The sequence below is a fragment of the Streptomyces sp. NBC_01723 genome (genome assembly GCF_036246005.1).
GTDB lineage: Bacteria > Actinomycetota > Actinomycetes > Streptomycetales > Streptomycetaceae > Streptomyces.
Genome location: NZ_CP109171.1, coordinates 6,522,170 through 6,579,468, shown reverse-complemented (window position 1 = coordinate 6,579,468; position 57,299 = coordinate 6,522,170). Strand labels below are relative to the sequence as shown.

The following is a 57,299-nucleotide window of genomic DNA, read 5'->3' as shown; positions in this document are numbered from 1 at the left end:
GTAGACGCACACACATGCGGGCGAGCCGTTCGACGATGGGAACGTGCGGCACCCGGCAGTTGACTGGGGTCATGACGCGGACGAGCAGGCGAGAGAAGACGACGATCGTCGTGACGGGGGCCTCCGGGCGCACCGGACGGCGGGTGGCCGAGGCGGCACGGGCGGACGGGCACGTCGTACGGGCGGCGTCCCGGGCGACCGGCTTCGACTGGTGGGACCGGTCGACCTGGGCGGACGTCCTGCGCGGAGCCGACGCGGCCTATCTGGTCCATCCCGCGGACGTCGGCGCCCCCGACGCCGCCGACACGATCGGCGCTTTCGCGCGGGAGGCGGCCGGGCTCGGCATACGACGGCTGGTGCTGCTGTCGGCGCGGGGCGAGGAGCGGGCGCGGCCCACCGAGGAGGCGCTGGCGGAGGCGGGGGCGCACTGGACGGTCGTGCGGTCCGCGTGGTTCGCGCAGAACTTCAGCGAGGGCCCGCTGGTCGCGGAGGTGCGCGAGCGCGGGGAACTGGTCTTCCCGGCCGGCGGGGTCTCGGAGCCGTTCGTGGACCTGCGGGACGTCGCGGACGTGGTGGTGGCAGCGCTGACCTGCGGCGACCGGTACGCCGGGCGGACACTGGAGGTCTCGGGGCCCCGGCTGCTGACCTTCGGGGAGGCGGTCGCGGAGATCGGGAAGGCGACGGGCCGCGCGCTGACGTACCGGGCGGTCTCGGCGCGGGAGTACGGCGAGAACCTGGTTTCCTTCGGCGTGCCGGGGGAGGAGGCCGCGTTCCTCGTGGAGCTGTTCGGCTCGCTGCTCGACGGCCGCAACGCCCATCTCTCGGACGGCGTCGAGGAGGTACTGGGCCGCGCGCCGAGGGACTTCGGGGACTTCGCCCGCGAGGGCGCGGCGACGGGGACGTGGGACCCGTCGTAGGCGGGCGAGGGTGACCGGGGCTTCGGGGTGGCGGTTCAGAGGACCGGTGCGGCCGGCCCGGCGAGGGCCTTCTCGTGCTGTGCGGCGGTCAGCCGGCGCACGAAGAGGATCGCGAGCGCCGCGGCCAGCACGTCGAATCCGGCGCTGACCGTGACCAGTCCGGCGGCGTCGCGGACCGCGTCGACGCCCTGCGCCTTGTCGTACGTGTTGGACGCGTACCGGTCGAAGAGAAGGGTCCAGACCCAGGCACCCCACCAGGCATTGAGGAGTCCTTGGTGGCGCGGCACCCGGCCGTGTGGCTCGGGCTGGGCGGCCCACAGTATGTCGGCGGCGATGCTCCGCGGAATCCAGAGGTTCGCGAGGGGGATGAACCAGCACGCGATCGCCCAGCCCGGAGACCTGCTCAGGGCGCCTGGCGCGAACACCTCCGCGTTCTGGCGGACCCGGTGGAACCAGACGATGAAGACGACGGCCGTCGCCAGCAGGGCGACGCCGTACAGCACGGTCGATCCCGCCATCGCGTAGTCGGCCCGGCTCAACTCGCCCTCGTCGTAGTCGACCGTGCCGCCCGAGGCCACCCTTCCCATCAGCGCGCGCATGTTGAGCGACGCCGCGACGATCAGCAGATCAGCGACGATGACGACACCGAGCGACGCGGTGACGGCGTGCGCCAGGCCGATCGGCGAGCGCAGCACACGGCCGGCCACGGGCGGGTGCGGACCGGGCACGGGTGTGGACGCATACGTCATGGCGGGCCCCCCGAAACGATGTTGTGCGCGGTGACCTGCCCGAGGCCCGGCGCGGCATGCCGCCGCTCCCGTGCGGTCAGCCTTGGGACCTTATCCCAAGTCGGCTGCCGTGGAAGCGCGCGTCTTTCCCCGGCCGCAAGGTGCTGCGGTTGTGCCGGCCCGGTGGACAGCGGATTCTGTAGGGGACGAACGGGGCTGGTGTGGCGCCATGAGCGCATGGAATACGGACCAGGGTGCTGACTTCCGTGGCCCTCTCGACGTCACGAGGGCGGCCACGGTGGTCACCGACGCGCAGAACACGGTCATCGGATGGAGCCTCGGCGCGGAGCGGCTCTTCGGCTACCAGTCCCGGGAGATCGTCGGCCGCCCCGTGAGCACGTTCCTGCCGCCCGGCCCGACGCCCTCCCTTCCCCCTCTCCTCCCCCGCTACCGGGGGAACGAGATTCGCGCCGCCCGGCACCGGGACGGAACCGAGGTGATCGTCGCCATCGCCGGGTGCCCGCTGCCAGGCGCCGGAACGGCGGTGCGGGTCCTCGTCGCGACGGAGCTGAAGGATCTCCGGCTCTGGGACTCCCGGCTGGCACTGTTGCACGGACTGGCCACCCAGTCCCCCGTCGGCCTGGCCATCTACGACGCCGATCTTCGCCTGACCTGGTGCAACACGGCCTTCGAACGGGAGATCGGACAACCGTTCGCCGAGTTCCGCGGCCTTCGGGCCGATGAGCTGTACTCCGACGGAAGATTCGTGACCAAGGGGCATCCGCCCACTCTCGACGCGGTCATGCATCACGTGCTGGACACCGGCGAATCCTTTCTCGACCTGCACTTCCAGGGCCGCCCGCCGAGCGATCCGACCACGGAGCACCTCTGGTCCTGTGCCTACTACCGGCTCCAGGACGCCGACGGCCACGTCGTCGGCGTGTGCGAGGACGCGTTCGACATCTCCGATCGCTACAGGGCGCAGCGGCGACTGGCGCTGCTCGTCGAGGCGGGTCGCGGGATCGGAACCGCCCTCGACGTGGTGGTCACCGCCGAGAAGATCACCGAGGTCTCCGTACCGGCGTTCGCCTCCACGGTCACGGTCGATCTCGCGCGGGTGGTCCTGGAAGGCGAGATACCGGCCGCCAGCAGCCCTGCGGCCATGCCTCTGGTGCGGGTGTCCGCCCGCTCGGCCGGGCGGGCGGACACCGGGAGGGCCGACACCGAGAAGCCGGTCGAGCTGCATCCGTCCTCGCCGGCCGTGGATCGGTCGTCCGCAGCCCACTCACCCGTGGAGTACGCCGCCGGTTCGCCGCAGGACCGCAGCCTCTCCTCGGGCGGGCTCGTGCTCGACAACGCGACCCTGGTCGTACCGCTCCGGGCCGGGAACGGCCTCCTGGGCCTCGTCACCTTCATGCGCGAAGCCGAGTCGGCCACCTTCGACGGCGGTGAAGTCGCACTGGCCGACGAGTTGGTCGCCCGCACGGCCGTGTCCATCGACAACGCCCGCCGGTTCACCCGTGAACGCACCGCCGCCCTGGCGCTGCAACGTCAGTTGCTGCCGCGGCAGCTACCCGCGGCGTCAGCCGTCGACCTGGCCTACCGCTACCTTCCCACGGACGACCTGACGGGAGTCGGTGGGGACTGGTTCGACGTGATTCCGCTCTCCGGGACCCGGGTCGGACTCGTGGTCGGGGACGTGGTCGGTCACGGCCTGCAGGCAGCCGCCACCATGGGGCGGCTGCGTACGACCGTACACGCGTTCGCCCAGATGGACATGGATCCCGTCGAGCTGCTGTCACGTCTCGACGACCTGGTGGCGCAGTCCGCGGAGGAGCAGTGGGGCGGGACGGGTGTGCCGGACGGCACCCACGCGGATGTGACCACGGGGGCGACCTGCCTCTACGCGGTCTACGACCCGGTTTCGCGACGCTGTGTCATGGCGAGGGCCGGGCACCTGCCACCGGCGGTCGTCGACCCGGAGGGCCGGGTGACCTTTCCGGATCTCCCGGCCGGCCCGCCCCTGGGTCTCGGCGGCCTGCCGTTCGAGTCACTGGAGATCGAACTTCCGGTGGGCAGCCTGCTGGCCCTCTTCACCGACGGTCTGGTCGAGGACCGCGACCACGACATCGATCACGGCCTCGACACCCTGGGACAGGTGCTCGGCGACCGGCACGCCCCCCTCGAAGAGCTGTGCGACCGCGCCGTGGCGGAGCTCCTGCCGAGCGGCCCCGCGGCAGACGACACCGCCCTGCTGCTCGTCCGTACCCGCGAACTCGACGCTTCGCAGGTCGTCGAATGGGAACTGCCCGCCGAACCGGCCTGCGCGGGCCGTGTCCGGGACCTGGCCACCCGGCAACTGCACCACTGGGACCTCGAGGAACTGTCCTTCACGACCGAACTGGTCGTCAGCGAACTGGTGACCAACGCGGTCAGACACGCCGAAGGTCCGATCCAGGTACGCCTCATCCGGGACCGCACCCTCTTGTGCGAGGTCGCCGACAGGGGCCACACGTCACCGCACCTACGCCACAGTGCCGAGGACGACGAGGGTGGGCGCGGCCTGTTCATCGTGGCGCAACTCGTCCAGAGGTGGGGCACCCGCTACTCCCCCTCCGGCAAGACCATCTGGACCGAGCAGGCCTTTCAGACGGCGGAGGGCCGGCACGGTCTCCGCCCGCATGCGGGGGCCCCTTCGCAGGAATGAGGCGGGGTGCGGCGACACGTGGCGGCGAGGGCGCCGCTCAGCCCGCCGCGAGGCCGGGTGGCCCGCCACAGCCCGGATCACACGGCGTCCATCCGGCGTGCGTCCCCGCCATGGCCCGAGGTCCGCGCACCCGACGCCGCTCACGAGGCTTCCGGCTTGTCGTGGTTTGCGGGTGGTGTGTGCTTCGCGTGGGTGCGCAGGCGGGCCGTGACGTCCTCCGGGGGGAGGAAGCGGGACCAGCGTTCCGGGAACTCCGAGGGCATGTCGGGGTCCGACTCGCCGTTCGCGGAGGCGCGGGCCACGTAGTCGGCGACCTGGGCCTGGCGCAGCCGCTTGTTGGCCTCGCGGGCCGCGGCGGTGGCGGCGGCCGGCCAGACCCGGTCGATGGCCGCGTTGACCGCGGCCCCGACGAGCACCGCGAACGCGGACACACCGATCCACAGCAGCACGGCGACCGGCGCGGCCAGCGAGCCGTAGATCGTGGGGCCCTCGACGGTGCTGGTGAGGTAGATGCGCAGCAGGAAGCTGCCGAGCACCCACATGCCGAGGGCGACCAGCGCGCCGGGCACGTCCTCGATCCACGGGGAGCGCACCGGCACGGAGACGTGGTACAGCGTGGTCAGGAAGGCCACCGACAGGAGGATCACGACAGGCCAGTACAGGACCTGCACGACCGTCGTCGACCAGGGCACGATCCGCACCACCGCGTCCGGTCCGGCCACCATCAGCGGCAGCGCGACGGACCCGATCAGCAGCGCCACCAGGAAGAGGAGGAAGGCCACCAGGCGGGTCTTGACGATGCCCCGGACGCCGTCGAGGCCGTACATCACGGTGATGGTGTCGATGAAGACGTTCACCGCGCGGGAGCCCGACCACAGGGCGATCAGGAAGCCGATGGAGATCACGTCGGGCCGGCCGCCCTTGGTCACGTCGTCAAGGATCGGCTCGGTGATCTGCTTGACGCCCCGCTCGGAGAGCACCGCGCGGGAGGCGTCCAGGATGTTGTTGCGCAGGCTCTCGGTGGTGTCGGCGCCGATCCAGGAGTCGACGTAGCCGAGCAGCCCCAGGAGGCTCAGCAGCAGGGGCGGCACGGACAGCAGGGTGAAGAACGCGGCCTCGGCGGCCAGGCCGAGGATGCGGTACTCCATGCACGAGTTGACCGTGTCCTTGAGCAGCAGCCAGGCGGTCCTGCGTTTGGAGACGTTCCGGTACAGGACCCGGGCACGATGAAGCCGGCCGGAGGGCCGTTCGGGGGATTCACTTGCTGGCTGCACGACCTAAAGGTATCCGCCGACGGGGGTCGCACTCATCCGCGGACGCCCACCGGCCGGTGCCGACTCCGCGCAGGTCCCCGGCACGATAGGTTCACGTTCATGGCAGGCAGCACCCACACCGTGACGAATCAGGCGCCGCCGCTGGTCGGCCACGACGTCTTCACCGGCGACCGGGCCCTGACGGCCGCCGTCGAGCGGCACCTGGCACCGGAGCTGCGCGAGGAGGCGCTGGCCGAGCTGTCGGGCCTGGGCCGCAGCTGCGGGTCGCTCCAGGCCCAGGAGTGGGGCGAGCAGGCCAACACGAACCCGCCGGTCCTGCGCACCCACGACCGGTACGGCCACCGCGTCGACGAGGTCGACTTCCACCCGGCCTGGCACCGGCTCCTCGGCAAGGGCGTCGCGGCCGGTCTGACCGCGGCCTGGACCCGGCCGGGCGGGCACGTGCGGCGCGCGGCCGGCTTCCTCGTGTGGACCCAGGTGGAGGCGGGCAACTGCTGCCCGCTGTCCATGACGCACGCCGCCGTGCCGGCCCTGCGCGCCGATCCGGACCTGGCCGCCGAGTGGGAGCCGCGGCTGACCTCGCAGGTGTACGACCGTGAGCTGCGGCCGGCCCGGCTGAAGGCCGGCGCCCTGTTCGGCATGGGCATGACGGAAAAGCAGGGCGGCAGCGACGTACGGGCGAACACCACGTCGGCCCGGCCGCTGGCCGAGGACGGCACGTACGAGCTGACCGGGCACAAGTGGTTCTGCTCGGCGCCCATGTCGGACGGCTTCCTGGTGCTGGCGCGGGCCCCGGGCGGGCTGACCTGCTTCCTGGTGCCGCGCGTGCTGGCCGACGGCACCCGCAACGTGTTCCTGATCCAGCGGCTCAAGGACAAGCTGGGCAACCGGTCCAACGCCTCCGCCGAGGTCGAGTTCGACGGCACCTGGGCCCGCCGGGTGGGCGAGGAGGGGCGCGGGGTGCCCACCATCATCGACATGGTGGCGGCGACCCGGGTCGACTGCGTGCTGGGCTCGGCGGGTCTGATGCGGCAGGCCGTGGCGCAGGCGGTGCACCACTGCGGGTACCGGGAGGCGTTCGGCGCGAAGCTGGCCGACCAGCCGCTGATGCGCAACGTCCTCGCCGACCTGGCGATCGAGTCGGAGGCGGCGACCACGCTCGCGCTGCGGCTGGCGGCCGCCCAGGACGCGGCGGGCGACGGCGACGAGCGGGAGCGGGCGCTGCTGCGGCTGGCGGTGCCGGCGGCGAAGTACTGGGTGACGAAGCGGTGCGCGCCGGTCGTGGTGGAGGCCGCCGAGTGCCTGGGCGGCAACGGCTACGTCGAGGAGTCCGGCATGCCCCGGCTGGTGCGCGAGTCGCCGCTCAACTCGATCTGGGAGGGCGCCGGCAACGTGCAGGCGCTGGACGTGCTGCGGGCGCTGGGGCGGGAGCCGCTGGCGATGGACGCGTACCTGGCGGAGGTGGGGCGGGCGCGCGGCGCCGATCACCGGCTGGACGCGGCGATCCGGGGCCTGTTGACGGAACTGGCGGACCTGGCGGGCGCCGAGGGGCGGGCGCGGCGGCTGGTGGAGCGGCTGGCACTGGTGCTCCAGGGCTCGCTCCTGGTCCGGTACGCGCCGCCGGAGGTGGCCGACGCGTTCTGCGCCGCGCGGCTGGGCGGCGACGGGGGCGCGGCCTTCGGCACGCTGCCGCCGACCCTGGACCTGGCGTCGGTGGTGGAGCGGGCCCGGCCGGGGGCCTGATCCGGCCAGGTGGTGCGGAGGTGGTGCTGCGCCGACACGGCACCACCTCCGCCACACGGGCCTGTTCGGGCCGCGTACGCCGCTCGGGACGGCGTGGTGCAAGTCTGGCCAGCCGCCCCGCCGTCCACCAGGGTTGCAGGGGGTTGCAACTTGCTGTCGGTCGTATGCGGACTGTGCCCTCACGAGGACGGGCAAGCGGTCACTATGAGACGGACATCCGGCTTCCGGGAGGACGAGGACCTGTGGCGCTCTCGCCGATGGACGTGACGCAGTTCGCCGCCGTCGACGCGGCGCGTGCGGCCCGGATGCTCAGCGAGGTCCGCTCCGCCAGGCTCTCCGGCGGACAGGCCCCGGTGGCGCCGAGGCCGGTGATCGAGCAGTCCTGGGACCGGGTGCTGCGCAGCGGCGTCGATCCCGACCACGACGTCCGCTCCGGGCTGCTGTCGCCGGAGGAGGTGCGGCGGCGGCGCGAGTCGTCGCCGCTGCGGCACGTGCTGCCGGTGCTGCGGGAGACGCTGCTCTCGGTCGCGGACGTCGCCCACCACATCATGGTGGTCGCGGACGAGGACGGCCGGGTGCTGTGGCGGGAGGGCAGCGCGCCGGTGCTGCGCAGGGCGGACGGGCTGGGGTTCGAACTCGGCGCGGACTGGCGGGAGGAGGTCGTCGGCACCAACGGCGTGGGGACGCCTGCGGTGACCCGGCGGCCCGTACAGGTCTTCGCCTCCGAGCACTTCGTCCGGTCCCAGGCGACCTGGACCTGTGCCGGGGCGCCGATCACCGACCCGCGCAGTGGCCGGCTGCTCGGCGTGGTCGACGTGAGCGGGCCGCTGGAGACGATGCACCCGGCGACGCTGGCCTGGGTCGACTCGGTGGCCAAGCTCGCCGAGGCCCGGCTGCGTGAACTGCACGTGCGGGCGCTGGAGCGGCTGCGGGCGGTGGCCGCGCCGGTGCTGGCCCGGCTGGACGGGCGGGCACTGGTGACGGACCGGGACGGCTGGACGGCGGCGGTGACGGGGATGCCGTACGTGGACCGGGTGGCGCTGCCCAAGTCGCCCGAGGCGGGGACGAGGTGGCTGCCGGCGATCGGGGCGTGCACCGTGGAGCCGCTGGCCGGGGGCTGGCTGGTGCGGGCCGCCGAGGGGCCGGTGCCGGAGGGTGCCACCCGGATCGTGCTGGACCTCGAAGAGCCGCGCCGCCGGTCGGTGCGGGTGCTGGGCGGAGCGGGCGAGTGGACCCGGGAACTGAGTCCCCGGCACGCCGAGTTGCTGTACCTGCTGGCCGTGCACCGGGGCGGTCGCAGCGCCGCGGGCCTGGCCGAGGACGTGTTCGGCGACCCGGCCCGCACGGTGACGGTACGGGCCGAGATGTCGCGGGTCCGCAGGTATCTGGGCCCGTATCTGGAACACCGGCCGTATCGTTTCTGCGAAGCCGCGGAGGTGGAGCTCCTCCTCCCGCCCGACCCCCGCGACCTGCTCCCCCACTCCACCGCTCCGGCGGTACGGGAGGGCCGGGCGACGCTGGGCGTGCCTTGACGCACGCGGTATCCCGGCAAACCCCCCGGTTGGCCGTAAAGACGGATTGATTTCGCATAATTGCAACGTCCGCGTCCGCGGACCCCGCCGACTGCCGTAGCATCCTCTTCTGACCGTCCCATCCGCTCCTCGGTCAACACGTCCACCGTCGAGCGCAGTTGGTCCGGTGTCCGTGGAGGTTCCATGAAGCATCGCGGCAGACACCGCCGGCGCAAGCGGGGACGGGCGCTGCGCGCGGCCCTGACCGGGGCGGCCCTCGCCCTGACCGGCGCCGCCACGCTGATCAGCGCCTCACAGGCCACGGTCGCCGACGACCCCGGCACCCTCAAGCCCCTCACCTCCGCCGCCGAGACCGACGCCCTGCGGCTGACGGAGCACCGCGTCCCCGGGCCCTGGCTCGACCGGCTCTCCGCCGCCATGGGCGAACCGGTGGGCGTCGACGCCGTACTCGACTCCGCCGACCGCACCCTGCGCGACGCCGCCGACTGCACCGCGGGAGAGAAGGAGTCCCTGCCGGTCTCCCCCGCCGCCACCCGCGCCTACTGCTGGGACGAGGCCGACACCGAGGGCTGGCTGCCCGGCGCGGTCACCACCTCGGGCGACGCGGACGAGGACGGGTCCTGGGGCGCCCACCGCGTCATCGTCTCCGCCTGGTCCCGGGACGACGGCACCCCCCAGGGCGGCCTCGCCCGGGTCTCGTTCGTCGACGCCGACGACCCCGACCGCCTCGGCTACACCTCGGCGCTCCTCGCCGTCCCGGTCGACGGCGGGCACGACTACCGGGGGCTCGCCTCCCCCGTCACCGGCATGGTCTGGTACCAGGACAAGCTGCTGGTCACCACCGCCGCCGGGGACCGCGACGCGCTGTACGTGTACGAGGTGGACCGCGTCCAGCGCGCCACCACCGCGGCCACCGCCGTCGGCCGGGTGCCGGGCGGCTGGGCGGCCAACGGTCACCGCTACGTACTGCCCGCCGTCGCCTCCTACCGCCTCCCCGACACCGACGACGCCGCACGGCCCGGCGCGATCTCCCTGGACCGCGGCACCGCCCCCGACAGCCTGGTGGCGAGCGAGCGGGTGGCCGCGGACGGCGACCGCCCCACCCGGCTGTGGCGCTATCCGCTGAGCACCGGCCCGGACCGCAGCGGCCTCCCGGCCACCGACTCCGCCGGACACGTGGACGCGGTGGAGGCGTACGAGACCGGGGCGGCCGAGGTCGGCGGCGTGCTGTCGCACCGCCCGGCGGGCGCCGCACGCACCGCCTGGTACCTGGACCGCGCGGCCGGCGGCCGCGAAGGACGCGGCACCCTGTGGCGCCAGGACACGGAGGGCGCCCGGGCCACCGAGTGCGGCTCCGACGGCTCGCAGCGCTGCTGGAGCGGACAGGCGGGCTCCCTCTCCTACTGGGCGCGGACCGGCGAGGTCTGGTCCCAGTCCGGCAGCATGCTGTTCGCCCTGCCGCTGAGGTCCATCGAGGACGCGCTCGACTGATCCGCGCGGCCAGGGCCTGTCCGGGCCCTGGGGGCCGCCCGCCCGGGATCGACAGATTCGCGGACCGGATGATTCCCTGACCGGCATGACCAACATCGCCGTGACCACCTGGTCCCTGGAGCAGACGGCGCCCACCGACCTGCTGCCGGCCGCCGCCCCGGAGGGGGACGTGCGCGTCGTCCGCTCCGCGGTGCCCTCCCCCGAGTTCAGCCGCTTCCTCTACGCCTCGGTCGGCGGCGACATCCGCTGGACGGACCGGCTCGGCTGGAGCCACGCCCGCTGGCGGGAGCACCTGGACCGGCCCGGCGTGGAGACCTGGGTCGCGTACGACCGGGGCACGCCCGCCGGATACGTGGAGCTGGCGGCCGGCGACGACGGCGTGGTGGAGATCGAGTACTTCGGACTGCTCCCGGCGTTCCGGGGCCGGCGCATCGGCGGCCACCTCCTCTCGTACGGCACAGCCCGCGCCTGGGACCTCGCGGAGCGCTGGCCGGGGCTGGCCACGACCAAACGGGTGTGGCTGCACACGTGCAGCAAGGACGGCGAGCACGCCATGGACAACTACCGGCGCCGCGGCTTCCGCCTCTTCGACACCAAGGTCGAGGAGGAGGCCGACGTGGCCACGCCGGGACCCTGGCCCGGGGCGTTCCCCGCCTGATCCCCGCCGTCTGATCCCCGCCCGGCCCCAGCCCGACCGGCCGGCCTCCTGCCCGGCGGTCGTCCGCTGTGATCCACAACACCCTTGTCTCACTCTACGGGACAAGGGTGTCCGCATCTTGGATGAAGCTGGACTGTGTCCAGATCGCCGTGCCAGTCTTCCGTCATGCCTGGAACTGGAATTGCCTTGGTGAGTCGGCGGCACGTCGACCTCGGCCGCATGTCCAGCGCCATCTGTCCGGCCCGCTGAGAGCCCTCTCCAGCACTACCGGATTTCCCCGCATAAGCCTCCGCCCGCGCAAGGACGCGCATGTCTGCCATGCGCCCGTGCGCGCAGGTCAGAGCCGCTTTCCGTCTGCCTTGAAGGACGTGTCACACCATGGCCGCCACCCCACCCGAGCCTGCCGCCGCGACCCCCCGCCGCAAGGTGAGCCGTCACCGCGGTGAGGGCCAGTGGGCGGCGGGTCACTTCACCCCGCTCAACGCCAACGAGCAGACCAAGAAGGATGACGACGGTCTCAACGTACGGACACGGATTGAGACGATCTACTCCAAGCGGGGTTTCGACTCGATCGACCCCGGCGACCTGCGCGGACGTATGCGCTGGTGGGGGCTGTACACCCAGCGCAAGCAGGGCATCGATGGCGGAAAGACGGCCGTCCTGGAGCCGGAGGAGCTGGACGACAGCTACTTCATGCTCCGCGTCCGCATCGACGGCGGCGCGCTGACCACCGCGCAGCTGCGGGTCGTCGGTGAGATCTCGCAAGAGTTCGCGCGCGGCACGGCCGACATCACCGACCGGCAGAACGTCCAGTACCACTGGATCCGGATCGAGGACGTGCCCGAGATCTGGAACCGCCTGGAGGCCGTCGGCCTGTCCACGGTGACCGCCTGCGGCGACACGCCCCGGGTGATGATCGGCTCCCCGGTGGCGGGCATCGCCGAGGACGAGATCATCGACGGCACGCCGGCGCTGGAGGAGATGAAGCGCCGCGTCCTGAACAACCCCGCGTACTCGAACCTCCCCCGCAAGTTCAAGACCGCGATCTCCGGGTCGCCGGTCCTCGACGTCGTGCACGAGATCAACGACGTGGCGTTCGTCGGGGTGGAGCACCCCGAACACGGGCCGGGCTTCGACCTGTGGGTCGGCGGCGGCCTGTCCACCAACCCGAAGCTGGGCGTGCGACTGAACGCGTGGGTGCCGATCGACGACGTCCCCGACGTCTACGAGGGCGTCATCTCGATCTTCCGCGACTACGGCTACCGGCGGCTGCGCAACCGCGCCCGCCTGAAGTTCCTGGTCGCCGACTGGGGCGCGGAGAAGTTCCGCCAGGTCCTGGAGGACGAGTACCTCGAGCGGAAGCTGACCGACGGCCCGGCGCCCGCCGATCCCACCAGCCGCTGGCGCGACCACATCGGCGTGCACCGGCAGCGCGACGGCCGTTTCTACGTCGGCTTCGCCCCGCGCGTCGGCCGCGTCGACGGCACCATCCTGACCAAGGTCGCCGACCTGGCGGAGGCGCACGGCTCGGGCCGGGTCCGGACGACCGTCGAGCAGAAGATGATCATCCTCGATGTCGAGGAGGCTCAGGTCGACTCCCTGGTGGAGTCCCTGGAGGCGCTCGACCTCACCGCCCGGCCCTCCAGCTTCCGGCGCGGCACCATGGCCTGCACCGGCATCGAGTTCTGCAAGCTGGCCATCGTCGAGACCAAGGCGCGCGGCGCCTCCCTCATCGACGAGCTGGAGCGCCGCCTCCCCGACTTCGACGAGCCCCTCACCATCAACCTCAACGGCTGCCCCAACGCCTGCGCCCGCATCCAGACCGCGGACATCGGCCTCAAGGGCCAGCTGGTCCTGAACGACCGGGGCGAGCAGGTCGAGGGCTACCAGGTGCACTTGGGCGGCGCCCTCGGCCTGGAGCCCGGCTTCGGCCGCAAGGTGCGCGGCCTGAAGGTCACGGCGGAGGAGCTGCCGGACTACGTGGAGCGCGTCCTCAAGCGCTTCGAGGCCGAGCGCGAGGACGGCGAGCGCTTCGCGACCTGGGCGGCCCGCGCCTCCGAGGAGGCCCTGTCATGACCGAGCGTGCCGCGCCCTTCTACTGCCCCTACTGCGGTGACGAGGACCTGCGTCCGCACGAGCAGGGCCACGGCGCCTGGGAATGCGCGGCGTGCAACCGCGCATTCCAGTTGAAGTTCCTCGGCCTGCTGGCCCGGGGACTTCAGCCCAACTCCACGGGAGGGGAACCGATATGACCGCGGTTCGGGAAGAGCGTACGACCGACGAACTCAAGGCCCTGGCCGAGCGGGCGGGCCGCGAGCTGGAGGACGCCTCCGCCCTGGAGATCCTCCAGTGGGCGGCCGACACCTTCGGCAACCGCTTCTGCGTGACCTCCTCGATGGAGGACGCGGTCGTCGCCCACCTCGCCTCCCGCGCCCTGCCAGGAGTGGACGTCGTATTCCTCGACACCGGCTACCACTTCCCGGAGACTGTCGGCACCCGGGACGCGGTGGAGGCCGTGATGGACGTGAACGTCATTACGCTCACCCCACGCCAGACCGTCGCCGAGCAGGACGCCGAGTACGGACCCGGGCTGCACGACCGCAACCCCGACCTGTGCTGCGCGCTGCGCAAGATCAAGCCGCTGGACGAGGGCCTGGCCGGCTACCAGGCCTGGGCGACCGGTCTGCGCCGCGACGAGTCCGAGACCCGGGCGAACACCCCCGTGGTCGGCTGGGACGAGAAGCGGCGGAAGGTCAAGATCTCTCCCATCGCCAAGTGGTCACAGGAAGATGTGCAAACGTACGTCGACGAGCACGGCGTCCTCACCAACCCGCTGCTCATGGACGGCTATGCCTCCGTGGGCTGCGCGCCGTGCACCCGCCGTGTGCTGGAGGGCGAGGACGCCCGCTCCGGACGCTGGGCGGGCCTCACCAAGACCGAATGCGGACTGCACGGCTGACATGACGACGACCACCGGACCATCGAGTTTCAGGGAGAACCACGTGACGACCGGAGCCACCGTCTGGCTCACGGGCCTGCCCAGCGCCGGGAAGACCACCATCGCCCACGAGCTGGCCGGCCGCCTGCGCGAGGAGGGCAGGCGCGTCGAGCTCCTCGACGGCGACGAGATCCGCGAGTTCCTCTCCGCGGGCCTCGGCTTCGACCGCGCGGACCGGCACACCAACGTGCAGCGCATCGGCTTCGTCGCCGAACTCCTCGCCCGCAACGGCGTCACGGCACTGGTCCCGGTGATCGCCCCGTACGCGGAGAGCCGCGACGCGGTCCGCGAGCGCCACGAGGCGAACGGCACGCCGTATGTGGAGGTGCACGTGGCCACCCCCGTCGAGGTGTGCTCGGTGCGCGACGTCAAGGGCCTGTACGCCAAGCAGGCGGCGGGTGAGCTGACGGGGCTGACCGGCGTCGACGACCCGTACGAGCAGCCCCTCAAGCCCGACCTGCGCATCGAGTCGCAGCACCAGACCGTTCAGGAGTCCGCCGCGGCGGTCCACGCCCTGCTCACCGAAAGGGGACTGGCATGACGACGTCCGTGGCGGCCGTGGCGGAGGGCACCGACAGCCCTTACGCCCTCTCCCACCTCGATGCTCTCGAGTCGGAGGCGGTGCACATCTTCCGTGAGGTGGCCGGTGAGTTCGAGCGGCCGGTGATCCTGTTCTCCGGCGGCAAGGACTCCATCCTCATGCTGCACCTCGCGCTGAAGGCGTTCGCGCCCGCGGCGGTGCCGTTCTCGCTGCTGCACGTGGACACCGGGCACAACTTCCCCGAGGTCCTCGACTACCGCGACCGCACCGTCGAACGGCACGGGCTGCGGCTGCACGTCGCCTCCGTGCAGGACTACATCGACCGGGGCGTGCTCAAGGAGCGTGCGGACGGCACCCGTAACCCGCTGCAGACGCTGCCGCTGACCGAGAAGATCCAGGCCGAACAGTTCGACGCCGTCTTCGGCGGCGGACGCCGCGACGAGGAGAAGGCCCGCGCCAAGGAGCGGGTGTTCTCGCTGCGCGACGAGTTCTCCCAGTGGGACCCGCGCCGCCAGCGCCCCGAACTGTGGAACCTCTACAACGGCCGCCACGCCCCCGGTGAACACGTCCGCGTCTTCCCCCTGTCCAACTGGACCGAGCTGGACGTGTGGCAGTACATCGCCCGCGAGAACATCGAACTGCCCGCCATCTACTACGCCCACGAACGCGAGGTGTTCGCCCGCGCCGGGATGTGGCTGACCGCGGGTGAGTGGGGCGGCCCCAGGGCCGGCGAAGCCGTGGAGAAGCGGCTGGTGCGCTACCGCACCGTCGGTGACATGTCCTGCACCGGCGCCGTCGACTCCGACGCCGACAGCATCGAGAAGGTCATCGCCGAGATCGCCGTCACCCGGCTCACCGAACGCGGCGCCACCCGCGCCGACGACAAGATGTCCGAGGCCGCGATGGAAGACCGCAAGCGCGAGGGGTACTTCTAGACATGACCCGCACCACCGAACCCACCGGAGCCCTGTCCATCTGGCAGCTGTCCGAGACGACGCTGCTGCGGTTCGCCACCGCCGGCTCCGTCGACGACGGCAAGTCCACCCTCGTCGGACGCCTCCTGCACGACTCCAAGTCGGTCCTCACCGACCAGCTGGAGGCCGTGGAGCGGGCCTCCGCGAGCCGCGGCCAAAACGCCCCCGACCTCGCCCTGCTCACCGACGGCCTGCGCGCCGAACGCGAACAGGGCATCACCATCGACGTCGCCTACCGCTACTTCGCCACCCCCAGGCGCCGCTTCATCCTCGCCGACACCCCCGGACACGTGCAGTACACGCGGAACATGGTCACCGGCGCCTCCACCGCCGAGCTGACGGTGATCCTGGTCGACGCCCGCAACGGGGTCGTGGAACAGACCCGCCGGCATGCGGCCATCGCCGCGCTGCTGCGGGTGCCGCACGTCGTCCTCGCCGTGAACAAGATGGACCTGGTCGACTACCGCGAGCCCGTGTTCGCCGCGATCGCCGAGGAGTTCACCGCCTACGCCACCGAGCTGGGCGTCCCCGAGGTCACCGCGATCCCCATCTCCGCACTGGCCGGGGACAACGTCGTCGAGCCCTCCGCGGTCATGGACTGGTACGGCGGACCCACCGTGCTGGAGCACCTGGAGACCGTGCCGGTCAGCCACGACCTCGCAAACTGCCACGCCCGGCTGCCCGTGCAGTACGTGATCCGCCCGCAGAGCGCCGAACATCCCGACTACCGGGGTTACGCCGGTCAGATCGCCGCGGGCACCTTCCGCGTCGGCGACGAGATCACCGTCCTGCCCTCCGGACGCACCTCGAAGGTGTCCGGGATCGACCTGCTCGGGGTGCCGGTCCAGGAGGCCTGGACGCCGCAGTCGGTGACCCTGCTGCTCGAGGACGACATCGACGTCTCCCGCGGCGACCTGATCGTGCCCCGCAAGGACGCCCCCGCCACCAGCCAGGACGTCGAGGCCACCGTCTGCCACGTCGCCGACGCCCCCCTCACCGTCGGCCACCGGGTCCTGCTCAAACACGGCACCCGCACCGTCAAGGCGATCGTCAAGGACATCCCGGCCCGGCTCACGCTGGACGACCTGTCCCTGCACCCGCACCCCGGACAGCTCTCCGCCAACGACATCGGCCGGGTCACCATCCGCACCGCCGAACCCCTGCCCGCCGACTCCTACGCCGACTCCCGCCGCACCGGCTCCTTCATCCTCATCGACCCCAGCGACGGCACCACCCTCACCGCCGGCATGGCCGGTGAGTCCTTCGCCACGCCGGAGCCGGTCAAGGACGAGGCGGACGAAGACGGGTGGGACTTCTGAGCATGAACTCCCCTGACTTCTACTCCACGTTCGCAAAGGAGGGCGGCCGCGTCGGCAGCGGTGCCCTCGGCAGCGGGCAGGGCGGAGTGGCGCGATGTGCGCGCTGACGTACGCGCACTGCCCGCGCGCCCACACCCCCCACCCGCACAGCCGAAGACAAGCCGACCTCCCGGCCACGACCTGACACCTCGGACGACCCGACAGGCGTGAGAGCCGGACCAACGAGAGGAACACCTCCCGTGCCTGCCACCACCGCCCTGCGCCGCACCGTCGCGGTCCTGGCCGCCCTGCCGCTGCTGGCGCTCGCCGCCTGCGGGTACGGCTCCCAGGCCGAGAAGGACGACGGGGCCAAGGTCGCCGCCGGTGCCGAGAAGACCGACGGTCTGGACTCCGTCCGGATCGGCTACTTCGGCAACGTCACCCACGCCACGGCGCTGGTCGGCAACCAGAAGGGCTTCTTCCAGAAAGCCCTGGGCGCCACCGAGGCCAAGTACGCCACCTTCAACGCGGGCCCCTCCGAGATCGAGGCGCTGAACTCCGGTTCCATCGACATCGGCTGGATCGGCCCCTCCCCCTCGATCAACGGCTACACCAAGTCCGGCGGCAAGAACCTCCGCATCATCGGCGGCTCCGCCTCCGGCGGCGTCAAACTGGTGGTGAACCCGGACAAGATCAAGTCGCTGAAGGACGTCAAGGGCAAGCGCATCGCCACCCCGCAGCTCGGCAACACCCAGGACGTCGCCTTCCTGAACTGGATCGCCGAGCAGGGCTGGAAGACCGACGCACAGTCCGGCAAGGGCGACGTGACCGTCGTGCGCAGCGACAACAAGGTCACACCCGACGCCTACAAGTCCGGTTCCCTGGACGGCGCCTGGGTGCCCGAGCCGACCGCGTCGAAGCTGGTCGCCGAGGGCGGCAAGGTACTGCTGGACGAGTCGACGCTGTGGCCCAACAAGAAGTTCGTGATCACGAACATCATCGTGTCGCAGAAGTTCCTCACCGAACACCCGAAGGCTGTCGAGGCGGTGCTGAAGGCCTCGGTCGACACCAACGCGTGGATCAAGGCCAACCCCGACGAGGCCAAGGCCGCCGCCAACAAGCAGCTGGAGAAGGACACCGGCAAGGCCCTGCCCGCCGACGTCCTCGACCCGGCGTGGAAGTCGATCCAGCTCACCGACGACCCGCTGGCCGCCACCCTCGACGCCCAGGCCGAACACGCCGTCAAGGCCGGCCTGCTCGACCAGCCCGACCTGGGCGGCATCTACGACCTCACACTGCTCAACAAGGTCCTCAAGGCCAAGGGCAAGCCCACCGTCGACGACGCCGGACTCGGCGCCCAGTAAAGCCCGGATCCGACCGTTCCCCAGGAGGTGACGACCATGGCCACGACCACGACCCTCGCCAAGGCCGCCGACGGCACCGAGTCGGCCGTCCACGCCGCCCGTATCGAGCATGTCTCGAAGTCGTTCGCGGGCCCCGCCGGGCAGCAGCTCGTGCTGGACGACATCACCCTCGATGTCGCGCCCGGCGAGTTCGTCACCCTCCTGGGGGCCTCCGGCTGCGGCAAGTCCACGCTGCTCAACCTGGTGGCGGGCCTGGACCGGCCCAGCACCGGCGAGATCACCACCGACGGACGCCCCGCCCTCATGTTCCAGGAGCACGCCCTCTTCCCCTGGCTCACCGCGGGCAAGAACATCGAACTCGCCCTCAAACTGCGCGGCGTGCCCAAGACAGAGCGCCGTGACAAGGCGGAGGAGCTGCTCGAACTCGTCCGGCTCAAGGGCGCGCACGGCAAGCGGGTGCACGAACTGTCCGGCGGCATGCGCCAGCGCGTCGCGCTCGCCCGGGCGCTCGCCCAGGAGAGCAAACTGCTGCTGATGGACGAGCCGTTCGCGGCACTCGACGCCATCACCCGCGACGTACTGCACGACGAACTGACCCGCATCTGGCGCGAGACCCAGCTGTCCGTCCTGTTCGTCACCCACAACGTGCGCGAGGCCGTCCGCCTCGCCGAACGCGTGGTGCTGCTGTCCTCCCGCCCCGGGCGCATCGCCCGCCAGTGGACGGTCGGCCTTCCGCAGCCGCGCCGCATCGAGGACACCGCCGTGGCGGAACTCTCCGTCGAGATCACCGAAGAACTGCGTGGGGAGATCCGCCGTCATGGCCAGCACTGAGACCACCACGCCCGCCAAGGACGCGGGAGATCTCGCCGGTCTGGAGGCGGGCCTCGACGCCCTGGAGACCCGGCAGAAGACCCGGATCCCCTTCAGGCAGACCTTCGTGGAGAAGATCCTGCCGCCCGCCGTCGCCGTCCTGCTGGTGCTCGCCATCTGGCAGGCCCTGGTCTCCTTCAAGATCGTCGACGACCCGACCAAACTGCCCGCCCCGGCAGACGTGTGGCGGGTGGCGCAGGACGCCTGGCTCCAGGGCGAACTGCTCGGCTACATCTGGACCAGCGTCTCGCGCGGACTCTCCGGCTTCCTGCTCGCCCTCGTGATCGGCACCCCCCTCGGGCTGCTGGTCGCCCGGGTCAAAGTCGTCCGCGCCGCCATCGGCCCCATCCTGTCCGGCCTCCAGTCCCTGCCCTCGGTCGCCTGGGTACCCCCCGCCGTCATCTGGCTGGGCCTGAACAACTCCATGATGTACGCCGTCATCCTCCTCGGCGCCGTCCCCTCCATCGCCAACGGCCTCGTCTCCGGCGTCGACCAGGTCTCCCCCCTCTTCCTGCGCGCCGGCCGCACCCTGGGCGCCACCGGACTGAAAGGCACCTGGCACATCGTCCTTCCCGCCGCCCTGCCCGGCTACGTCGCCGGCCTCAAACAGGGCTGGGCGTTCTCCTGGCGCTCACTGATGGCCGCCGAGATCATCGCCTCCTTCCCCGACCTGGGGGTGGGCCTGGGCCAGCTGCTGGAGAACGGCCGCAACGCCAGCGACATGGCCATGGTCTTCGAAGCCATCCTCCTCATCCTCATCGTCGGCATCGCCATCGACCTGCTCATCTTCAGCCCGCTGGAGCGGTGGGTACTGCGCAGCCGCGGCCTGCTGGTGAAGAGCTGAGGTACGACATGTCCGCACCGGTCCTTCTGGTCATCGCCCACGGCAGCCGCGACCCGCGGCACGCCGCGACCGTGCACGCCCTGGTCCGCCGGGTCAGGGCGCTGCGCCCCGACGTACGGGTGGAGACGGGCTTCCTGGACTTCAACGTGCCCTCCGTGCCGGGCGTGCTGGAATCCCTGGCGACGGAGGGGGTGCGGGACGTGGTGGCGCTGCCGCTGCTGCTGACCCGCGCCTTCCACGCCAAGGCGGACATCCCGGCGGTCCTGGCGGACGCCCCGCCGCGGCTCAGGATCCGTCAGGCGGACGTGCTCGGCCCCTCGCCGCTGCTGCTGGCGGCGCTGGAGCGGCGGCTGTACGAGGCGGGCCTCACGCCCGCCGACAAGTCCTCGACCGGGGTCGTCCTGGCCTCGGCGGGGTCCTCCGACCCGGAGGCGATCGCAGTGATCGCAGAAATCGCGCGGGAGTGGCGGCGTTCCGGTTGGTGCGCCGTGCGGCCTGCGTTCGCCTCCGCATCCCTCCCCCGCACCGAGGACGCCGTGCGGGAGCTGCGCGCTCTGGACTGCGCACGCGTCGCCGTCGCCCCGTACGTCCTCGCGCCCGGCCGCCTGCCGGACCGGATCGCGCGGGGCGCGGCCGGGGCGGACGTACTGGCGGACGTCCTCGGCCCCTCCCCGGAAGTGGCGCGGGTCCTGCTGGAGCGGTACGACGCGGCGCGGACCCCGGTACTGGCGGCGGTCGGGGCCTGACGTGAGGGAGCGCAGTCCCGCCTCTAGGGGCCGGTCATCTCCACGAGTCTGACGACGGTGTTCCAGTTGCGGGTGGTCGCGACCACGCCCTTGTTCACGCGGGGACGCGCGAGGGCCTCGGCGAGCTTGGAGCGGCCGAGACCGTCGGGCGCGTAGAGGTACAGGGCGCGGTCGCCGAGGCGGAACTCCTCCGGGAGGAAGGCCGGCGCGTCGACCGGCGCGAAGCGCTCCGCGTCCACGGGGGCGGAGAAGTAGGTGACGTGCAACTGCTTGGCCTCCAGTTCGGCTGCCGGGAAGGGGCACGCCTCGGCGACGGCCTTCAGATAGGCGTGGTCGCGCACGATCACGTCCACCGCGAAGCCGAAGCGCTTCTCGATCGCCCCCGCCAACTCGGCGGCCAGGGAATCCTCGTCCCCGTGCGCGGCGGCGAAGACGGCCTGCCCGCTCTGCAGATACGTGCGTACGGCGTCGTGGCCGAGGTCCGTCAGAAGCGCGCGCAGGTCGCCCATCGGGAGCTTCCTCGCCCCGCCGACATTGACCCCGCGCAGCAGCGCCGCGTACATCGTCGTCATGGGCACACCCTAGAACGGCCGTCGTGCCCCGTGGGGGCGGGCACGACGGCCGGGTCCGCACGGCGGCGGACGTGCGCGCCACTCTCTCCGATGCGGTGTGCGTGGTTCAACCACTACACGCACCTGTGACTTAGACAACAAGCCTGCGAAAGGGTACCGGCGCCCCCGGCGCACCCCGAGCCCGCACCCCGGCGACCCGAAAGATGTAAGGGGCCGGAATCCTCCTCAGCGGTGAGACACGGCGGTACGGAGGGATGACCCGTCGCCGGGGTGCGTCACCAAGGAGCACGACGCGGTGTTCTTACGCGGGCCATACCTTCGAAGCGCAAGGTGACGGCAGGGGGTCGTCGCCGCTCAATGGGGGGCAGGCCGGTCATGCGGAACCGAGACACACGGGTGCGGGGCATAGCCGCGCGGGCCGGCGGCTGGAGCGCCAGACACCGATGGGCCGCCGTCGGCATCTGGGTGCTGTTCGTCGTCCTCGCGATGGGGCTCGGGTCGGCGGCCGGCCGGGTCGACGTCAAGGACAGCGACCAGATGGGCGGCGAGACGCACACCGCCGCGCAGATCGTCGAGGATGCCGGGATCGAGGAGCCGGCCGGTGAGTCCGTCCTCGTCCAGGCGAAGGACGGCGGCCTCAAGGCGACGGACGCCGACTTCCGGGCCGCGGTCACCGCGGTCGTCACGGCGGTGGAGGGGACCGGCCAGGTCACGGGGGTGACCTCCCCGTACGAGGCCAAGACGATTTCGAAGGACGGCCGCAGCGCGCTGGTGCGGTTCGACATGCGCGGCGAGGCGGACACGGCGGGCGACCGGGTCGAGCCGGTGCTGAACGCCGTCGCGGACGTCCAGAAGGAGCACGAGTCGCTGCGGATCGAGGAGATCGGCGGCGCCAGCATGATGAAGACGTTCGACGACGCGTTCGGCGACGACTTCAAGAAGGCCGAGTACTCGGCGGTGCCGGTGGCGCTCGGCATCCTGCTGGTCGCGTTCGGGGCGCTGGTGGCGGCGCTGGTACCGGTGGCGCTGGCGATCACCGCGATCATCGCGACGATGGGTCTGATGGCCCTGGTGAGCCACTTCCAGCCGATGAGCGAGACCGCCAACTCCGTGATGCTGCTGGTCGGTCTGGCCGTCGGCGTCGACTACTGCCTGTTCTACCTGCGCCGTGAGCGCGAGGAGCGCGCCGCGGGCCGGGACGCGCAGACCGCGCTCAGGATCGCCGCCGCCACCAGCGGCCGGGCGATCGTCGTCTCCGGTGTCACGGTGTGCGTGGCCATGGCGGGCATGCTGTTCACGGGCATCGCCGAGTTCGAGGCGATGGGCCTGGCCTCGCTGATGGTGGTCGCGGTCGCCATGGTCGGCTCGGTGACGGTGCTGCCCGCGCTGCTGTCGCTGCTGGGCGACCGGGTCGAGAAGGGCCGCCTGCCGTTCCTGCGCCGGCGCCGCAAGGGCGGCGCCTCGGAGGGCAGCCGGTTCTGGACGGCGGTCCTGAACCGCGTCCTGGCCAAGCCGCTGCTCGCCGCCGTGGTGGCGACCGGCGCGCTGCTGGCCGTGGCCGCCCCGGCGATCGGCATGAAGACGGAGAACCTCACGCTGGACCAGGAGTTCGGCGACTCGCTGCCGATCGTGCAGACGTACAACCGGGTCAACGAGGCGTTCCCCGGCGGGTCGGACCCGGCCGAGGTGGTCGTGAAGGCCGACGACATCAACGCGCCGGAGGTGCGGGCCGCACTCGCCGACTTCCGTGAGCGGGCCGTGAGTTCGGGTGTTTCACGCGGCCCGGTCGACGTCACGACGCACGACGAGCAGAACGTCGCCCTGGTCTACGTCCCGCTGGTCGGCGGCTCCGACCAGGACAAGGCGGGCGAGAGCCTCGACAAGCTGCGGGACGAGGTGCGGCCGGCCACGCTGGGCAAGGTCGACGGCGTGGAGGCGCCGATCACCGGTCAGGTCGCCGGGTCGAAGGACTTCAACGACCAGTTGGTCGGCTCGGTCCTGCCGGTCTTCGCCTTCGTGGTGGCCTTCGCCTTCCTGCTGATGCTGCTGTCCTTCCGCTCACTGACGATCGCGCTCACCTCGATCGTGCTGAACCTGCTGTCGGTGGGCGCCGCCTACGGCATCCTGGTCGCCGTCTTCCAGCACGGCTGGGGCGCGTCGCTGGTGGGCGCGGAGGGTGTGGGCGCCATCATCACGTGGCTGCCGCTGTTCCTCTTCGTGATCCTGTTCGGCCTGTCGATGGACTACCACGTGTTCGTGGTCTCGCGGATCCGTGAGGCGCGGCTGCGCGGGCGGAACACGGCGGACGCGATCCGGCACGGGGTGGTCACCACGGCGGGGGTCGTCACCAGTGCGGCCGTCATCATGGTCGCGGTGTTCGCCATCTTCGGGACGCTGTCCATGCAGTCCATGAAGCAGATGGGCGTGGGCCTGGCGGCGGCGGTGCTGATCGACGCGACGATCATCCGCGGTGTCCTGCTGCCGGCCGTGATGTCCCTGCTCGGAGAGCGCAACTGGTACCTGCCGAAGTGGCTGCACCGGCTGCCGGACCTCACCCACGACGAGGCGCCCGAGGCGATCGCGCCGGCGGTCCGCGACGACGAGGGCGAGCGCGGGGAGCGGGGTGAGCGGGTGGGGGTGTGAGCGGCCCCACCACTGCCGCGGGCCCGCCGGTTCCGAGAGGAACCGGCGGGCCCGCGGCGTGCTGTGCCGGGTGCCGGTCAGGCCCTGGCGGCGGCCAGTCGCTCCTCGATCAGGTCGGCGGCCCGCCGGGTGCCGCCCTCGTGGGCCATCCCGCCCTGGATCTCCTTGAGGCGCCGGGCCACCTCAGGGTCGTCGACCAGGGCGAGGGCGGCGGTGCGCAGCGCTTCGGCGGTGGCCTCCTCGGTGTCGAGCTGCCGGGCGACACCGAGCCCCTGGAGCATGCCGGCGTTGCCGAACTGGTCCGCGGCCTGCGGTACGGCGATCATCGGCGTGGCGGTCGCCAGGCCCTCCTGGCTGCCGCCGGCGCCCGCGTGGGTGACGAACAGGTCGGCCTGCTGGAGGACCGCCAACTGCGGTACCCAGGTCCGCACTTCCACGTGGTCCGGCACCTCGCCCAGCTCGGCCGGGTCGACGTGCCGGCCGATCTGGAGCACCGTGTGCCAGCCGGGCAGCTCACCGAAGGCCTTGACGCACTCCCGGTAGAAACCGGGCTGCTTGGTGAAGGCGGACCCGAGGGAGACCAGCACGACCTTCTCCGCGCTCTCGGGGCGCGTCCAGTCGCCCTCGGCGGTCCGGTCGCCCTGGCAGGCGCCGACGAAGGTGTACGTCGTCTCGTCGACCCGCTCGGCGTTGGGCTGGAGGGCCTTGGGGATCAGCACCAGGGAGCGCTCGGGGCGGCCGACGAAGGGGTCGGGGTGAGTGGTGATCCCGTTCTCCTCCAGCCAGGCCCGGAAGCGGGCGTAGTACGCCTGGCCGCGCTCGGTCTTCAGCGGCTCCTCCCACATCGGCTCGGCGACCTCCTGCTCGTACCCCTCCCAGGCGACCATGCAGGGCGACAGGGAGACCACCGGCACGTCCCAGCGGTGGCCGAGGACGCGGGCCGTGTAGGAGGCGATGTCGTGCAGGACGAGGTCCGGTTCGTCGCCCTCGTACGCCTCGGCGAGCTGTGGGAGCGACTGGATGGCGTCGTCCAGGAACGGCTCCACGTTGTCCAGCAGGGTGCTCCCCCATGCCTCCGGGTCGGCGTCGGGGCCGGGCAGCGTGCTGTCCCAGAGCTTGGGTTCGGCCCCCGCCTCGGCGACCTTCCCCGCGAGGAGCGGCGGGATCGCGTACGTCACCCGGTGCCCTCGCGCGACGAGCTCGCGGATCACCTCCAGGCTGGGGTTCACGTGGCCGTGGGCGGCGATGGAGAACATGGCGATGTGCGCGGGACTGGTCATGCGCCGACCGTACGCGAGACGAGACGTCTCGTGCAAGCTCTGGGGCGCATCTTTCCGGATCACGGCGCCAGCACCTCGTGCAGCCGCAGCCACGCCGCGGGCGGGACCTCGCCCACCAGCACGCGCGGGTCGAGCCGTGCTGCCCGGAACGCGGCGTCCACGCGCCGGGCCGGGCGGGCCCGCCGCAGGGACGCGTGCAGCGAGCCGCCGACCCCCGAGAAGCCCAGCTCGACCAGGTCGTCCCAGCTCCGGCGGGCGGCGCCGGTGAGCAGCGGGGTGGGGCGGCGTTCGAGGCGGAGGATCCCGGCGTCGACGCGCGGCGCCGGGCGGAAGCGGTACCGGCCCACCCTGCCCACCAGGCGCCACTCGTGGCACGGCCAGGTCCGGACCGTCAGCAGCGTCCAGCGACCGTAGTCACCGGTGCGTTTGCGGGCGTACTCCAGCTGCGTGATCAAGGTGGCGTGGGTGAGCGCGGGAGCCGTGAGGCACCAGTCCACGATGTCCGCGGTGCGCGAGAAGGGCACGTTCCCGGCGACGGCGAACGGGGTGCGCGGCGGCCGCGCGGCGAGGAAGTCACCGGCGACGACGCGGACGTGGGGGGTGTGCGCGAAACGGGCGCGGAGCCCCGGCAGGAGCCGGGGATCGATCTCGTAGGCGCGCAGTTCCCGGCTGCGGCGGGCCAGCGGCTCGGTGAGGGCGCCCTGACCGGCGCCCACTTCGAGCAGGAGCGGAGGGTGCCGGCTGTCGGGCGCGGCGAGCCGGGCGACACGGTCGGCGGTGGCGCGGTCGGCGAGGAAGTTCTGCGAGAGCGTGCGGGCACGCTGGGTGGGGCGGGCCATGGCCTGCGGTCCTTTGTCTTCCGTGGAGGGGAAAAGGGCAGCCGAAGGCCCCGACCGGAAGACGAAGGCGAAAGGAGATCGCGGAGGCTCAGCCCCGCCGCGGGTGGGAGACGTGCGTCAGCGCGTGACGTGCCTCAGCGGCGGGGGGACCCCGGGCCGGTCAGGGCTCCGGGGCCACGACGCATCCTGATGGAGTACGTGCAGCCCCGGCCGAGACCGGAGTTGAAGATCGCGTTGAAAGCTGCCACGCAGGTGACGCTAGGCGGCCGCGCGCCGGGCGGGCAACGGGTTTTCGGCGCGGGCCCCGGGCGCGGGCCGCCCACCGCCCGGCGTCAGCGCTGGTAGCGGGCGAGTACGAGGTTGCCGTCCTCCTCCAGTCGCTCGCGCAGCTCGTCCAGGCCGATCGCCCCGCTGTAGTACTCCTGGAGCGCGGGGGTGGCCACCTTGTCCTTCCACTCGGGGTACCCCCGGACGGACTGCGCGGGTGCCGAGCGCAGGTGGCCGGCGAGCGCGGTGCCGGTGGCCCAGCCCCGCTCGGCCGTGTGCAGGGCGGGGGCCTTCAGCGCGCGCGTGGCGGTGGGCAGCATCCAGTCGCCGAGGGCCAGGCGCACCATGTTGTCCGGCTGGAGGAGGAAGTCGAGGAAGGCGGCGGCCTCCTTCTTGTGCGGGGTGTCCTCGGCGATCGACAGGGTCTGCGGGCTGACGCCCTGGGCGAGCCCGTCGGTGCCCGCGGGGGCGGGCAGCACCTGCCAGTCGAAGCCCTCCGGGGCCTGCTGCTCGATCTGCTGGCGGTAGGAGAAGCCGAGGGGCACCATCGCGTACTTGCCCGCGAAGAAGCCGGGCAGGGTGTCGGAGCCGCCGCTGCCCAGCGTGTCGGACGAGGCGCTGCGGTCCGTCTCGACCTGGTCGTGGATGGTGCGGGGCACCACCTGGTCGCCCTCCTCGAAGCGGACGGTGACCTTTCCGTCCGCGTCCCGGTGGAACATCCGGCCGCCGTTGGACAGGGAGAGGTTGAGCGTCGCGGAGACGGGCTCCTTGAGCGGCCACGCCACCCCGTACCTGCCGTCGCCGCTGAGCCGCTCCGTCACCTGCCGGAACTCCGCCCAGGTCCAGGGGTGTTCGGGCGTGGGGATCCGGACGTCCGCCTTCCGCAGCAGGTCGGCGTTGGCGATCAGCACCCGGGGTTCCTGGAGGAACGGCACACCGTAGACCCCGTCGTCGAAGGTGACCGTCTCCCAACTGCGCTCGGGAATGTCCGACTTCAGCCGGTCGGGCAGCAGCTCGGTCAGGTCGGCGAGGTAACCGCCGTACGCGAAGTCGGCGAGGTCGTCGGAGGCGTCGTGGATGATGTCGGGCGCCTCACCGCCCTCGAAGGACGTGAGGAGCTGGTCGTGGACGCTGTCCCAGCTGCCCTGGACGTACTCGACGCGTACGTCCGGGTGGGCGGCGTTCCACTCCCGGACCAGTTCCTTGTTGGCCTCGACCGACTCCTCCTGCCAGGCCAGCGACTGGAAGCGCAGGGTGATCCGGCCGTCGTCCGCGTCGCCGCCGCCCGAGGTGCAGCCGGCGAGCAGCAGGGCGAGGGCGACGAGCAGGGTCGCGGTGCGGGTGCGCATCAGCTCTTCACCGCCCCGGCGAGCATGCCGCCCGTGATCCGCCGCTGGATCAGCGCGAAGATCACCAGTGAGGGCAGCGTCGCGAGGAAGGCCGCCGCGGCCAGCGGGCCGAGGTCGGCGACGCCTTCGGCGCCGATGAAGTGGGTGAGGATCACCGGCAGGGTCTGTTTCTCCGGTGTCTTCAGCAACACCAGCGCGAAGAAGAACTCGTTCCACGCGGTGATGAACGCGAACAGGGCCGTCGCCACGATCCCCGGCGCGAGCAACGGCGCGGTCACCGAGACCAGCGTCCGCAGCCGCCCGGCGCCGTCGACCGCCGCCGCCTCCTCCAGCTCGGCCGGTACGGCGCGGACGTACCCGGCGAGCATCCACAGCGCGAACGGCAGCGACCACACGACGTACACCATCACCAGCCCGGGCACGGAGTTGATCAGTCCGAGGTTCTTCAGGACCAGGAAGAGCGGGATGATCAGCAGGACGAAGGGGAAGGCCTGGCTGACCACGACCCACCCGGTGGCCGCCCTGGCGAGCCGGCCGCGGCGGCGGGCCATGACGTAGGCCATCGGGGTGGCGATCACCACGGCGATCACCGCGGCGCCGAGCGCGGCGAGCAGGGAGTTGAGCGCGGCGTGCAGCAGGGGCTGTTCGTCGAAGGCCTGCCGGAAGTTGTCGAGGGTGGGGTTCTCCGGGATCCAGGTGGGGTGCAGACTGCCCAGCTCGCGTGGCGGTTTGAACGCGGTGGAGATCAGCCAGAGGAACGGGAAGGCCAGGAAGACGAGATACGCGAGCAGCGCGGCGTACTGGCCGACGCGGGCCGTGGTCGAGGTCCTCACGCCTCGTCACCTCCCTTGAGTCCGCCCTTCAGCCGGCCGGCGAGGAAGACGGCCAGCAGGACCGAGATCGCCGCCACCATGACGCAGCCCATCGCTGCCGCATAGCCGAACTGCCCGTAGCGGAAGGCTTCCTCGTAGGCGAAGAGCATGGGCAGCCGGGTGCGGCCACCGGGGCCGCCGTTGGTCAGCACGTAGACCAGGGCGAAGGAGTTGAAGTTCCAGATGAGGTTGAGCGCGGTGATGGCGAGCGCGATGGGTCTGAGGGCGGGCCAGGTGACGGTGCGGAAGCGGCGCCAGGCTCCGGCGCCGTCGACGGCGGCGGCCTCGTGCAGCTCGCGGGGGGTGTTCTGGAGTCCGGCGAGGAGCGCCACCGTCGTCTGCGGCATGCCGGCCCAGACGCCGACGACGATGACGGCGGGCAGGGCGGTGCCGAGGCCGCTGAGCCAGTCGTGTCCGTTGCCGAGGCCGAGGTCGCGCAGCGTCTCGTTGAGGATGCCCGCGTCCGTGTTGTAGACGAGCCGCCACATGACGCCCACGACGACCTCGGGCATCGCCCAGGGGATGATCGCGAGGGCGCGGGCCAGCCAGCGCAGGCGGAGGTTCTGGTTGAGCAGCAGGGCGAGACCGAGTGCGAGCAGGAACTGCGGCACCGTCACCCCGACCGCCCAGACGAGCCCGATCCGGAAGGACTCCCAGAACAGCGTGTCGTGCAGCAGGTCCTGGAAGTTCAGCGTGCCGATCCACCGGGTGGGCTCGGTGCGGCCGGACTGGGCGTCGGTGAACGCCAGCAGGATGCCGTAGAGCAGCGGTCCGACGCTGAGCACCAGAATGGGGATCAGCGCGGGCAGCACGAGGAACCAGGCGCCGTGGTCCGGCCCGTGCCGTCCCCGCTCCGTGCCGGGCGCACGGCGCGCCGGTTTCCTCGACTCGGTCACCAATGCCACGTAATCAGCCCCTTTGCGCTGCTCGGACGGGCCTCGTCATGGTCGTGAAGTGACCGCGACCCGTCAAGAGCCCGCGCATCCGCTCCCACCTGTGCGAATGCGACACTGGCCGACGGACGGCGGGAACCCGGCGGACATGACGGACACGGAGGCGTACGACGATGGACGAGGCACGGGCCCGGGAGGTGCTGGCCGGGGCGGGCGCACTGCCCCGACCGGCTCAGGCGCGGCTGCTGGCCCTCGGCGAGAACGCGGTGTTCGCCGCCGGTGACCTCGCGGTCAAGGTGGGCCGGGACGCGGAACTCCTCGACCGGGCGCGCCGGGAACTGGCCGTCGCACTCTGGCTGGAGGAGGCAGGCGTGCCGGCGGTGCGGGCGGCCCGCCCGACGGCGCTGTTCGTCGACGGGCATCCGGTGACGGTGTGGCGGCGGCTGCCCGAGCCGGTGCGGCCCGCCGAGCCGCGGGACGTGGCCGTGCTGCTGCGGCTGGTCCACGAACTGGCCCTCCCCTCCTCCTTCGAGCTGCCGCCCCGCGAGCTGCTGGGCGGTGTGGAGCGCTGGCTGCGGCTCGCGGGCGACGTGATCGACCCCGCGGACGCCGCGTATCTGCGCGAGCGCCGGGACGGATTCGCCTCGGCCGCCGCCGCGCTCACCCCGCACCTGACGCCGGGCCCGATCCATGGCGACGCGCTGCCCCGCAATGTGCACGTCGGTCCCGACGGGCCGGTCCTGGTGGACCTGGAGACCTTCTCCGCCGACCTGCGCGAGCACGATCTCGTGGTGCTGGCGCTCAGCCGGGACCGCTACGGGCTGCCCGCCGAGGCGTACGACGCCTTCACGGCCACCTACGGCTGGGACGTACGCGAGTGGGACGGCTGTGCGGTGCTGCGCGGCGCCCGGGAGACGGCCAGCTGCGCGTGGGTGGCCCAGCACGCGCCGAGCAATCCGAAGGCGCTGGCCGAGTTCGAGCGCAGGGTGGCGTCGCTGCGGGACGGGGACCCGACGGTGCGCTGGTATCCCTTCTGACCCGGACCGTCCCGGGCGGCGCTCCGGCGGTCCGGGACGCCGCCCGGTCAGCCGCGCTCGTCGCCCGGTCAGACGCGCTCGTCGGCCGGCTCGCGCAGAGGCCACGTCGCGTCGACGACGGCCGTGGCGTCGCCCTTGCGGCGCAGGAAGCTCTGGAAGTCCGCCGCCCACTCGGCGTACCACTCGACCTGGCGGTGGTGCAGGTCCGCCGGGCCGAGGGACGCGACCTTCGGGTGGCGGTCGGCTATCGCGCAGGCCAGCCGGGCCGCGGCGAGCGCGTCGGCGGTGGCGTCGTGGGCCGCGTCGAGCGGGACGCCGTACTCCCGGCAGACCGCTTCCAGATTGCGCTTGCCCCTGCGGTAGCGGTCGACGGAGCGGTCGATGGTGTACGGGTCGACGACCGGGGCGGGGTCCGTGCCGCCCAGGCGGTCGCGCAGGGACGGCAGTCCGTGGCGCCGCAGCTCGGCGGCGAGCAGGGTGAGGTCGAAGGCCGCGTTGTAGGCGACGACCGGGACGCCGGTGCGCCAGTGGTCCGTGAGCACGGCGGCGATGGCGTCCGCGACCTGGTCGGCGGGCCTGCCCTCGGCGGCCGCCCGCTCATTGCTGATGCCGTGCACCGCGACCGCCTCGGCCGGGATCTCCACGCCCGGGTCGGCCAGCCACTCCCGGCGGCCCTGCGGCTCCCCGCCCCTGACCTCGATCACGGCCCCCGTGACGATGCGCGCCTCGCGCGGATCGGTGCCCGTCGTCTCCAGGTCGAAGCCGATCAGCAGCTCCCGGTGCCAGCCCATGGGCGGTCCCCCTTCTTGGTGGTGCGTTCCCCCAGTGGTCTCCACCTTCCCACGGGCCACTGACAATCCGAGGATCGCATTCCGCTTACCCCGCTCCGGACCCGGGCCGGACCCCGGACGGACCTCCGGGCGACACCAGACAGGACCTTCACGACACCGGCCGCGAATCCGCCCACATCAGCTCGAACTCCTCACGATAGGTGGGGAAGAGTCCGCCTTCGTCGATTTCGTCCGCCTTCACCACCCTGCCGCCGCCCCGCCCGTTGCGCAGGACGAGGACCGGTGCCTCCATCCCCCGCGTCCGGCGCAGATAGGACTGCACGACCGCGATGCCGTCGGCGCCGTCCCCGTCGACGAGGTACGCGGTGAAGCGAGGCGTCTCGTCGAAGACCTGGATCTCGAACGCCCCCGGGTCCCGCAGCCGGGCGCGCACCCGGCGCATGTGCAGGATGTTCATCTCCACGGACCGGCTCAGCTCGCCCCGCTTGATGCCCAGTTCGCGCTCGCGGCGCTTTATGGCGCTGGAGGCCGGGTTCAGGAAGAGCAGCCGCACCCGGCCGCCGGACTCGGCCAGCCGCAGCAGACGGCGGCCGGAGAAGTTCTGGACGAGCAGGTTGAGGCCGATGCCGAGGGCGTCCACGCGGCGGGCCCCGCCGAACAGGTCCTCGGCCGGGAACATGCGCAGCAGCCGCACCCGGTCGGAGTGGACGGCGACGACGTCGGCGTAGCGGTCGCCGACCAGGTCCTCGACCGCGTCCACCGGCAGCCGGCGCGCGGACGGCACGTCGCCGCCCGCGCCGAGGACCTCGAGGAGTCGTGCCGAGGCCCGCTCGGCCTGGCTCAGCACCGCCTCGGACAGCGCCCGGTTGCGGGAGACGACGTTGCGGGTGACCTCCAGCTCGTCCAGGGCGAGTTCGACGTCCCGGCGCTCGTCCACGTAGGGCTCGAAGCAGGGCCAGTGCTGCACCATCAGCTCGCGCAGCTGGGGCAGGGTGAGGAAGCTGAGGACGTTGTCGTCGGCCGGGTCCAGCAGGTAGCCCTTGCGGCGGCTGACCTCGCGGACCGCGACGGCGCGCTGCACCCACTCCTGGCCGGCGGGCCCGGCCGCGGCGACCACCCAGTCGTCGCCGTGGACGGGCTCGTAGATCGGCCTCAGGACGGCCGCCACGACCGCGCGCAGCCGCTGTTCGACGAGGTTCAGCCAGATGTAGGCGCGGCCGGCCCGCTGGGCGCGGGTGCGCACCTCGTGCCAGGCGCCGCCGTCCCAGTCCAGTTCCGGACCGATCGCGCCCGCGTTCATCGGCCGCGCCAGGGACACCGCACCGGGCGGGACGTCCGTGGAGTTCTCCTGGTGACCGTCGTCACCAGGAGGCAGCTCCAGCCCTCCCGAGCCCACCCGTGTACCGCCTTCCGCTCCCCCGGACGCTTCCCGGGGACACCCCGTCCCAACGATCAAGGAAGGGTACTCCGGGAGCGGTCCGCGGTGCAGCCCGATGGACGGGCCGGTTTTCCCAACCTCCTTGATCCACCGGCCCGTTCCGGGTCGCACCCCACGGGCGAGTGAGCGGAGTCATAGCGGTGACGTGGCCGGGTACGGGGAAGACTTCCCCGCGCCCGTCCCGCGGCGCGTGTGGAGCAGAACGCCGAAGGGTGGGTAGGGAGACGTACGTGCTAGGTGGTCGCCTCACTTTCGGGGAGACTCGCAGCCAAGGCGTCCGCACCGGCGCCCCACACCTGAAAGAGTCGTGTTCATGCAGGTCTGGCCTGGAGAGGCGTATCCACTGGGTGCCACGTACGACGGCGCCGGCACCAACTTCGCGGTCTTCACGGAGGCCGCCGACCGAGTAGAGCTGTGTCTGCTGCACGACGACGGTTCGGAGACCGCCGTCGAACTGCGGGAGAGCGACGCGTTCGTGCGGCACGCGTACCTGCCGGGCGTGATGCCGGGGCAGCGGTACGGCTACCGCGCGCACGGCCCGTACGCGCCGGAGCACGGGCAGCGCTGCAACAGCGCCAAGCTGCTCCTCGATCCGTACGCGCGTGCGATCAGCGGCGCGGTGCAGTGGGGGGAGGAGGTCTACGGCTACCACTTCGGCGAGCCCGAACGGCGCAACGACCTCGACTCGGCCCCGCACATGATGACGTCGGTCGTGGTCAACCCGTACTTCGACTGGGGCGACGACCGGCGCCCCCGGACGGAGTACCACCACACGGTGATCTACGAGGCGCACGTCAAGGGCCTGACCATGCGTCACCCGGGCCTGCCCGAGGAGCTGCGCGGCACCTACGCGGCCCTCGCGCACCCGGCGCTGATCGAGCACCTCACCGAACTGGGGGTGACCGCGCTGGAGCTGATGCCGGTGCACCAGTTCGTGAACGACCACCGCCTGGTGGACATGGGGCTGAACAACTACTGGGGCTACAACACCGTCGGCTTCTTCGCCCCGCACAACGCGTACGCCTCCTGGGGCGACCGCGGCCAGCAGGTGCTGGAGTTCAAGTCGGCGGTCAAGGCGCTGCACGAGGCCGGGATCGAGGTGATCCTGGACGTGGTCTACAACCACACCGCCGAGGGCAACCATCTGGGCCCGACGCTGTCCTTCAAGGGCCTCGACAACGCCTCGTACTACCGGCTGACCGACGACCCGCGCTACTACATGGACACCACGGGGACCGGGAACTCGCTGCTGATGCGGTCCCCGCACGTACTCCAGATGATCATGGACTCGCTGCGGTACTGGGTCACCGAGATGCACGTCGACGGCTTCCGCTTCGACCTCGCGGCCACCCTGGCCCGGCAGTTCCACGAGGTGGACCGGCTGTCGTCCTTCTTCGACCTGGTGCAGCAGGACCCCGTGGTCTCGCAGGTGAAGCTGATCGCCGAGCCCTGGGACGTCGGCGAGGGCGGCTACCAGGTGGGCAACTTCCCGCCGCTGTGGACCGAGTGGAACGGCAAGTACCGGGACACGGTGCGCGACCTGTGGCGCGGCGAGCAGCGCACGCTCGCGGAGTTCGCCTCCCGGCTGACCGGCTCCTCCGACCTCTACCAGGACGACGGGCGCCGCCCGCTGGCCTCGATCAACTTCGTGACCTGCCACGACGGCTTCACCCTGCACGACATGGTGGCGTACAACGACAAGCACAACGAGGCCAACGGGGAGGAGAACCGGGACGGGGAGAGCCACAACCGCTCCTGGAACTGCGGCGTCGAGGGCGACACCGACGATCCGGCGGTCCTGGAGCTGCGGGCGCGGCAGATGCGGAACCTCACCGCCACCCTGCTGCTCTCCCAGGGCGTCCCGATGATCAGCCACGGCGACGAGTTCGCGCGCACCCAGCGGGGCAACAACAACGCCTACTGCCAGGACAACGAACTGGCCTGGCTGGACTGGCCGGACGGCGAGGAGGCCGCCCCCGGGCTGCTGGAGTTCACGCGGGCCATGGTGTGGCTGCGCAAGGACCACCCGGTCTTCCGCAGGCGCCGCTTCTTCCACGGGCGCCCCGTGGAGGGCACCCGCGACGAGCTGTCGGACATCGCCTGGTTCACCCCGGAGGGCGCGGACATGACGCAGAAGGACTGGAACTCCGCGCGCGCGTCGGCGCTGACCGTCTTCCTGAACGGCAACGCGATCTCCGAGCCCGGTCCGCGCGGGGAACGCGTCACGGACGACTCGTTCCTGCTGATGTTCAACGCCGCGCCCAAGACGCTGGAATTCGTGGTGCCGGTGGACCACGGCCGGCAGTGGGAGGTGGTCGTGGACACCGCGCTCCCGGAGGGGGTGCCCTCGGGGACCGGGCCGAAGGTGCAGGCCGGGGACCGGCTGACCCTGGTGGACCGCAGCCTGGTGGTGCTCCAGCGGCCCGTCTAGCGCGGGCGCGGGGCGCCCGCGCGGCGTGGACGCCCCTCACCCGTGCAGGGGGCCGGTGACACGAAAGGCGGCGGGGCGGGTACGTAGCTCTGCATGACACCTGAGCGACCCGACCCGGTGACGTCCACGGCCCCCTCCTCCGCTCCCCGCGCCACCTACCGGCTCCAGCTCCAGCCCGACTTCCCCTTCGCCGCCGCCTCGGCGGCCGTGCCGTACCTGGCCTCGCTCGGCGTGTCCCACCTGCACCTGTCGCCGGTGCTGGAGGCGGTGCCGGGGTCGGGGCACGGCTACGACGTCGTGGACCACGCGCGTGTGCGCGCGGAACTGGGCGGCGAGGAGGGGCTGCGGGCCCTGTCGCGCACCGCGCGGGAGCACGGTCTCGGCCTGGTGGTGGACATCGTTCCCAACCACATGGCGATGTCCCCCCGGCACAACGGCGCCCTGTGGGACGTGCTGCGCCAGGGTCCGGCGTCGCCCCACGCGCGGTGGTTCGACATCGACTGGGAGGCGCAGGGCGGGCAGCTCCTGCTGCCGGTGCTCGGCGCTCCCGTCGGCGAGGTCCTCGACCAGCTGTGCGTGGACGGCGACGTACTGCGCTACCACGAGCACGCCTTCCCGCTGCGGGACGGCACCGCGGACCTGCCGCTGCCGCAGCTCCTGGACGCCCAGTGGTACCGCCCGGTGTGGTGGCGGCTCGCCCGCACCGAGCTGAACTACCGGCGCTTCTTCAGCATCTCGGAGCTGATCGGCGTACGCGTGGAGGACCCCGAGGTGTTCGAGGCCACGCACGGCACCGTCCTGCGGCTGCTGCACGAAGGGGTGATCGACGGGCTGCGCGTCGACCACCCCGACGGCCTCGCGGACCCCGGCGCCTACCTCAGGCGGCTGCACGAGGCGAGCGGCGGGCGGTGGACGGTGGTGGAGAAGATCCTCGCGGACGGGGAGCGGCTGCCGGCCGTGTGGCCCGTCGCGGGCACGACCGGATACGACGCCCTGCGGCACGTCGACGGGGTCTTCACGGACCCGGCCGGGTACGGGGAACTGCTGGGGCACTACCGTGCGTTCGCCGCCCCCCGGGAGGACCTGGGCGGGGACTGGGCGGCGACGGTGCGGCGGGCTGCGTACCGGGTGCTCGGGCACGAACTGGCCACCGAGACGGACCGCCTGACCCGGGTGGCGCACCGCCTGTGCGTCGCCTCGCCGGAGCCCGCGCTGCGCGACCGGTCGCCCTGGGCGCTGCGCACGGCGCTGTGCGAGCTGCTGGTGCGCCTGGAGGTGTACCGGCCGTACGGCGCCGGGGACGCGGCGTCCGTGGTGACCGAGGAGGCGGCGGCCGAGGCGCGCGCCGTCTTCGCGGTGCCGGAGGAGGCCGGCGCGGTGGACGTCGTACGGGACCTCGTGCTGGGGCGGTACGGCGACGGGCCGGAGCACGCGGAGTTCCGGGACCGGTTCGCGCAGACCGCGTCGGCGCTGCGCGCCAAGTCCGTCGAGGACACCGCCTTCTACCGCTACGTGCCGCTGCTGTCGGCGACGGAGGTGGGCGGGAACCCGGGCGGTCCGGCGCTGTCCCCGGAGCGGTTCCACGCCTACTGCGCGCGCGTACAGCGCGACTGGCCGACGACGGGCACGGTCGTCTCGACGCACGACACCAAGCGCAGCGCCGACGTGCGCGCCGCGCTGGCCGTGCTCACCGAGTGCCCCGAGCGGTGGGCGGACGTCCTCGCGGAGGTCACCCGTACCGGCGGGGACGGGCCCGACGCGCAGCTGGCGTGGGCGGCCTGGCAGACGGTGTTCGGGCTGGGCCCGGCGGACGGTGAGCGGGTGCGGGAGGCGCTCCTGAAGCACGTCCGCGAGGCGGGGACACACACCAGCTGGACGGAACAGGAGCCGTCGTACGAGGAGGCGGTGGCGGCGTTCGTGGCGGCGGGGCCGTGCGGCGCACCGGGCGAGCGGGTGGCCGCGCTGCGCGACTCCCTGGCGCCGCACATCCGGGCCAACGTCCTCGGCACGGCTCTCACCCACCTCACGATGCCGGGCGTGCCGGACCTGTACCAGGGCACCGAGCACGAGTACCTGGCCCTGGTCGATCCGGACAACCGGCGGCCGGTGGAGTTCCCGGCCGGCCCGCGGGGGCACGGAGGGCCGACGGAGCCGGGGGCGTCCGGCGAGAAGGCGGCCGTGACGCGGGCGGCGCTCGCGCTGCGCGCCCGGCGGCCCGGTGCCTTCGGCGACACGGCGACGTACGAGCCGCTGCCCGCCGAGGGCCCGGCGGCGGCGCACTGCCTGGCGTTCGTGCGCTCCGGGGAGACCGTCACGGCCGTCACCCGGCTGTCGCTGCGGCTGGCGGAGGCGGGCGGCTGGGGCGCCACGACGCTTCCGCTGCCGCCGGGCCGGTGGGCCGACGCGCTGGCGCCGGAGAGGGAGTTCAAGGGGCACGCGCGCGTGGCGGACCTGTTCGCGGTCACACCGGTCGCGCTGCTGGAACGGGTGGAGGGCACCGGTCAGGACGGCTGAGGCGGGGTCACTCCCGGTGCACGGGCACGGCGGCCTCGGAGCCCCACCCGGGCTCCCCCGACCGTAAACGCGCGGTGGGGCGCCGTCCGGCCAGTGCGAAGGCGGCGAGGACGACCCGGGTCTGGTACTCCGCCTGGCGTGCGATCGGTATCCAGCGGGCCGCGCAGCCGTCGCGGTAGTCGGCGCAGCCCTCGTCGACTAGCCGGTCCAGTTCGGGCAGGACGCCCGCCGGGTCGCTCCCCGCGCGGGTCACCAACTGGTGCAGCAGCCCCGCGGTGCGCAGGGCCAGGCGCCGCCCGGCCAGGCGCAGGGCGACCAGGTGGGCGGTGCTCATGGGCGGCAGCGAGCGGCCCGACCCGTCGTCGGTGTCGGGGTCCCAGGCGTCGGCGAGCCGCGGGCAGACCAGCAGGTAGTCGTCGACCGGGGCGAGCAGGTGCGCCGCCTCCGGCACCGCGGCCAGGTGCGGCCGGACGCGGGCGAGGACGCGCTGCAGGCGCCGCGTGTCGTGCCGCAGGGCGCGGCTCACGGCCCGCAGCACCCCGTCCCGGTCGGCCGGGAGCGTGCCGTCGGCGACGGCGGCGACCCCCCACATGGGCGCCTCGACGACCGCGGTGACCGTGCCGTAGCGCCCCGGGTGGCACCAGGTCGAGTCGACGGCGGCCTCCGTGATGGCCGCGGTGAGGTCGCCGCGGCGGGGCGGCGGTATGCGGTAGACGGCGGGGCCGAGGTCGGGCCAGTACAGGGTGTCGTAGGCGCCCAGTTCGCGGGGGATGCCGAGCCTGGCGGCGGCGTGGGCGATGCGCTGGGCCATACCGGGGAGGTCGTGGGTCAGCTCGACGAAACCGCCGCCGACGTCGACGCCGTGCAGGGAGCACTGGAGGAAGGGGCGCAGTTCGTCCTGGAGGGCGAGCAGGGTGCGGGTCTCGGGCAGGGTGGCGCGGTCCGGGCCGTCGGGCAGCCACTCGGGCTGCTCCAGGAACCCGGGCCGGAAGAAGTTACGGGCGTAGCGGCCGAGGGTGTACGGGCCGGACAGCCAGCCCTCGTTGCGGCGCAGCCCGTCGGGGTCGGCGCAGAGGAGCAGGTTCCAGGTGGCGTCGGCGCCCTCGGTGAGCCGGGGGTCGGCCGCGGCCCGCTCGGCCAGCCGGAGGGCGGTGGCGCCGCCCACGGGCTCGTTGGCGTGCGGTCCGGCGACGACGAGGACGTGCCGTCCGCCGTGGCCGACGGAGAGCAGCAGCAGCGGGGTGCCCGCGCGGGAGGTGCCGACCTGGCGCAGCCGGGCGTGTCGGGGATGGCGGGCGACGAAGGCGGCGGCCCGGGCACCCAGCTCGTCCACGGTCGGATAGCGCAGGAGGGGCGGCAGGGCACACCTCCACGAAGTGGGCCGACGGTTCACCTGACGTGCGCGGTGTACGCACAGTCAGTCACGACTTGGGGGGTACGTCAACACCACGCAACGCAAAGGGAAGTACGCCACGGAACACCGCATGACAAAGCGTGAAGCCCAGGCCAGTGGTGTGCACGGGCTCGTCCGCCGCCCTCAGTTCACCGCGAGGCGGAAGGCCATCCGGCCGAAGCCGATCTGGTCGCCCTCGCGGACGACGGCCGCCGCGATGACCCGCCGTCCGTTGACCGTGGTGCCGTTGGTGGAGCCGAGGTCGCGCAGGACCCACATGCCGCCCTGGCGGCTGAGTTCCGCGTGCACCCGGGAGACCGTCTCGTGGTTCAGCCGCAGGCCGCTGGAGGGGTCGCGCCCTATCCGCAGCGGGTGGCCGGTGGCGGGATGGGGCAGCAGCAGCTTGGGCAGCCGCTCGGCCCGCCAGGCCCTGCCGAGCCGCACGCCGAACCCGGACACCGCCTCGACGGTGCCGAACACGAACCGGGACAGCCGGCCCTCGGTGGGCAGGTCGGCGGTGAGCGGGGCCAGCTCCTCCAGACGGCGGGCGGCGAGCGCCAGTTCCATCCGGCGCACGAACGTGTCGTGCGACAGCCGCCCCATGACGACGCCGTCCCGGAGCAGGTTCAGCGCCTTGTCGCGCTCCGCGTCGGACAACCGCGCGGGGTGCGTGGGGAACTCGAAGGACGACGTCACACAGGTGATTGTCGGTCAGCCGCGCCCGAGGTGTCCAGAAGACGGCCGGACGGGACGACACCGACGGCGGGCGTCGACATTCCCCAGCGGACCGCTCCCCCATGAAGGACCATGGACGGGCCAGGGGCTGTCGTTCGGATCGGGCCGCAGGGAAGTGCGTGACTGGTCGACCCCGCGTCTGCGGCATGGTCCGAACGACAGCCCCTGAATCACGTGAATCACGGTGAGCAGACGAAGGGGAACCGTCCGTGCAGTTCGAGGTGTGGGCACCACAGGCCGGCCGAGTGACGCTGGAGTGCGACGGCGCCACGCGCGCGTTGGAGCGCGATCCCGAGCGGCCGGGATGGTGGTGCGGGGAGAGCGAGGCGGGTGACGGCTCGCGGTACGGCTTCGCGGTGGACGACGGGCCGGTGCTGCCTGACCCCCGCTCGCGACGGCAGCCGGACGGACCGGACGGGCTCAGCGCCGTCGTCGACCACGGCCGGCACGCCTGGCGCGCCGAGTGGGCGGGGCGGCCGCTGCCCGGCGGCGTGCTGTACGAGCTGCACGTGGGCACGTACACGCCCGAGGGCACGCTCGACGCGGCCGCCGAGCGGCTCGGGCATCTGGCCGAACTGGGCGTCACGCACGTCGAGCTGATGCCCCTGTGCCCCTTTCCGGGCCGGCACGGCTGGGGGTACGAGGGTGTCTCGCTGTGGGCGGTGCACGAGCCGTACGGCGGGCCCGAGGCGCTGAAACGGTTCGTCGACCGGGCGCACGAGCTGGGCCTGGGCGTGGTCCTGGACGTGGTGCACAACCACCTGGGCCCGTCCGGCAACTACCTGCCCGTCTTCGGCCCGTACTTCACCGACACCCACCACACGCCCTGGGGCGTCGCCGTCAACCTGGACGCGCCCGGCTCCGACGAGGTGCGCGCGTACCTCGTGGACAGCGCGCTGGCGTGGCTGCGGGACTACCGCATCGACGGCCTGCGCCTGGACGCGGTGCACGCCCTGGTGGACACGCGCGCGTCCCACTTCCTGGAGCAGCTGTCGACCGCCGTGGACGACCTCGCGGCCGACCTGGACCGCCCGCTGTTCCTGATCGCCGAGTCCGACCTCAACGACCCGCGGATCATCACCCCGCGCGCGGAGGGCGGTCTGGGCGTGCACGCGCAGTGGAACGACGACTTCCACCACGCCCTGCACACCGCGCTGACCGGGGAGTCGCAGGGCTACTACGCCGACTTCGCGCGCGACCCGCTGGCGGCGCTGGCCAAGACGCTGTCCCGGGGTTACTTCCACGACGGCACCTACTCCAGCTTCCGCGGGCGCGGTCACGGCCGTCCGCTGGACCGCGGGCGGGTGGCCGCGCACCGGCTGACCGGCTACAGCCAGACCCACGACCAGATCGGCAACCGCGCCCGGGGCGACCGGCTCGCCGCGCTGGTCTCCCCCGGCCTCGCGGCCTGCGCGGCCACCCTGACGCTGACGGCGCCGTTCACACCGATGCTCTTCATGGGCGAGGAGTGGGCCGCCGGGACACCGTGGCAGTTCTTCACCGACCACACCGACCCGGAGCTGGCCGAGGCCGTGCGGAACGGCAGGCGGCGGGAGTTCGCCGCGCACGGCTGGAAGGAGGAGGACGTGCCCGACCCGCAGGACCCGGCGACGCGCCGGCGCTCCTGCCTCGACTGGTCCGAGCCGGAGCGCGAGCCGCACGCGCGCGTACTGGACTGGTACCGGCGACTCATCGCCCTGCGCGCCGAGCAGCCGGACCTCACCGACCCCGACCTCGCCGACACGAGGGTGGCGTACGACTCCGGGGCGCGCTGGCTGGCCTTCCGGCGCGGCGACATCCGGGTGGCCGTCAACCTGGGCCCCGAGCCGGCTCTCATCCCGCTGGGCAGTCGCCCCGCGCGCGTGCTCGCCGCGTGGGAACCGGTGGAGGGACCGGGCGCGGACGGGATACTGCGAGTGCCGGGCGAGTCGAGCGTGGTGCTCGAACAGCAGTGACGGGACTCGGCGTCGCTGCCGGGGCGGCTCGCTCAGGCGGGCGCGTCGCCCTTGCCGTCCCCGTCGTCCTCGCGCAGCTCCGTCACGCGTTCCAGCAGGATCGGCTCCCAGGCGCGCCGCAGCCGCGTCCTCAGCAGGGGCAGGGCGGTGGCGGAGCGGCCCGCGAGGGCGTCGGCGAGCTGGACGGCGGTGTCGCAGCGGGCCAGCCACAGGCCGCGCAGGCAGGGGCGGGCGCCGTACCCGGCGAGCGTGGCGGCGCGCACCGCGGCCGGTGAGCCGACGGAGAGCGCGAGTCCGGCGATGTCCTCGGCCGGGTCCCCGACGACGGCCTCGGTCCAGCCGAGGACGCCGCGGACCCGGCCGTCGGCGCTGACCACCAGGTGCTCGCCGGTCAGTCCGTGGTGGACGAGGACGGCCGCACCCGGCTGTGCGCCGAGCTGGGCGGCCGCCTGCCGGGTGAGCCGCTCCGGACGCGTGGCGTCGAACTCGTCGGCCTCGGCGAGGCGTCCGGCGGCCCGCTCGGCGATCCCGCGCAGCGCCTCCAGGGAGCGCGGGGCGGACCGGGGCACGCCGAGGGTCTCGGCCTGGCGGACCGGCACCTCGCGCACGGCGGTGAGCAGCGCCGCGAGGTCCGCCTCACCCAGCGCGGACACGTCGTGGTCCTCGCCCGAACCGCCGGGCACCTTGGCGTCCAGCGTGTAGGTCAGTCCCGGCGCCCACTCGCCGTGCGCCACGCTGGTGGGCACCGCGACGGGCAGGTACGGCCGCACCAGTTCGCGCAGGCGCAGCTCGCGGCGCTGGCGTACGGCCGCGTCGCGGTCGGGGGCCAGCCGCAGCACGTGCCGGGTGCCGACCCACCAGGTGGCGGGTCCCGTGCCCGCGGCTACGGGCCGTACGTCGGGTCGTGTGCTCCCGCCCAGCAGGGAGCCGACCAGTCGGCGGACGGTGTCCGCGGTGGGTGTCGGTGCCTGGGTCATGGTCGCGCCGTCGTCCTCCGGGTCGCCGGGGCGGTCGGGTCCTTCTGTCGCCGGTCACTCCACCACGACCAGCTCCCGGGTGGTGTCGTTGAAACGCCGGCCGCCGTCCTGCGTGACGGTGACGATGTCCTCGATGCGTACCCCGAACCGGCCGGGCAGATAGACGCCGGGCTCGACGGAGAAGCACATGCCGGGCACGAGGGGCCGCTCCTCGCCCTCGATCATGTACGGCGGTTCGTGCGTGGTGACGCCGATGCCGTGCCCGGTGCGGTGGATGAAGTACTCGCCGTACCCGGCGTCGGCGATGACCGCGCGGGCGGCCCGGTCGACGTCCTGGCAGGCGGCGCCGGGCCGCACCGCCCGGAAGCCCGCCTCCTGGGCCTCGCGGACCAGGTCGTGCACCCGGCGCTCCTCGTCGGTGGGTTCGCCCACGTGGACGGTGCGGGAGGTGTCCGAGCCGTAGCCGTCCTTCAGGCCGCCGAAGTCGAGGACGACCATGTCGCCGTCCTCGATGACACGGTCGCCGACCTCGTGGTGCGGATTGGCGCCGTTCGGGCCGGAGGCGACGATGGTGAAGTCGACCTGGGAGTGGCCGAAGCCCAGCAGCAGGCCGGCGAGGTCGGCGGCGACCTCGGACTCCCGGCGGCCGCCGAAGCGGACGGCGCGGATCTCCTCGAACGCGGCGTCCGCCGCCGCGCCGGCCGCCGCCAGCAGATCCAGCTCCGCCGCGTCCTTGACGGCGCGCAGCATGGGCAGCGCCTCGGTGAGGGAGGCGTAGGAGGTGCCGGGCAGGGCGCTCTGCAGGGCCAGCAGGTGCATCGCCCAGGCGTTGTCGCTGATGCCGAACCGCCCGGATCCGTCGAGGAGGGCGGCGGTGGCGGCGTAGGGGTCCTTGCCGTCGGTCCAGTCGCGCAGGGTGAGGGCGGGTGCGCCGGTCGCCTTCGCCGCGTCGGGGGCCTCCAGCGTGGGGACGACCAGCACGGGGTCGCGGCCGGGGGCGAGCACGAGCAGCGTGAGCCGTTCGGTGTCCGCGGTGGGCGCGTAGCCGGTGAGCCACACGAGGTCCGGGCCCGGCGCCACCAGCAGCCCGGCGAGACCGGCGTCGGCGGCGGCGCCCGCGGCGCGCTCCATGCGGGCCCGGTAGTCGTCGGCGGTGAAGGAAGCGGCGGGCCTGCGGCCGGTCATCCGGGCCTCCCTGGGCGAGAGAGTGAAGGAACCACGGGCAGCATCCTGCCCGCAGCGAGGGGGCGGCGCGAGCCGATTGGCATTGATCGACCGACCTGGCTAATGGTTTTATGCGTGGCAAGCATTAAACAAGGGGGGCGTGCCGTCCGGGCGCCCGAAGGAGGGGCACCGTGCTCGTACTCGCGCACATCAGCGATCTTCATCTCGACGGGAGCCCGCGCTCGACCGAGCGCGCCGCGCGGGTCCGTGACCACCTGTGGGGACTGCCGGGGCGGGTGGACGCGCTGCTGGTGACCGGCGACATCGCGGACCACGGCGCCGAGGCGGAGTACGAGGAGGCCGCCGCGCTCCTCGGGCTGCGCGACGGCACCGCGCCGTTCCCCGTGCTGACCTGCCCGGGCAACCACGACGTCCGCGCCCCCTACCGCAAGGCCCTGCTGGGACTGCCCGCCGCCGACGGTCCGGTCAACGAGGTGCGTGTCCTCGCCGGCGGCGCGGTGCTGATGTGCGACTCCAGCGTCCCGGGGAGCGACGAGGGGGAGCTGGACGAGGAGACGTACGGCTGGATCGAGTCGACGCTCGACGGACTCGGCGACCGCCCGGCGCTGCTCGCCTTCCACCACCCGCCGACGCCCCTGCACCACCCCCTGCCCGACGCGTACCCGCTGCGCCGGCCCGAGCGCCTCGCCGCTCTGCTGGAACGGCGGCCCCGGGTCGCCGGGCTGATCACCGGGCACGCCCACACCCCCGCCGCCACCGTCTTCGCCGGGCGGCCCGTGATGGTCGGCCCCGGGGTGACCTGGACCCTGCGGCTGCCCTGGGAGGGCGAGCAGGTCGCGGACCGGGACGCGCCGGTCGGGCTGGCCTACCACGTGCTGGACGACGCCGGACGGCTCACCAGCCACTTCCGCACCGTCACGTGACGACACCCGGTACGGCCGTCAACTGCTGGTAGCCGCCGCTCTCGTGGCGGACGGTGATCTTCACGTCCTTGCCGGGCCGCGCGCGGGCCACCGCCCGTGCGAGATCGGCGGCCGAGTCGACGCGGGTCGTGCCGAACACCAGCAGCACGTCGCCCCGGACCAGCCCCGCCGCGTACCCGGGGCCGGGCACGTGGACACCCACGACCAGGGCTCCCGGCTTCTCGTGGTCCACGGCCTCCACGCCGAGGGTCGCGGCGGCCCGCGCCGGGGAGGGGGACGCCGCCGACGGGGGCGCCGGGGCGGTGAGGGAGCCGGTCCGGCCCCCCGCCCCCGGTCCGGGCGCCGCCGCTCCCGACCGCTGTTGCAGTGCGGCGAGTTCGCTCATGCCGATCACCGTGGCGCCCACCGTGCCCAGTCCCACGCCCGCCAGGACCAGCACGGTCGCGGCGAACACGCCGAGCAGCACGGTGGTCAGCCGCCGACGGCGCCGGCGCCCGGCGTGCGGACGCCGGGGGCCGTCGGGGTCGGTGCGGGCGGCCGGTTCCCGGCCGGGCATCGGTTTGGGCCGCAACGCTGTCTGTTCCATGGATCGCCTCCGGCAGGTGCTCTACCCGGCGCACCGGCGCGTGACGAGCCACGAACGAGTGAGACTGAGCGTCGGTCAGGGCATGGACACGAGGGTCCCCCTGGGCACGGGCGAGGGCAGGGGCGGGGCCGGGATCCGGTCGGGGAGGAAGCCGTGGGTACGTCCCGCCAGGTACTCGGCCTTGTACCGCGGGACGCTCCGGTGCCAGTTGAGGATGCCGGCCATCCAGTTCTGCAGGTCGGTCACGTAACCGCGCATGACGTCCCGGGCCTCGTCGGAGAGCTGGAAGTCGTCGTACACGACGGGCAGTTCGTGCGCGACGACGTGCTCGAACTGGCGCATGCGCTGGTTCATCAGGTCCTGTACGACCCGCAGGGCGGCCGGGTAGTCGACGCCGAAGAAGTTCTGCACGACGAGGACCGCGTTGTGGACCTCGCCCTCGTACTCGATCTCCTTCTGGTACGAGAAGACGTCGTTGAGCAGGCACGCGTAGTCGATCGCCGCGTTCTCCAGCGAGCGGACCGGACCGCTGCGGTAGACCTCGGGCGGTACGGCGGGCCCGTGTCCGGCGCGGCACAGGCCCAGGGTGAGGTCGGAGCCGAAGGTGGCGCGCCGCATCTCCAGGTAGTCCACCGGGTCGGGGACCCGGTTCTGGATCTGGTTGGCCAGCTCCCACAGCCAGGCCTCGGTCATCTTGTCGACGGCCGCTTTGAGGGGGCGCCGCTCGTCGGGCGTCATGCCGGCCGTCGTGCGCGCCCAGAGGTCGATCAGGGAGCGCTCCATGGCGTTGCCGGGCGGCGGGACCGGTTCGCCGTCGAGCGGCATGCAGGCCGAGAGCCGGGCCGTGGTCAGCCGGGCGGCGGCCAGGTCGCGGCGGTGTCCGTAGACGAGCGGGTAGTAGTCGTCGCCGTAGGTCCCGAAGGCCAGCCAGTCGGAGGCCAGGTCGAGCTGGTCCTGGGTGGCGTCCGGGTCGAGACCGGCGGCGCACAGGGGGAGGTCGCAGCTCGCGAGCTTGTCCTCGTCCCACACGCCCTCGCCGAGGATGCCCATCCGGTGCGACCACGCGAGCAGATGCCGCCGGGAGCCCTCCAGGGCGGGGCTCAGCTCCAGCGGGTACGGCATGCGGATGTCGGGGATGACCGACGGGCCGACCTTCTGGAAGGGGACGTACGTGTAGGGGCGGGCCCGCTGGGCGACCGCGGCGGCGAGCAGCGCGCCGACGTCCGCGGCTGAGGTGCCGGGTCCGGTGAGCGCCTGCCAGCCGGCGGCGGGCCTGGCCCCCTTGTTCATGTACCGGCTGGAGCGCATGTGCCATTCGTGGCCGCCGGACTGCCAGTCCTGGAGGCCCTTGGCGTAGGCCCCGACGGCGGCGACCTCGGGCGGGGCGAGTCCGTTCTCCAGGGCCACCGCGGGCACTTCGGTGAAGGCGGTGTGCTCGAACTGGTGCAGGCGGGACGTGAGGACGTCGTTGACCAGTTCGGCGGCCTCCTGGGTGGTGCAGCCGAAGAAGGTCTCCAGGACCAGCACCCCGTTGCTCAGCTCGCCCTCGTCCTCGACCTCGCGCTGGTAGGAGAAGAGGTCGTTGCGCAGGTGCACGCCGTCGGAGAACGTCTCCATCAGCACCCGGAGCGGCCGGGACCCGGCGACGGCCGCGGGCACCTCGGCGGTCGCGTACTCCACGAGCCCCGCCGACCAGGGGGCGCCGCCGACCTTGCGGCGCATCTCGATGTACTCGACGGGGTTGGCGATCCGCCCCTCGTTGATGTTGGACAGCTCCCACAGGGACTCATTGAGCAGGTGCTCGGTCGCGACGGCGAAGCGGCGGCGCCAGTCGGCCGACATCGCGGGCACCGTGCGGGTCCAGAGGTCGGCGAGACCTGCCTCGACCGGGTTCTCCGGCTCGGGCATCCCGGTGGTGAGGTCGAGCGGCATGAACAGCGGCAGCCGGTCCAGGTGGGCCTTGCCGCCGACGCGGTCCTGGGTGCGCTTGAACCGCTCCAGGAAGTGGTCGTCGAAGAAGAAGACCCACACGTACCAGTCGGTGATCAGGGAGAGCGTCGGCCCGTCGCAGTCGGGGTGGGTGTAGGCGCAGAGCAGTCCGTAGTCGTGTGCGTCGAGGTCTGACTGCTCCCAGACCTCGGAGCCCTCCAGCATGCCCATCTCGCGCGCCCAGGCCGTCGAGTGGGCGCGGGCCTCGTCGAGGTGCGGGTTGAGCCGCGCGGGGTGTGGCAGGTAGAAGTGCGGGAGTTCGAAGGGCTGTTGCGTCATGGCCCGGCCCTACCCAGGGCTCCGAGGGCGCATCCGCCCGGCGGCACATGATCACACCATCGCGTGAAAGAGCGCGGAACGCGGGAACTTCGCGCTCAGGTCCTGACCTGGATCAGGGCGTGCGTCCCGCCGGTCCGCCAGCGCCGCTCCCCGCCGGACTCCAGCGCCGCCTCGGTCTTCTCCGACAGGCCGGTGATCACATCGGACTTGAGGGTGCGCAGGGCGGCGACCGGACCCGGGAAGTACGCGGTGACGTCCGCGAAGGGCGTGGTCGGCGGCCACCACCGGTCGCCCACCAGGCGGCGGTAGTTCAGGTCGCCCTTGAGGACGGTGACGGTGGCCGCGGCGAACTCCGCGCGCAGGTCGTCGGGCATGTCGGCGTACGGCAGCGGGGCGCAGGAGAACGGGTGGGCGCGGACGGTGACGTGCCCGTCCCGCAGCGCGGTCCACAGCCGCCGCCCGTACTCCTCGGCCGCGCCGCCCGCCGCCACCAGCCGCCGCAGCGCGTCGAGCACGTCGGTGGGCGTCGCGTCGGAGACGTAGTACGGGTGCGGCTTGACGTGCAGGACGGCCCGGTCGACACGGCCCTCGGCGAGCAGGTGGGAGACGAGGAGCAGGTCGGGGACGAGTTCGCGGCCCGCGTTGTCGGCGACGAGGCACAGAGTGCTCGGTCCCGCCGTGCCCGGTCCTTCGGAGGGCGGGAGCAGGGACCACAGGGCGTCGCTGTCGTCGCACACGAGGGCCTCCACCTGCTCCCCGGTGCCGGTGCCGCCCTCGGAGAGGCGGAAGCCGAGGTCCGCCCGGTTGCCCCAGAGCGAGCCGTGCAGCAGGGCCCGGGTCCGCTCGTCGGCGGGCAGGCCCGCGAGGCCGTCGAGCGCGGCGAGTTCCTCGTCCGTCGCGGGGTCGTCGAGTTCGGCGAGCTTGGCCGGCCGGAAGGGGTCGACGCCCTGCCAGGTCCCGGGGGCGAAGTAGCCGACGGCGTCGAGGAGCCGGCGGTAGAAGTGGCTCTCGGCCCACAGCCAGGGCACGTCGTACCAGGAGCGGCCGGCGTACGCGTCCAGGCCCCACCGCGCCCAGCGGTCCCGGTCGCGGGGGTCGGCGTCGGCGGGCAGCGGTTCGATCACGCCGTCGGCACAGCTCGCCAGCAGCGCGTCGAGGGCGCGCAACCGTTCGGGGCCGTAGGGGAACGCGTCGCGCACCTGCCGGACGACGGCGGGGTGCCGGTCGGCGAGCACACCGTGCGGGAAGGACCCGGGCTCGTCACCGAGGATGACGGGGGCGGGCGCGGACGGGGTGTCGGGCATGCGCCTCACCGTACCGCGCGGGCCGGTCCGTTCAGGCGGAGGCTGTCTCGCGCTCCAGGCGCGCCGCGAGGGTGACGTAGCGGGCGCGGCGGGTCACCGGCACCATGCCGCGGATGAGGATGTGCCACATCTCGGCCAGGCGGCGGGGCTGGCGCCCGGCCGGTTCCAGGGTCCCGCTGACCACGCGGGTGCCGACGATGGAGCAGACGAGGGTGTGGGCGACGGAGTCGACGTCGATGTCCGGATGCAGGTCGGACTGCCGGACGGCGTCGAGGAGCCGGGAGGTGGCGATCTCCCGCCACTCGGTGAAGGGGTGCGGCAGCGGCGGCCGTACCGGCACGCCCGCGGTGGCGAGCCGCAGACCGGCGCGGAGCACCGGCCCCTCCTCGCACAGCCGGGCCATGCCGAAGGTGAGGCGCATCAGCGCCTCCAGCGAGGTGTAGCCGCGCCCGCCCAGGTCCGTGGCGAGTTGCCGCGAGGTCCTGGACTGGATCTCCATGATGGCGTGGGCGAGGTCTTCCTTCGCCGCGAAGTGGAAGTACAGGGCGCCCTTGGTGACCCCGGCGTGGGCCACGATCTCGCTCAGGCTGGTCGACTCGTAGCCGTGACGGTCGAACAGGTCGGCGGCGGCGCCGACGATCGTCGCGCGGGTCTGCTCGGCGCGTAGCTGCCTCGCCATCGGCTGAACTCTCCTGGGCTGGAACGCAACAGGCCGTGCGGCCTGCCTTTACCCCCTGTACACGATAACTCACCGATAACTGACCGTCAGATAGTCCTCCTTGTGAACCCCTGGAGCGGACGTCGAGGAGCACCGTTCGCCACCTGTCCCGTTCATCACGATGCGGCACCGACAACTCACACCTGGTCGCTGGTCACTTGACTACCAGCGGTCACTCACGGTTTGCTCCGGCCAGGCGAGATTCACCCGGTTGGCGCAGCGACACGTGGCTCCGGGCCATCTCGCCCCGTTCCTCCTGCTCGGCCGCACAGCGAGGTGCCCCCACCCCCATGAGTACTTCTCTCCCGCCCACCCACTCCCCCGGCCCGCTGCGCGCCGCGGCCCTCGCCGCGGCCGTCTGTCTGCTGACGGCCGGCTGCTCCGCCCTCGGCGGGGACGAGGACGGCTCGACGGCGGACGCCGCCGGCGGGTCCGGCGCCGACCGGATGAAGGTCGTCATGGTCACCCACGGCGGCGAGGGCGACGCCTTCTGGGACCGGGTGCGCAAGGGCGCCGAGGCGGCGGCGGCCAAGGACGGCATCGACCTGACGTACGCGGGCGACGCCGACACCGCCGGCCAGGCCGACCTGGTGCGGGACGCGGTCCGCGACAAGGTGGACGGCATCGCCCTGACGCTGGCCAAGCCGCAGGCGATGAAGGCGCCGGTCGCCGAGGCCAAGGCGGCCGGGATCCCCGTGGTCGGCCTCAACTCCGGTATGGACGCCTGGCGGTCGTCGGGACTCCTGGAGTACTTCGGACAGGACGAGAGCGTGGCGGGCCGGGCCGTCGGCGACAAACTCAACGACCTCAAGGCGAAACACGCCCTGTGCGTCATCCACGAGCGTGGCAACGTTGCCGTGGAGGCCCGCTGCGCCGGTGTGAAGAAGACGTTCAAGGGCGAGACCGAGATGCTCTACGTCGAGGGCACCGACATGAAGGCGGTCGGCGCCGCGGTCACCGCGCGGCTGCGCCAGGACCCCAGCATCGACGAAGTCGTCACGAACGGCGCGGCGTTCGCGCTCACCGCGGTCAAGTCGGTCGACGAGGCGGGCAGCAGCGCCCACGTCGCCACCTTCGACCTCGACAACGACCTGGTCGACGCCGTCAAACGGGGGGACGTCCAGTTCGCGGTGGACCAGCAGCCGTATCTGCAGGGCTATCTCGCGGTGGACGCGCTCTGGCTGTACCGGACCAACGGCAACGTCAGCGGCGGCGGAGTGGCGCCCGTGCTGACCGGCCCCGCGTTCGTGACCCGCACGAACGCCGACACGGTCGCGAAGTTCGCCGCGGGCGGCACCCGGTGACCGGGCCCCGCGGCCACCGGCTCGCCCGCACCTCGAACATCCTTCCCCGATGATCGCCTAGGACGACGATGCCCGCACGGAAGGGAGCCCGGCGCCGCCTCGGCTCCATACGTCTCTCCCTGATCCTCCTGGCCCTGGTGCCCGGCGTCACGCTGGCCGCCGTGTGGGGGGTGACGACGATCCAGATGTTCTCGGAGGGTCTGCGGCTGCGCTCGCAGACGGAACTGAGCCGCGACACCGGGGCCATGGGCACCGAGGCGACGCTCGCCCTGCAGAAGGAGCGCAGCCTGTCGGCCGCCTGGCTGGCCGCGCCCGAGGGCGATCGGGCGGAACTGGAGGCGCAGCGCAGGAAGACGGACGAGGAGGTCGCCCAGCTGGTCGGCCAGTCCGACGCGATCGAGGACGCGCCCTCCCGGGTCGCGGACCGGCTGTACTCGGTGCTCGGCTCGGTGGGCAGCCTGGAGTACTACCGCAACCAGGTCGACGACCCGAGCGACATCACCCCCGAGCAGGCGCTCGACCAGTACACCTCGATCATCGACGAGCAGGTCCACGCCTTCCAGGAACTGTCCCAGGTCGACGACGGCGACCTCACCTCGCAGGCCGGGCCGCTGGTCGCCCTGGAGCACGCGGCCGAACTGACCTCCCAGGAGGACGCCCGGCTCACCCTGGCCTGGCCGTCCGACCGGATGGACGAGCAGCAGTGGGCGCACTTCGCGCAACTGGTGCACACCCGGCGCTGGCTGGTCCAGGACCAGATCGTCCCCTCCCTGAGCGGCAGCGCGAAGACGGAGACCGAGCGGATCCTCGCCAGCCCCGAGTGGCAGACCCTCCAGCAGGTCGAGGACAGGGTGCTCGCGGCCCGCGCGTCGGAGGGTGCGGACCGGATCGACCTGCCGGAGCTGCGGGAGCAGTGGACCGCGGCGTTCGCGAAGGTCTCCGACGCGTACGGGAAACTGATCCGGCAGCAGACGGGCGGGCTCCTCGACCGCAGCGCCGACGAGGCGCGCCAGCTGCTGATCACGGCCGCCTCCCTCAGCGCCGGCGGGCTGGTCGCCCTGCTCCTGTGCGTCGGCATGTCCTGGCGCATCACGCGCTCGCTGTCGAGGCGGCTGCGCGGGCTGCGGCTGGCCACGCTGAGCCTGGCCGAGGAGCGGCTGCCGGACGTGGTGGCGCGGCTGGAGCGGGGCGAGAAGGTCGACGTGGAGTCGGCGACCCCGCCGCTGGACTACGGCCGGGACGAACTCGGCCAGGTCGCCCAGGCGTTCAACACGGCGCAGCGCACCGCCGTGCACACCGCCGTCGAACTGGCCGACACCCGGCGCGGCTTCCAGAAGGTCATCCTGGGCATCGCCCGGCAGAGCCAGAACCTGGTCAACATGCAGCTCGGCAAGCTGGACGCCCTGGAACGCGAGCACACCGACCCCGAGATCCTGAAGGGTCTGTACGAACTGGACTCGACGGCGAGCCAGTTGCGCCGCTACGAGGAGAACCTCGTCATCATCAGCGGCGAGCAGCCCAGGCGCACCTGGCGCGAGCCCGTCTCGCTGGTCGACATCCTGCGCAGCGCCGTGGGTGAGGTGGCCGAGTACCAGCGCGTGGAGCTGCACACCGACGAGGAGGTGGCGCTCGCGCCGCCCGCGGTCGCCGACGTGATCCACCTGCTGGCCGAGCTGATCGACAACGCGACGGCCTACTCCCCCGCGCCCAACCCGGTCGGGGTGCGCGCGGCGCTGGTGGCCAAGGGGCTTGCGGTCGAGATCGAGGACCGCGGGCTCGGGCTGTCCGAGGAGGACTACGCGGCGTTCAACGAGCAGTTGGCGGTGGCCCCGCAGTTCGACGTGGTGGCGCTCGCCGACGACCTGCGGCTCGGCATGTTCGTCGTGGCCCGCCTCGCGCACCGGCACGGCATCACCGTGACCCTGCGTTCCTCGCCGTACGGCGGGACCACGGCGATCGTGCTGATCCCGCACGAGATCGTGGTGCGGGAGCCCGTCGACGAGGCGCCCGCGGCACCCGCGCCGGCGCCGGCGGACGGGCCGGGTTCCGAGGGCTCCACGTCCGGTGGGCCCGTCGACCCCGCCGGGCCCACGGTACGGCCGCGGCCGGTGCCCGCGAGCCGGGCCGAACCCGCCTCGCCCGCCGCCCCGGCCGCCGCCTCCGCCCCTGTCTCCGCCGCCGAGCCGAACGGCCTGGCGCCGCTGCCCCGCAGGGTTCCGCAGACCAGCCTCGCCGCCGAGCTGCGGGACGAGGACACCGTCGGCGGCCGGGACGACACACCCGACGACTACGCCGACTTCACGGCCGAACGCGCCGCGTCGTCCCTCGGCGGGTTCCAGCGCGGCACGCTGCGGGCCCAGGCCGACGCCGCCCCCGACGACACCGACGACACCGACGACACCGACGGGCAGGTGTTGTCCTCCTCCGCCCCCTCCACTCCCACCGCCGACCGCCGACCGCCGACGAAGGACACCCGATGACCCGACCCTCCCCCGCCACGCACAGCGAGCTGGACCAGTTGCTCACCGGACTCGTGGAGCGGGTCGCCGACGTGAACCAGGCGGTGGTGCTCTCCGAGGACGGGCTCGTCGTCAGCAAGTCCACCGGGTTCCTGCGGGACGACGCCGAGCGGCTGGCGGCGACCGCGTCGGGCCTGATGAGCCTCAGCAAGGGCGTCAGCATGGACTTCCGCGGCGGCCCGGTGCGTCAGGCGCTCATCGAGATGGCCAACAGCTACCTGATCCTCAGCTCCGCGGGTCCCGGCGCCCACCTGGTCGTGCTCACCGGGCCGAACGCGGACGTCGGTGTGGTGGCGTACCAGATGAACATGCTGGTGAAGAAGATCGGCGAGCACCTGAGCGCGGCACCGCGGGCCACCGTCGGCCCCGGCGAGTGACGTGACCGGAGGCGACGCGGGCGGCCGGCTCGTGCGGCCGTTCACCCTGACCGGCGGCCGGACCCGGCCCAGCCGCGCCGACTTCACCCTCATCACGACGGTGACCGCGGTCGACCCCCAGCCGACCCGCGGCGCGCGGCCGCAGCCCGAGCACCTGCGGATCCTGCGGCTGTGCGCCGAGCCGGTGGCCGTGGCGGAGGTCGCGGCCCGCCTCGACCTGCCGGTGAGCGTGGTGGTCATCCTCCTCTCCGACCTGCTGGAGGCCGGCCGGATCACCGCCCGGCCGCCGCACCTCGTCTCCCGCGCCAACCCGGACCTTGACCTGCTGCAGAAAGTGAGGGACGGCCTTGGCCGGCTCTGACCGCGCCGCTGAGGCGCCCACGGCATCGGCACGCGCGACCGCGCCCGACGCCGTCAAGATCCTGATCGCCGGCGGTTTCGGCGTCGGCAAGACCACCATGGTGGGCTCGGTCAGCGAGATCGCCCCGCTGCGCACCGAGGAACCGCTGACCGCCGCGGGACTCGACGTCGACGACCTGGCCGGCATCGAGGAGAAGCGGGCCACCACCGTGGCCCTGGACTTCGGGCGGATCACCATCGGCCGGGAACTGGTGCTGTACCTCTTCGGCACGCCCGGTCAGCAGCGGTTCTGGTTCATGTGGAACGACCTGGCGATCGGCGCGCTCGGGGCGGTGGTGCTGGTCGACGTCCGCAGGCCCGAGTCGAGCTTCGCCGCCATCGACTTCTTCGAGCGGCGGGGCATCCCGTTCGTGGTCGGCGTCAACGGCTTCCACGGGCGGCACCCGTACCCGGCGGCGGAGATCCGCGAGGCCCTCGCGCTGCCGGAGCACGTGCAGGTGCTGCTGTGCGACGCGCGGGAGCGGACCTCCAGCCGGGACGTCCTCATCGCCCTGATCGACCAGTTGATCGACGCCGCGACCGGGGCCGCGGCGTCGTAGCCGGTCGTCTGCGGGCGTCCGTCAGACGAGACCCGCGGACCTGAGCCACTCCTTGGCCACGTCCAGCGGGTCCTTCTTGTCCAGCTGGACCTGGGCGTCCAGGTCCAGGAGGGTCTTGGTGTCCAGCTTGGCGGAGACCGCGTTGAGCGTGGCCACGCCCTCCTTGGACAGTCCGTCCTTGGTGACCAGCGGGGTCACGTTCGCGTACCCGAAGAGGTTCTCCGGGTCCTTCAGGACGACGAACTTCTCCTTGACGATGGTCGGGTCGGTGGTGAAGACGTCCGCCGCCTGCACGGTGTTCTTCGTCAGCGCGGACTGGGTCAGCGGGCCGCCCGCGTCAAGCGCCTTGAAGGACTTGAACTTCAGCCCGTACACCGACTCCAGGCCCTTCAGGCCCTGCTGCCGGGTCTGGAACTCGGGCGAGCCGCCGATCGTCAGGTCCGGGGCGGCGTCCTTGAGGTCGGCGAGGGTCGACTCGGCGGTGAGTCCGTACTTCTTCGCGGTCTCGGCGTTGACGCTCACCGAGTCCTTGTTCTCGGCCGGCGAGGACTCCAGCACGGTCAGCTTCTTGTCGAGCTTGGCCTTCACGGCCTCGTTGACCGCGTCGGCGGACTGCTGCCCGGCCTCGGGGTCGAGGTAGGCCAGCAGCGAGCCGTTGTACTCGGGCAGCACCGTGACCGAGCCGTTCTTCATCAGGCCGTACGTCGTCTCCCTGCTGCCTATGTTGTGCTTGTAGGTGACCTTGAGGCCCTTGGCCTTCAGCGCCTCGCCGTAGATGTCGGCGAGCAGGGTGCTCTCGGCGAAGTTGTTCGAGCCGACGACGACGGTGCCGGCCTTCGCCTTCTCGCCGGCCAGCGGATTGTCGGACGTGTCGTCGGAGTCGGAGGAACAGCCCGCGAGCAGCGCCGCCGCGGCGGTGAGCGCGACGGCCGCCGCGCCGGAGTGCCTCGTCCTGGACCAGCTGCTCTTCCTGGTAGAAGTCATCCATCGATCCAAACGAGCCACATGTCGGTCAGTCAAGAACGGCCTGGTTACGGTTTCTTTTACGGGGGTCACAGCCGTCGCCTCTCAGCGCCGCCGCACGCCCGGCGACACCGCCAGCCGTCCCGCCGCCCAGAACGCCGCGAGCGTGACCAGCGCCAGGAGGGCGACCAGGGTGGCGCCGCCGACCACCTTCTCGTAGTCGCGCTGGTAGAGGCCGTCGATGATGTACCGGCCGATCCCGCCGAGGGAGACGTACGCCGCGATGGTCGCCGTCGACACGACCTGGATGGCGGCGGAGCGCAGTCCGCTGAGGACGAGCGGCAGCGCGACGGGCAGTTCCACCCGGAACAGGATGCTCGACTCGTGCATGCCCATGCCGCGCGCGGCGTCCACGGGTGAAGGGTCGACGGAGCGGACCGCCTCGTAGGTGGTCACCAGGATCGGCGGGATCGCGAGGATGACGAGCGGGACCATCACGGGCAGCAGGCCGATGCCGACCACGACGGCGATCAGCACCAGCAGACCGAAGCTGGGCAGCGCGCGGGCGGCGGTGGCGACGAACGCGACGGCGTTGCCGCCGCGCCCGGTGTGCCCGGTCAGCAGCCCGACGGGCAGGCCGATCGCGGTGGCGAGGCCGAGGGCCATCAGCGTGTACTGGACGTGTTCCAGCAGGCGCTGCGGGATGCCGTCGTAGCCGTGCCAGTGGGCGCTGTCGCTGAAGAAGGCGTTGACGAAGTTGAGTACGTTCACCGGGCCGACGCCTCCCTCGGCTCGGGCAGTTCCCGCCGGGCGGCGGACTCCTTGGGGCGCCGGCCCTTGCCGCGCGGCATCCACGGGGTCAGCAGGTTCCGGATCAGGACGAGCACGGCGTCGCACAGAACGGCCAGTACGGCGGTGGTCAGGACGGAGTTGACCGCAAGTTCCGGCCGGCCGTACTTCTGGGCGTCCGCGAGCAGGTTGCCGAGGGCGCCCTGGTTGCCGATCAGGGCACCGACGCTGACCAGCGAGATGCTCGCCGACACGGCGACGCGGAGCCCGGCGAGGATGGCGGGCACGGCGATCGGCAACTGCACCTGGAGATAACGCCGTGCCGGACCGAAGCCCATAGCGGTCGACGCGGCCAGGGTCTCCTCGGGCACCGACCGCACGCCGTCCACGATCGCCGGGACCAGCACGACCAGGCTGTACACGGCCAGCGGGATCATCACCGTCAGCTCGGTCTGGCCGGTGTAGTCGATGAGGACGACGAAGACGGCCAGCGACGGGACGGCGTAGAAGACGGTGGTCACGCCGAGCACCGGCGGGTACAGCCAGCGGAAGCGCACGCACAGCTGGGCGACGGGCAGCGCGGCCAGCAGTCCGGCCAGCACCGGCAGCAGCGCCTCGCGCAGGTGCAGGCCGATCAGGCCGAAGTAGGTGTTGTCGAGGTCGCTCGGGATGTCGAAGAAGCCGTTCACGGCGCGACCTTCGTGACATCGGCGGCCCCGGCGCCGGACGCCCC

General features: G+C 72.6%; 50 protein-coding genes (1 of these 50 cut by a window edge). 28 read left to right on the top strand and 22 right to left on the bottom strand.

Annotated features, from left to right (window positions below; genetic code table 11):
• The first annotated feature begins 71 nt into the window (after positions 1–71).
• Positions 72–917 carry an NmrA family transcriptional regulator gene (locus tag OIE75_RS30900; protein WP_329472894.1) on the top strand — a complete coding sequence of 282 codons (846 nt, stop codon included), beginning with the start codon at positions 72–74 and terminating at the stop codon, positions 915–917.
• A 35-nt stretch (positions 918–952) separates the two neighbouring features.
• Here OIE75_RS30900 and OIE75_RS30895 read toward each other — a convergent pair whose 3' ends face one another.
• Positions 953–1,666, bottom strand: a complete 714-nt coding sequence (locus tag OIE75_RS30895; protein WP_307015759.1) for a DUF4328 domain-containing protein — start codon at positions 1,664–1,666, stop codon at positions 953–955.
• Positions 1,667–1,874: 208 nt separating this feature from the next.
• Here OIE75_RS30895 and OIE75_RS30890 point away from each other — a divergent pair, with 208 nt between their 5' ends.
• Positions 1,875–4,352 (top strand): SpoIIE family protein phosphatase, encoded by a 2,478-nt coding sequence (locus tag OIE75_RS30890; RefSeq protein WP_329472893.1) that lies wholly within the window; start codon positions 1,875–1,877, stop codon positions 4,350–4,352.
• 140 nt (positions 4,353–4,492) lie between these two features.
• On the opposite strand, the gene OIE75_RS30885 is transcribed toward OIE75_RS30890, so the two are convergent.
• A complete protein-coding gene (locus tag OIE75_RS30885; RefSeq protein ID WP_329472892.1) occupies positions 4,493–5,626 on the bottom strand; it encodes a YihY/virulence factor BrkB family protein in 1,134 nt (377 codons plus the stop codon).
• 99 nt (positions 5,627–5,725) lie between these two features.
• Here OIE75_RS30885 and OIE75_RS30880 point away from each other — a divergent pair, with 99 nt between their 5' ends.
• The 15 genes from OIE75_RS30880 to OIE75_RS30810 all read left to right on the top strand — a co-directional run bounded on the left by OIE75_RS30880 (position 5,726) and on the right by OIE75_RS30810 (position 20,685).
• Positions 5,726–7,369, top strand: a complete 1,644-nt coding sequence (locus tag OIE75_RS30880; RefSeq protein WP_329472891.1) for an acyl-CoA dehydrogenase family protein — start codon at positions 5,726–5,728, stop codon at positions 7,367–7,369.
• Positions 7,370–7,611: 242 nt separating this feature from the next.
• Positions 7,612–8,901, top strand: coding sequence for a GAF domain-containing protein (locus OIE75_RS30875; protein WP_307015755.1), 1,290 nt, complete (start codon positions 7,612–7,614; stop codon positions 8,899–8,901).
• A 183-nt stretch (positions 8,902–9,084) separates the two neighbouring features.
• Entirely contained in the window at positions 9,085–10,392 is a 1,308-nt protein-coding gene (locus OIE75_RS30870) for a hypothetical protein (protein WP_329472890.1), read from the top strand.
• Between the two features lie 85 nt (positions 10,393–10,477).
• Positions 10,478–11,050, top strand: coding sequence for a GNAT family N-acetyltransferase (locus OIE75_RS30865; protein ID WP_307015752.1), 573 nt, complete (start codon positions 10,478–10,480; stop codon positions 11,048–11,050).
• 165 nt (positions 11,051–11,215) lie between these two features.
• The gene (locus OIE75_RS30860; RefSeq protein WP_310887545.1) at positions 11,216–11,299 is read left to right on the top strand and encodes a putative leader peptide; all 84 of its coding nucleotides are present in this window, start codon (positions 11,216–11,218) and stop codon (positions 11,297–11,299) included.
• Between the two features lie 129 nt (positions 11,300–11,428).
• Positions 11,429–13,126: a sulfite reductase SirA gene (sirA, locus tag OIE75_RS30855; RefSeq protein WP_307015751.1), complete on the top strand. Its 1,698-nt coding sequence runs from the start codon at positions 11,429–11,431 to the stop codon at positions 13,124–13,126.
• A complete protein-coding gene (locus tag OIE75_RS30850; protein WP_122618266.1) occupies positions 13,123–13,302 on the top strand; it encodes a hypothetical protein in 180 nt (59 codons plus the stop codon). The genes sirA and OIE75_RS30850 overlap by 4 nt, the downstream gene beginning before the upstream one ends.
• Positions 13,299–14,009, top strand: a complete 711-nt coding sequence (locus OIE75_RS30845) for a phosphoadenylyl-sulfate reductase (RefSeq protein ID WP_307015750.1) — start codon at positions 13,299–13,301, stop codon at positions 14,007–14,009. Before OIE75_RS30850 ends, OIE75_RS30845 begins: the two co-directional genes overlap by 4 nt.
• Before the next feature lie 43 nt (positions 14,010–14,052).
• On the top strand, positions 14,053–14,589 hold the full coding sequence (gene cysC, locus OIE75_RS30840) for an adenylyl-sulfate kinase (protein WP_122618560.1): 537 nt from the start codon (positions 14,053–14,055) through the stop codon (positions 14,587–14,589).
• Positions 14,586–15,524 (top strand): sulfate adenylyltransferase subunit CysD, encoded by a 939-nt coding sequence (gene cysD, locus OIE75_RS30835; RefSeq protein WP_329472889.1) that lies wholly within the window; start codon positions 14,586–14,588, stop codon positions 15,522–15,524. Before cysC ends, cysD begins: the two co-directional genes overlap by 4 nt.
• Before the next feature lie 2 nt (positions 15,525–15,526).
• Entirely contained in the window at positions 15,527–16,882 is a 1,356-nt protein-coding gene (locus OIE75_RS30830; RefSeq protein ID WP_329472888.1) for a sulfate adenylyltransferase subunit 1, read from the top strand.
• Between the two features lie 239 nt (positions 16,883–17,121).
• The gene (locus OIE75_RS30825; RefSeq protein WP_329472887.1) at positions 17,122–18,225 is read left to right on the top strand and encodes an aliphatic sulfonate ABC transporter substrate-binding protein; all 1,104 of its coding nucleotides are present in this window, start codon (positions 17,122–17,124) and stop codon (positions 18,223–18,225) included.
• Positions 18,226–18,261: 36 nt separating this feature from the next.
• Positions 18,262–19,056 (top strand): ABC transporter ATP-binding protein, encoded by a 795-nt coding sequence (locus OIE75_RS30820; protein WP_329472886.1) that lies wholly within the window; start codon positions 18,262–18,264, stop codon positions 19,054–19,056.
• Positions 19,043–19,939, top strand: a complete 897-nt coding sequence (locus OIE75_RS30815; RefSeq protein WP_329472885.1) for an ABC transporter permease — start codon at positions 19,043–19,045, stop codon at positions 19,937–19,939. Before OIE75_RS30820 ends, OIE75_RS30815 begins: the two co-directional genes overlap by 14 nt.
• A gap of 8 nt (positions 19,940–19,947) precedes the next feature.
• The gene (locus tag OIE75_RS30810) at positions 19,948–20,685 is read left to right on the top strand and encodes a sirohydrochlorin chelatase (RefSeq protein WP_329472884.1); all 738 of its coding nucleotides are present in this window, start codon (positions 19,948–19,950) and stop codon (positions 20,683–20,685) included.
• Between the two features lie 23 nt (positions 20,686–20,708).
• On the opposite strand, the gene OIE75_RS30805 is transcribed toward OIE75_RS30810, so the two are convergent.
• Positions 20,709–21,257 (bottom strand): DUF1697 domain-containing protein, encoded by a 549-nt coding sequence (locus OIE75_RS30805; RefSeq protein ID WP_329472883.1) that lies wholly within the window; start codon positions 21,255–21,257, stop codon positions 20,709–20,711.
• Between the two features lie 375 nt (positions 21,258–21,632).
• On the opposite strand from OIE75_RS30805, the gene OIE75_RS30800 reads away from it, so the two are divergent.
• Positions 21,633–23,900 (top strand): MMPL family transporter, encoded by a 2,268-nt coding sequence (locus tag OIE75_RS30800; protein ID WP_329472882.1) that lies wholly within the window; start codon positions 21,633–21,635, stop codon positions 23,898–23,900.
• Positions 23,901–23,977: 77 nt separating this feature from the next.
• Here the strand turns inward: OIE75_RS30800 and OIE75_RS30795 are convergent, their stop codons facing one another.
• The 5 genes from OIE75_RS30795 to OIE75_RS30775 all read right to left on the bottom strand — a co-directional run bounded on the left by OIE75_RS30795 (position 23,978) and on the right by OIE75_RS30775 (position 29,412).
• Entirely contained in the window at positions 23,978–25,180 is a 1,203-nt protein-coding gene (locus OIE75_RS30795; protein WP_329472881.1) for a glycosyltransferase, read from the bottom strand.
• A gap of 59 nt (positions 25,181–25,239) precedes the next feature.
• Positions 25,240–26,019 carry a 23S rRNA (adenine(2058)-N(6))-methyltransferase Erm(O) gene (gene erm(O) / locus OIE75_RS30790; RefSeq protein ID WP_307015739.1) on the bottom strand — a complete coding sequence of 260 codons (780 nt, stop codon included), beginning with the start codon at positions 26,017–26,019 and terminating at the stop codon, positions 25,240–25,242.
• Between the two features lie 332 nt (positions 26,020–26,351).
• On the bottom strand, positions 26,352–27,635 hold the full coding sequence (locus OIE75_RS30785; protein WP_307015738.1) for an ABC transporter substrate-binding protein: 1,284 nt from the start codon (positions 27,633–27,635) through the stop codon (positions 26,352–26,354).
• Entirely contained in the window at positions 27,635–28,468 is an 834-nt protein-coding gene (locus OIE75_RS30780) for a carbohydrate ABC transporter permease (protein WP_122618277.1), read from the bottom strand. The genes OIE75_RS30785 and OIE75_RS30780 overlap by 1 nt, the downstream gene beginning before the upstream one ends.
• A complete protein-coding gene (locus OIE75_RS30775) occupies positions 28,465–29,412 on the bottom strand; it encodes a carbohydrate ABC transporter permease (RefSeq protein WP_307015737.1) in 948 nt (315 codons plus the stop codon). The genes OIE75_RS30780 and OIE75_RS30775 overlap by 4 nt, the downstream gene beginning before the upstream one ends.
• Before the next feature lie 161 nt (positions 29,413–29,573).
• On the opposite strand from OIE75_RS30775, the gene OIE75_RS30770 reads away from it, so the two are divergent.
• The gene (locus OIE75_RS30770) at positions 29,574–30,437 is read left to right on the top strand and encodes a phosphotransferase enzyme family protein (protein WP_329472880.1); all 864 of its coding nucleotides are present in this window, start codon (positions 29,574–29,576) and stop codon (positions 30,435–30,437) included.
• 68 nt (positions 30,438–30,505) lie between these two features.
• Here OIE75_RS30770 and OIE75_RS30765 read toward each other — a convergent pair whose 3' ends face one another.
• Together OIE75_RS30765 and OIE75_RS30760 are read right to left on the bottom strand one after the other, a co-directional pair.
• On the bottom strand, positions 30,506–31,228 hold the full coding sequence (locus OIE75_RS30765; protein ID WP_307015735.1) for a 3'-5' exonuclease: 723 nt from the start codon (positions 31,226–31,228) through the stop codon (positions 30,506–30,508).
• 148 nt (positions 31,229–31,376) lie between these two features.
• Positions 31,377–32,624 (bottom strand): SAV2148 family HEPN domain-containing protein, encoded by a 1,248-nt coding sequence (locus OIE75_RS30760; RefSeq protein ID WP_307015734.1) that lies wholly within the window; start codon positions 32,622–32,624, stop codon positions 31,377–31,379.
• A 355-nt stretch (positions 32,625–32,979) separates the two neighbouring features.
• Here OIE75_RS30760 and glgX point away from each other — a divergent pair, with 355 nt between their 5' ends.
• Both glgX and treY read left to right on the top strand, forming a co-directional pair.
• Positions 32,980–35,097 (top strand): glycogen debranching protein GlgX, encoded by a 2,118-nt coding sequence (glgX, locus tag OIE75_RS30755; RefSeq protein ID WP_329472879.1) that lies wholly within the window; start codon positions 32,980–32,982, stop codon positions 35,095–35,097.
• Between the two features lie 93 nt (positions 35,098–35,190).
• Complete coding sequence (gene treY, locus OIE75_RS30750; protein ID WP_329472878.1) at positions 35,191–37,611, top strand: malto-oligosyltrehalose synthase; 2,421 nt, start codon at positions 35,191–35,193, stop codon at positions 37,609–37,611.
• Between the two features lie 7 nt (positions 37,612–37,618).
• Here treY and OIE75_RS30745 read toward each other — a convergent pair whose 3' ends face one another.
• A complete protein-coding gene (locus OIE75_RS30745; RefSeq protein WP_329472877.1) occupies positions 37,619–38,944 on the bottom strand; it encodes a M14 family zinc carboxypeptidase in 1,326 nt (441 codons plus the stop codon).
• Between the two features lie 204 nt (positions 38,945–39,148).
• Positions 39,149–39,700, bottom strand: coding sequence for a DUF1707 and FHA domain-containing protein (locus OIE75_RS30740; RefSeq protein ID WP_307015730.1), 552 nt, complete (start codon positions 39,698–39,700; stop codon positions 39,149–39,151).
• A gap of 248 nt (positions 39,701–39,948) precedes the next feature.
• Here OIE75_RS30740 and treZ point away from each other — a divergent pair, with 248 nt between their 5' ends.
• Positions 39,949–41,694 (top strand): malto-oligosyltrehalose trehalohydrolase, encoded by a 1,746-nt coding sequence (gene treZ, locus OIE75_RS30735; RefSeq protein WP_307015729.1) that lies wholly within the window; start codon positions 39,949–39,951, stop codon positions 41,692–41,694.
• Positions 41,695–41,726: 32 nt separating this feature from the next.
• On the opposite strand, the gene OIE75_RS30730 is transcribed toward treZ, so the two are convergent.
• The gene (locus OIE75_RS30730; protein ID WP_307015728.1) at positions 41,727–42,671 is read right to left on the bottom strand and encodes an aminoglycoside phosphotransferase family protein; all 945 of its coding nucleotides are present in this window, start codon (positions 42,669–42,671) and stop codon (positions 41,727–41,729) included.
• Positions 42,672–42,725: 54 nt separating this feature from the next.
• A complete protein-coding gene (locus OIE75_RS30725) occupies positions 42,726–43,856 on the bottom strand; it encodes an aminopeptidase P family protein (RefSeq protein ID WP_329472876.1) in 1,131 nt (376 codons plus the stop codon).
• A 170-nt stretch (positions 43,857–44,026) separates the two neighbouring features.
• Between OIE75_RS30725 and OIE75_RS30720 the strand changes: the two genes are divergently transcribed.
• A complete protein-coding gene (locus OIE75_RS30720; RefSeq protein WP_307015726.1) occupies positions 44,027–44,779 on the top strand; it encodes a metallophosphoesterase in 753 nt (250 codons plus the stop codon).
• Here the strand turns inward: OIE75_RS30720 and OIE75_RS30715 are convergent.
• From OIE75_RS30715 to OIE75_RS30700, 4 genes are all read right to left on the bottom strand, one after another.
• Positions 44,772–45,365, bottom strand: coding sequence for a PDZ domain-containing protein (locus OIE75_RS30715; RefSeq protein WP_307015725.1), 594 nt, complete (start codon positions 45,363–45,365; stop codon positions 44,772–44,774). The genes OIE75_RS30720 and OIE75_RS30715 overlap by 8 nt on opposite strands.
• 75 nt (positions 45,366–45,440) lie before the next feature.
• The gene (gene cyc2 / locus OIE75_RS30710; RefSeq protein ID WP_329472875.1) at positions 45,441–47,633 is read right to left on the bottom strand and encodes a germacradienol/geosmin synthase Cyc2; all 2,193 of its coding nucleotides are present in this window, start codon (positions 47,631–47,633) and stop codon (positions 45,441–45,443) included.
• A gap of 95 nt (positions 47,634–47,728) precedes the next feature.
• Positions 47,729–48,937, bottom strand: a complete 1,209-nt coding sequence (locus tag OIE75_RS30705) for a damage-control phosphatase ARMT1 family protein (RefSeq protein ID WP_329472874.1) — start codon at positions 48,935–48,937, stop codon at positions 47,729–47,731.
• A 31-nt stretch (positions 48,938–48,968) separates the two neighbouring features.
• Positions 48,969–49,616 (bottom strand): ScbR family autoregulator-binding transcription factor, encoded by a 648-nt coding sequence (locus OIE75_RS30700; RefSeq protein WP_122618297.1) that lies wholly within the window; start codon positions 49,614–49,616, stop codon positions 48,969–48,971.
• A gap of 329 nt (positions 49,617–49,945) precedes the next feature.
• Between OIE75_RS30700 and OIE75_RS30695 the strand changes: the two genes are divergently transcribed.
• The 5 genes from OIE75_RS30695 (at position 49,946) to OIE75_RS30675 (ending at position 54,814) form a co-directional block, all read left to right on the top strand.
• Positions 49,946–50,959, top strand: coding sequence for a substrate-binding domain-containing protein (locus tag OIE75_RS30695; RefSeq protein ID WP_329472873.1), 1,014 nt, complete (start codon positions 49,946–49,948; stop codon positions 50,957–50,959).
• 68 nt (positions 50,960–51,027) lie between these two features.
• The gene (locus OIE75_RS30690; protein ID WP_329472872.1) at positions 51,028–53,439 is read left to right on the top strand and encodes a sensor histidine kinase; all 2,412 of its coding nucleotides are present in this window, start codon (positions 51,028–51,030) and stop codon (positions 53,437–53,439) included.
• Complete coding sequence (locus OIE75_RS30685; RefSeq protein ID WP_122618299.1) at positions 53,436–53,855, top strand: roadblock/LC7 domain-containing protein; 420 nt, start codon at positions 53,436–53,438, stop codon at positions 53,853–53,855. The genes OIE75_RS30690 and OIE75_RS30685 overlap by 4 nt, the downstream gene beginning before the upstream one ends.
• A 1-nt stretch (position 53,856) precedes the next feature.
• Positions 53,857–54,216 (top strand): DUF742 domain-containing protein, encoded by a 360-nt coding sequence (locus tag OIE75_RS30680; protein WP_307015720.1) that lies wholly within the window; start codon positions 53,857–53,859, stop codon positions 54,214–54,216.
• Positions 54,203–54,814, top strand: coding sequence for a GTP-binding protein (locus OIE75_RS30675; protein ID WP_307015719.1), 612 nt, complete (start codon positions 54,203–54,205; stop codon positions 54,812–54,814). The genes OIE75_RS30680 and OIE75_RS30675 overlap by 14 nt, the downstream gene beginning before the upstream one ends.
• Before the next feature lie 21 nt (positions 54,815–54,835).
• On the opposite strand, the gene OIE75_RS30670 is transcribed toward OIE75_RS30675, so the two are convergent.
• The 4 genes from OIE75_RS30670 to OIE75_RS30655 form a co-directional block, all read right to left on the bottom strand.
• Entirely contained in the window at positions 54,836–55,798 is a 963-nt protein-coding gene (locus OIE75_RS30670; RefSeq protein ID WP_329472871.1) for an ABC transporter substrate-binding protein, read from the bottom strand.
• 84 nt (positions 55,799–55,882) lie between these two features.
• Positions 55,883–56,548 carry an ABC transporter permease gene (locus OIE75_RS30665; RefSeq protein WP_307015716.1) on the bottom strand — a complete coding sequence of 222 codons (666 nt, stop codon included), beginning with the start codon at positions 56,546–56,548 and terminating at the stop codon, positions 55,883–55,885.
• Positions 56,545–57,255, bottom strand: a complete 711-nt coding sequence (locus OIE75_RS30660) for an ABC transporter permease (protein WP_307015715.1) — start codon at positions 57,253–57,255, stop codon at positions 56,545–56,547. The genes OIE75_RS30665 and OIE75_RS30660 overlap by 4 nt, the downstream gene beginning before the upstream one ends.
• Positions 57,252–57,299, bottom strand: the end of a protein-coding gene (locus OIE75_RS30655) for an ABC transporter ATP-binding protein (RefSeq protein ID WP_307015714.1). It continues 1,119 nt past the right edge of the window; the window shows 48 of its 1,167 coding nt (coding positions 1,120–1,167); the start codon falls outside the window, past its right edge; it ends in the stop codon at positions 57,252–57,254. The genes OIE75_RS30660 and OIE75_RS30655 overlap by 4 nt, the downstream gene beginning before the upstream one ends.

Bases quoted from the DNA above. Each gene is read 5' to 3' on its own strand.
- OIE75_RS30900 (WP_329472894.1), top strand. From the start codon at position 72: ATGACGCGGACGAGCAGGCGAGAGAAGACGACGATCGTCGTGACGGGG.
- OIE75_RS30895 (WP_307015759.1), bottom strand. From the start codon at position 1,666: ATGACGTATGCGTCCACACCCGTGCCCGGTCCGCACCCGCCCGTGGCC.
- OIE75_RS30890 (WP_329472893.1), top strand. From the start codon at position 1,875: ATGAGCGCATGGAATACGGACCAGGGTGCTGACTTCCGTGGCCCTCTC.
- OIE75_RS30880 (WP_329472891.1), top strand. From the start codon at position 5,726: ATGGCAGGCAGCACCCACACCGTGACGAATCAGGCGCCGCCGCTGGTC.
- OIE75_RS30870 (WP_329472890.1), top strand. From the start codon at position 9,085: ATGAAGCATCGCGGCAGACACCGCCGGCGCAAGCGGGGACGGGCGCTG.
- OIE75_RS30865 (WP_307015752.1), top strand. From the start codon at position 10,478: ATGACCAACATCGCCGTGACCACCTGGTCCCTGGAGCAGACGGCGCCC.
- OIE75_RS30860 (WP_310887545.1), top strand. From the start codon at position 11,216: ATGCCTGGAACTGGAATTGCCTTGGTGAGTCGGCGGCACGTCGACCTC.
- sirA (WP_307015751.1), top strand. From the start codon at position 11,429: ATGGCCGCCACCCCACCCGAGCCTGCCGCCGCGACCCCCCGCCGCAAG.
- OIE75_RS30850 (WP_122618266.1), top strand. From the start codon at position 13,123: ATGACCGAGCGTGCCGCGCCCTTCTACTGCCCCTACTGCGGTGACGAG.
- OIE75_RS30845 (WP_307015750.1), top strand. From the start codon at position 13,299: ATGACCGCGGTTCGGGAAGAGCGTACGACCGACGAACTCAAGGCCCTG.
- cysD (WP_329472889.1), top strand. From the start codon at position 14,586: ATGACGACGTCCGTGGCGGCCGTGGCGGAGGGCACCGACAGCCCTTAC.
- OIE75_RS30830 (WP_329472888.1), top strand. From the start codon at position 15,527: ATGACCCGCACCACCGAACCCACCGGAGCCCTGTCCATCTGGCAGCTG.
- OIE75_RS30820 (WP_329472886.1), top strand. From the start codon at position 18,262: ATGGCCACGACCACGACCCTCGCCAAGGCCGCCGACGGCACCGAGTCG.
- OIE75_RS30815 (WP_329472885.1), top strand. From the start codon at position 19,043: ATGGCCAGCACTGAGACCACCACGCCCGCCAAGGACGCGGGAGATCTC.
- OIE75_RS30810 (WP_329472884.1), top strand. From the start codon at position 19,948: ATGTCCGCACCGGTCCTTCTGGTCATCGCCCACGGCAGCCGCGACCCG.
- OIE75_RS30805 (WP_329472883.1), bottom strand. From the start codon at position 21,257: ATGACGACGATGTACGCGGCGCTGCTGCGCGGGGTCAATGTCGGCGGG.
- OIE75_RS30800 (WP_329472882.1), top strand. From the start codon at position 21,633: ATGCGGAACCGAGACACACGGGTGCGGGGCATAGCCGCGCGGGCCGGC.
- OIE75_RS30795 (WP_329472881.1), bottom strand. From the start codon at position 25,180: ATGACCAGTCCCGCGCACATCGCCATGTTCTCCATCGCCGCCCACGGC.
- OIE75_RS30785 (WP_307015738.1), bottom strand. From the start codon at position 27,635: ATGCGCACCCGCACCGCGACCCTGCTCGTCGCCCTCGCCCTGCTGCTC.
- OIE75_RS30770 (WP_329472880.1), top strand. From the start codon at position 29,574: ATGGACGAGGCACGGGCCCGGGAGGTGCTGGCCGGGGCGGGCGCACTG.
- OIE75_RS30765 (WP_307015735.1), bottom strand. From the start codon at position 31,228: ATGGGCTGGCACCGGGAGCTGCTGATCGGCTTCGACCTGGAGACGACG.
- glgX (WP_329472879.1), top strand. From the start codon at position 32,980: ATGCAGGTCTGGCCTGGAGAGGCGTATCCACTGGGTGCCACGTACGAC.
- treY (WP_329472878.1), top strand. From the start codon at position 35,191: ATGACACCTGAGCGACCCGACCCGGTGACGTCCACGGCCCCCTCCTCC.
- OIE75_RS30730 (WP_307015728.1), bottom strand. From the start codon at position 42,671: ATGACCCAGGCACCGACACCCACCGCGGACACCGTCCGCCGACTGGTC.
- OIE75_RS30725 (WP_329472876.1), bottom strand. From the start codon at position 43,856: ATGACCGGCCGCAGGCCCGCCGCTTCCTTCACCGCCGACGACTACCGG.
- OIE75_RS30715 (WP_307015725.1), bottom strand. From the start codon at position 45,365: ATGGAACAGACAGCGTTGCGGCCCAAACCGATGCCCGGCCGGGAACCG.
- cyc2 (WP_329472875.1), bottom strand. From the start codon at position 47,633: ATGACGCAACAGCCCTTCGAACTCCCGCACTTCTACCTGCCACACCCC.
- OIE75_RS30705 (WP_329472874.1), bottom strand. From the start codon at position 48,937: ATGCCCGACACCCCGTCCGCGCCCGCCCCCGTCATCCTCGGTGACGAG.
- OIE75_RS30700 (WP_122618297.1), bottom strand. From the start codon at position 49,616: ATGGCGAGGCAGCTACGCGCCGAGCAGACCCGCGCGACGATCGTCGGC.
- OIE75_RS30695 (WP_329472873.1), top strand. From the start codon at position 49,946: ATGAGTACTTCTCTCCCGCCCACCCACTCCCCCGGCCCGCTGCGCGCC.
- OIE75_RS30690 (WP_329472872.1), top strand. From the start codon at position 51,028: ATGCCCGCACGGAAGGGAGCCCGGCGCCGCCTCGGCTCCATACGTCTC.
- OIE75_RS30685 (WP_122618299.1), top strand. From the start codon at position 53,436: ATGACCCGACCCTCCCCCGCCACGCACAGCGAGCTGGACCAGTTGCTC.
- OIE75_RS30670 (WP_329472871.1), bottom strand. From the start codon at position 55,798: ATGACTTCTACCAGGAAGAGCAGCTGGTCCAGGACGAGGCACTCCGGC.